This is a genomic window from Edaphobacter lichenicola, from assembly GCF_014201315.1.
Lineage (GTDB): Bacteria > Acidobacteriota > Terriglobia > Terriglobales > Acidobacteriaceae > Edaphobacter > Edaphobacter lichenicola_B.
Window position 1 is genome coordinate 1 of record NZ_JACHDY010000001.1, and the last position, 56,548, is coordinate 56,548.

The window sequence follows — 56,548 nt, forward strand, 5'->3', positions numbered from 1 at the left end:
TCGTTAAAAATCACACGCACCAGAGAAGGCCTTGATGTCCAGCTTCCCGCAAAAGCGCTCGAACCCATCGCCACCGTCCTCGTTCTCAATACCAACTAGATCGAATCAAACTCTTCGGTAAGATCGAAAAGGGGCTCTCGCGAAGAAAGCGATTCAGTGAGAGCAGAGAGGGAAGCCCACCATGCATTGGCTCTCACACGAACTCTCCTCTTGTAGCCTTGGCGAATGCAGTTCGCTCCTGCCCCATGCGTCAGGACGAGACAGTCGCCAACCGGATCGGTCGGGTAGTGCAGAAATCCTCGAACTGGCAGCCATGCTGCGGAGCCTCATAAAATTCCCGGAAGTTGTTCACAGCAGGAATCAAGTCGTGGCCCACTGCTCCCCGGCTCCAACCGTAAGCTGGTACTGCTTCCCTCTACGGGGATTGTAGACTAGCGCGGGACGGAAACAAGCGACACAGGTCCCACCGGGGTTGCGGACGCTCGGATAGACGACTCCATTCGATCCGGCGTGGAGTAGCAGATCGGCGAGTGCCTGGCCGGGGGCGTAGCACTCCGGCACTGGTTCGGGCAAAAGGCAAGTCTCTATCTCGTGCGGATCAAGGTGGCTGTACACGCCAGAGAAGTCTGCAAGAAAATCTTGATAGTCGAAGGTTAGGGTGGCAGTGATACGCGCGTCTTGTAGGAATCGGCGCTTATGGAAGGCGACCTCTGCGAACGAAGTCTCCAATTCCACTCCGGCGTACCATGCACCACGTCGGGAGTTGTTGAAGCGCGATCCTTGCGGGTGCGGGTGGCAGAAGGCCGCGTTGACAATGTGAGCCTCCGGTACTCCAAGCAGCAACTCACCGGGACCGATCGCGATGTTTTCTCCTTGCTCGGCCAGCTTGCGCTCGTTGGTTGCGGCATCAAGCTCAGTGAGATCGGAGATGACTTCTGCAGGGAGCGAGAGCGTTTCAAGAACACTGCTGTCAGCATCCGCGTATTTCGTTGGGATGAGACGGTGCGTGCCATAGTGCTCGATGGGCTTGGGAAACGCCATTCCTTACTGACCGCCCCTGGCTGCATCGAGCAGGCTGCGAACCTGCTGCATGGCGGGGATGCCGCGCAGTACGTAATCCAGAGGAGGGCGGCCTCGGAATAACGGGTTGTCATTAGGCCGCGTCATCCACTGGTCGGCCAGCTCGTCGGGCAGCAGGATATGAAGGGACTTGTAGATGCCTACAAGATAGGAGATTCGCGTCAGCTCATCGGGACCTAGTGTCTTCGGGACGGACTTCAGCTTGTAGACGCTCGACCGTGGTCTGTCGCCGAGCAGGTCTCCAGCCTGCTCCATGGAGAGGCCCCATTTTTCTATGATCGCGAAGAAGCCACCAATAGCAGAGTGGCTCAGTCGCTCGCGAGTCTCCAAGCGGCTCAGGTCGGGCGTGACCTCGAACTGGTATCCGGGGGCGGTGTGGATCGGAAAGGCGGACATTGAGATCTTCCTCCTCAAGTCATAGTCTCATATTAGACAAATTTTGTCCATAACGAGAACAATTCTTGTCTTTTCATTCGCTCGGGGGCGGGCGAGATTCGCGAAATTACGCCTTGCGGCGAGACGCCTCTTTTCGACGAAGTTGCCCGAGGTGATACGTGAAACGTATCACCCGATAAATGGAAAGTATTAGACAGAACTCTTCTGTCGAGAGAGGCTAGGCACATTAAAGCACTGTATCTGCTCGTCATTCGGATGAGTGACGGGGGTACTCCGAAATCACTGCAGTGAGGTGTGCCATTGATGAACCGCCTGACGACTGATGTAACAGCGATTCTTGAAGGAACTCAACCTAGGCAAGCCGCGTCTCCAGATAACCGCATGCGTAAACACGCTCGCAGGGCGTTAGAAGCCGAGCCACTGCTTACTGCCGACGACGTTGCAAAGCGACTGAATGTCAGCACGGATTGGGTTTGGGATCATTCCTCACGAAAGAAGCCATTGCTTCCGGTGATTCGCATGGGAGACGGAACACTTCGCTACCGCTCGAGCGGAATCGAAGCCTTCATCGATGAACGAGAACGAATCTCTTCCCTAGGCCGCCGTGCCAGCTAAAATGGAAGAGCCCACTGTCTTCCCCCACAGAAATTGAGGAGCCGATGGGTATCTCGCATCAGGCGGGTTCGATCGTCCTGCGTGGGAAGGCTTGGTATGGCTTCTACCGCAAGGACGTGATCGACGCCACAACTGAAGATGTCCGATCCGTTCGCGTGTGCGTTCGGCTCGGCCTGAAATCGCAGATGACGAAGCTCAAGGCGCGAGATACGCTGAAAGCTGAGATCGCCAAGCAGACTGGCCAACTCGCGGACGGCAGAATCCTGAAGGATGGATCTGTCACCTTTGAGTGGTTTGTTCGCAACCGCTACTTTCCGCTTCGACAGGGAGATTGGCGACCCGAGACGGCGATAGAGAAAACGGCTCAGATTGAAATCGATTTGATTGCGAAGTTCGGCTCTCGAACCATCGAATCGATCGATAAGTTTGAGTTGCAAACGCATGTGAACCATTTGGCTAGAACGTATTGCCAGGATCGGGTGAAGCAGGCGCGCTCTTATCTGAAGTCCATCTTCGATGAAGCAATCGAGCAAGAGTTTCTGGTCAAGGATCCGACCCGGACACTGAAGATTCCCAAGAATCTCCGGCCGAAGGACAAACAGATTCTGACCTGGGAGCAATTGCGAGCGGTACTGAAAGCGGCATCAAAGCGGGATCGCATCCTGCTTATGCTGGACATGACCGACGCCCTTCGCCCCAGCGAACTCTTCGCTTTTCGCTGGAAGTCCTTCGACGACGTGAATACGTTGTCGATCACCGAAACGATCTACCGAAGGAAGATTCGTCCCTTTGGCAAGACCCCAGGGAGCATGACGAAGGTTCATCTGCCGGATGGACTTGTCGCCGAGCTCAGGCAGTGGAAGTTGGAATGCCCAGACCCATCTCCGGACGCGCCGATGTTCCCGAACGCGGACGGCGGATTCCTGGACCCGTCCAACTTCCGGTACAGAGTTTTGAAGCTAATTCGGGAGGCGTTGGAACTCCGAAAGCTGAATTTTCAGGTGCTCCGGCGGACCATCGCCACCCGGGCACAGAAGCTGGGTTCAGTGAAGGATGTTCAATCGCACCTGCGGCACTCACGAGCAGATACCACAGCAAACGAGTACATGCAGGAGCTTCCGGAGAGTGTGCAGCAGATGGTAGGAACGGTCTACGCGATGCTCACGTCGACGCCAACCGAGCAGCAGAGGGCAGGTAGGTTTGAGCCGGTATAACCGGCGCAGTTGGTGCCAGCCGGTAAAGTTTGGCATCAAATGGCATCAAACCACTTCCGCCAGTGTCGCTAAGTTGTTGATTTGATGGTGGGCACAGCAGGATTCGAACCTACGACTTCCACCGTGTGAAGGTGGCACTCTACCGCTGAGTTATGCGCCCGGAATGGCTTCGGCTGACCGCGCGAGCCGTTCGCCCAAGCCTTTGTACAGAATAGCATTCCTCGCCTTCTAAAACCAGATTCCCACTCATCACGCAGTAGTTGCTGGAGATACGCAGTAGCTACGGGGAATACTTGGGGGCACGCTTTCGATAACGGTACAATCGGCCAGTAGAAATGTCCTCTCCCTCTCCGAATTTTCGTCACCGAGACCCCCATGCTCCCCCTGAACAGGAAGGCGCGGAGGAGATTCCAGCGAAATTTGATCAACAGGCGCAACCCCGCGAGGAAGATGGGGTTGAGAATGATATGGCTACGCTGGCGATCAATCCGAGACTCTTTGAAAACCTTCCGGTTGCAGAGACACACCGTGCGGCCGGCGACTTTGGACAGATGGACGACGCGGCAATCATGCTCGAGTTGAGCGCCGGAAACATGGCCGGGTTCGACTTTCTCATCCAGAAGTACCGCAAGCCCATTGTTCACTTCATGTATCGCATGGTGCACAACCAGGCCGTGGCAGAGGAGCTGGCGCAGGAGGTCTTCCTCAGAGTCTACCGTTCTCGGGAGACCTATCGTGCTGAAGCCCGGTTCAGCACCTGGCTCTACCGGATCGCGACCAATCTGGGAGTGAACTACGCACGCGATACCCGGCACGAACGGACCGCTTCTACCGTCTATCTTGACGAGGCCGACTCCGAGACGGGGACGACGCCCGATGTTGCGGACTCCACGCCCGATGTCGAAGCCAAACTCCTGAGGCAGGAGCGTCTGAATGCTATTCGCGAGCATGTACTCGCGCTTCCGGAGCGACAACGTATGGCCGTACTCATGCACAAGTACGAAGGGATGGATTACAAGCAAATTGGAGATGTTCTCAAATTGAGCGAGTCCGCCACGAAGTCGTTACTCTTCCGCGCCTACCAGACGCTGCGCGAAAAGCTGAAGGCTTTTGTTTAGGTTCGATGGAGTTTTTTACGCGCGCCTCTTGAACGCGCTGCAGAAAAGAGATTGGGAAGGTCCACAATGATCTGTAAAGACTGTCAATCCGCAATCGTTGATCTCCTTCTGGATCCGGCTGCGCCTGCGAGTCGAGAGATGCAGGCCCATATCGAGTCATGCGCCGCCTGCGCCCAGGAGTTCAAGTCGATGCAGGCGACCTTCGCGCTGCTCGACACCTGGCAGGCGCCGGAGCCGTCGCCTTACTTCGATCAAAAGCTGGCTGTGCGTCTCCGCGAAGAGCAGGCACTGGCACCGGCCGGCTGGTTTGAGAAGCTAAAGGCTCGCCTGCTCTTCAATACAGGGCGCCAGCTTCGTCCAGCGCTTGCCGGTGGCCTTGCACTGATCCTTCTGGTGGGCGGCGAAACCGTTGCCAATCTCACCGGATTTCATCACTCAGCTCCTCAGACGTCAGCGGCGGTCCAGGACCTGCAGATCCTCGATAAGAACGATCAGGCACTGCAAACGATGGATCAACTCCTGCAAGACGATGCTCCGGCCGATGATTCCACGGCCCAGCCCAGCAGCTAGTCTCCGGTTCGACTTCAAGAAAATTGATTGAAGGGAGATGGAACACGATAAGCTGCTGTAAACACAAAGTTTTATGGAACTGCGTTTCTTCTACTCGCTGAAAACATGCCATTTTCTCTTCATTTACGGCGTTTTGCTCGACTAGCTACTGCCGGGATGATTTTGTCATCCACGATGACGATTGCCTTGGCCCAGCCGGCGCCTGCGCAGAGAGCCGGGGGGGCATTCCGTGCGCCCGTCGCGCAGTCGCGGCCCGCTCAGGGGCCGGAGCCGAAGCGAAATCAGGAGCATCTGGCCCAGTGGATGAACCGTCACAGCAACCTTCCCCTCGCGGAGCAGCAGCGCGCTTTGGAAAATGAGCCCGGCTTTCGCGATCTTCCGCTGCCGACCCAGCAGCGTATGCGCGATCGCCTGACGCAACTGAATAACATGTCGCCGGAGCAGCGCCAACGGATCCTTGACCGCACCGAAGCGATGGAGCGTCTCACGCTGCCTCAACGACAGCAGGTTCGCGGTGCGATGCAGCAGCTTGGCGGGCTTCCTGAAGATCGTCGCCGTCTGGTTGCGCGTGCCTTCCGCGACCTTCGCGAGATGCCTCAACCCCAACGCCAGGCTATCCTCGACTCGGATCGCTTTCGCGGCCAGTTTTCCGATCAGGAGCGGAGCACACTCTCCAATCTCCTTGCTGTCGAACCATATCTTCCTGTTCGGCGGCCAAATGACGGGACTACGTACGGAAAATAACCCAGCTCATTTTACGGAGTCGTCGACAAAGAGGTAGCCGCCCGAAGGCGGCTATTTTTGTTGCAGGGTGGGGGCGGGGCTATGGGTGAGGGACACCGTCTGCTTTTTGGCCCAGCTTCTAGAGGCTATCTCCGGAGGTAGACGATCAAGCCAATCAGGATTGCGGCGAGGTGATCGCGAAGTCCAGACAGATCCGAGATATCTCCTGAACGGTCTCCCTCCCCATAGTGGATACAGTCTGCGCTGGTGCCGGTTTACTATCCATACAACTTTGGCAGAACCCGTATGGTTCCTTTGCGCGAGGGGAGTAGCAGCGCCCTTGACCTGACTGTGCTGCTCGTCCTAACCTATTGGTATGCCTATGCAGCACAGCTTTTGTTGTTGTCGCCGCTCCCCGCTGGCCTGACACGCGTGCTCCAAGTCTGCTGATCAGGCGGACTCCAATTAGTCTTCACATTCCATAAATCGTAAGAAAGAATCGAGATCTTCCATGAAGCTCTTCGCCAGTCTTTTTCTGGTTGCAATCTCTGCCGTTGCTCAGGGTTCGAAGCAACGTGCAATCGCCGGTCCCTGGGTGGGCGACGCTACTGTCCATGGGCAGCAGGTTCCTGTTCGTCTCGAAATTACCAGTAGCGGTAATGGTCTTCAGGCGGCTCTGCTCAACGGCCCACTCAATGGCCCAGACCGCAGCCCGGCGTCTGGCGTCAGCTATGTTGGCAATCATCTAGTGGTCACGTTCAACTACTACGCTCGAACGCTCGATGGGACAGTAACGGATGGGCATTTGACGGGAACCTTCGGCACGATTGCTACACGCTATCCGGTCAGCTTGAGTCTGCATGGCTCTGCCGGCACTGAGACGAAGGCGGATGGTCCGGCTATTCCTGGGGATTGGGAGGTGGAGGTTAAGTCGTCCAAGGGCGAGTCGGCGTGGCAGCTTCGCGTCGAACCCTCTGCTCAGTCGAAGGAAGTGAAGGCGGTGATTCAGCGCATTGACGGGGATACTGGTGCTCTTTACGGAAGGTGGACAGGGCGTGAGTACGTGATTGGGCATTTCACTGCTGCTGGGCCTGCGCTCTATAGCTTGACTCCGCAGGCCGATGGGACGTTGCTGGTTTCGAATAAGCTGCGGGCGGATGTGAATGAGCAGCAGAATCTTGTCGCACGGAGGCCTGCACAGGCGCGGGCTGCGGCGCTCCCTGGGATGACGGATCCTACGCAGCAGACTACGGTGAAGGACCCGTCGGCGCGGTTTGCTTTCAGCTTTCCGGATCTTAGCGGGAAGGTTGTTTCTAACACCGATCCGCAGTTCGATGGGAAGGTTGTGATCGTTGCGATTGGTGGGTCTTGGTGCCCTAACTGCCACGATGAAGCGCCTCTGCTGGAGAGCCTCTATAAGCAGTTTCATAGCCGGGGATTGGAGATTGTGAACCTCTCGTTTGAAGAGGCGGATCAGTTGAAAGATCCGACGAGATTGCGGGCTTTTATTGAGAAATATGGGCTTACTTACACGGTTCTGGTGGCGGGAGAGACGGAGCAGTTGAATGAGAAGATTCCGCAGGGGGTGAATTTGAACTGCTGGCCTACCTCGTTTTTTCTGGGGCGGGATGGGCGGGTCAGGGAGGTTCATGCGGGGTTTGCGGGGCCGGCGAATCCGCCGGCGCATGAGGCTCTGGTGAAGGAGACTACCGAATTGGTGGAGCGGCTTCTTGCCGAGCCGGTTCCCACTCAGTCGGCTTCGCGTTAAATTTCTATTTGTTCAGAAAAAAGTTTGGCCCCGGGGAGACCCGGGGTTTTGTTGTTTTTGCTGAGGTTTTTGCGGGGTGTTTTGGAAAAACGTGGTGGTTGGACGTGGTTTTTGCTGGTGTGAACGTGGTGGATTGCGTGGTAAACGTGGTGAGAAAGACGTCGTTTTTTGACGACGAAAAATACGCCACGTTTTTCAACTTTATTTTTGGATGGCGCCTATGGCAGTGTGCCTGATGGTGTAGAGACTGCAAACGCAGATTCCCTTCGGGAATGACAAACAAAAGGCCAAGACGGCTCTACACCAGCTGCGGCGTTGCTCCAGGTGCGGTTCAGGTTGTGATGGGTTCGTTGTAGATTCCGAATTCGGCTATGCCGAGGGGGCGGCCTGTGCCTTCGAGGGTCAGGCGAACGCGTTGTGCGGTGACCCGGCGAAACTGATGGAGCTGGAAGGTGGAGGGGGTTCGACCGCTGAGGATGTCGATCCATCTTCCGTTGTTCGTTCCGCTACCTGTTCTGTTGTTCGTTCCGTTATTCCAGAGTTGCAGGCGGTAGGAGGCGATTCTGCTGTCTGGTCCGTACTGCTGGAGGTAACGGGGCTCGACGATGGAGACTGTATTGAAAGACGTCGGCTTTTCGAAGGTGATTTCGAGCCACGGCGAGGTGTCGCTTTCTTCGCAGATCCAATAGCTGTCGAAGTTGTTATCGTTTGCGAGGTCGGGGCCGATGGTGTCGGGGCTGCTGCTGGCGAACGACGGCTTGGCGAAGGCGAGGTTTGGGGTGGTGATGGCGACCGAGGGTTGCAGGCGGGGAGAGGGGCCGGGGTGCTTCCACAGCTGACCGATCTCCGCGAGCCGGCTGATGGCATTTTCGTCGAATCGTCCGCCGGTGTTGGGCGCGACGTTGAGGATGAGGTTGCAGTGTTGCTGGTTGAAGGGGATCAGCCACTCGTCGACGATCTGCCGGGCGGAACGAAGCTCCTGCGTCGGGTAGTCGCGCTTCCAGAACCACTCGCTCTGGAGGGTGGTGGCGGATTGGGAGGGTACGAGGCTGTCGGCGGGGATCTTCTGGCCAGCGTGCTGCTCGTATTGGCGGATGTCGGTGTAGTAGAGGGCGGAGCCTGGATACTGGCTGGCGTTGTAGTCAGTGACCAGGCAGTTGGGCTGGAGGTGCTTGACGTGGTCGTAGATCTCGCGGAAGGGAAGCTGGTCGTAGGTGATGCGCGTCCAGGGGGCGTTCCAGCCGTCGAAGATCATGGCGGTGATCTCGCCGTAGTTGGTGAGGAGCTCGGTGAGCTGTGCCTTGATCATCTCGACCTTGCGGGGTGTGATCTGATAGGGCCGGATGTCGGCGCGAAGATCGAAGATGGAGAGGTAGAGGCAGACCTTGAGTCCGTGGCGGCGGAACGAGTCGACGTAGGCGCGGACGATGTCGTGTGGGAAGGGCGAGTCTTTGACGCTGAGGCTGGAGGTTGCGGTGGGCCAGAGGCAGAAGCCGTCGTGATGCTTGGTGGAGAGACAGCTGTAGGTCATGCCGGCGGAACGGGCAGCCTGCGCCCACTGGTCGGTGTCGAGATGCGCGGGGTTGAAGAGTTGCGGCGAGGCTTTGGGGTCGCCCCACTCGCGCTGCTCGAAGGTGGCCATGTTGAGGTGGAGGTACATGCCGAAGCGGAGGTCGAGGAACTCCTGCTGGAGCTGGAGTAGGGGCTTGTGTGGGTTAGCCTGTGTTTGCGCGGTCAACCGGGTTGCGCTTCCGATCGATTGTGAGGCTGCGATCAGGCCGTAGGTGAACTGTCGTCGATTGATTGCTGACAAGATTAGATTCCTTGTGTCCTGCCGGACGGGCCGCCTGCGCGGCGGGCGCCCACTTCGTGGGGTGTATACCTTTTCTGGGTGAGGTTAGCTGCTTCGGGCCTCCCGTTGGTCGGCGGGGAAGAGGTTAGTTTTTGAAGAAGTTTTTGGCCAGGAAGATTACGTTGGCTGGACGTTCGGCCAGACGTCGCATGAAGTAGGGATACCACTCGGGGCCGAAGGGAACGTAGACGCGGACGCCGAAGCCCTCGGCGGCGAGACGACGCTGAAGGTCGCGGCGGACGCCGTAGAGCATCTGGAACTCGAAGGCGGACTTGTCGATATTGTGCTCGCGGACGAAGGTTCGCATCTGCTCGACGATGGCTTCGTCGTGCGTGGCGATGCCGCAGAAGACGCCCTTGCCGTTTGCTGGATTGGAGAAGGTGACTACGCGCTTCATGAGTTTGACGTAGTTGGCGTCGACGTCGGACTTGGCGGGGAAGGCGATCTCAGGGCCTTCCTTGTAGGCTCCCTTGCAGAGGCGGATGCGGATGTCCTGGTTGAGGAGGCGTTCGGTGTCGGCTTCGGTGCGGAAGAGATAGGCCTGGAGGACGGTGCCGACTGCGCCGGGGAATTTGGCGGCGAGGTGCTCGGTCATGGCAATGGTGGCTTCGGTGTAGGGGGAGCCTTCCATGTCGATGCGGACGAAGGATTGGACGTGGAAGGCGTGCTCGACCATCTCGCCTACGATGCGCTCGGCGAGGGCGGGATCGAAGTCCATGCCGACCTGGGAGAGCTTGACGCTGACGTTGGCGTTGAGGCCGCGGGTGTGGATGGCGTCGAGGAGTTCGTGATAGATGTCGGCGGAGTTGCGGGCTTCGGCTTCGGTGGTGACGGATTCGCCGAGGGAGTCGAGGCTGACGGCGATGCCTTCCTTGTTGACGCGCTGGCAGGCGGCGAGCGCCTCCTCAACTGACATGCCGGCGACGAAGCGGCCGGACATCTTTTTTCCCATGGTGGAGCGCTCTGAGAAGGAGCGCAAAGACTTGTTTTGAGAGAGAGCAATGAAAGCAGATCGAAGCAACCGAAATCCCCTGATTCGCCAACAGGCGAGAGTTCTATTGTTTCATGGGATGAGTGCGAAGGGCGAGGGGCTCGTTTGCGTGGATCTAGTTATCCGTTCTTATGAGATATCTGCTGTCGCGCAGATGTTGGTGGAGGTTGGCCAGATGGAAGAGGTATTGATCGAAGCCTGTTGCCATCAGCTTCATCATCTCGGCCCTCTTGCCTACTGCGGCCATGAGATAGCACTCTCGGCCCAGGGAGGAGTAGAAGTTAATGTTGTGGCGGTGCTTGTTCTGGCTTTGAAAGAAGCCGGCGTAGAGGAGAATGTGCGCGCCGGCAGACTCCATCCAGAGAGGATTCTTCGCGCTGGTGAGCTGGCGCATCATGAGTTCGGCGATCTGGGTGAGGTCGGCAAATTGACGGAACTCCTGATCGCCGGGGTTGTAGTCGGGGGAGAGGACCTCGGCTCGATCGACCGACTGCAGGCAGAAGTGACCGAGGACGCTTGCGAGGTATACGCCGGTGGAGTCGCTGATCTGGGACCACTGCTCACTTCCTATCGACTCGTGGAGATGTGAGGCCCAGAAGTTGAGTGCTCGTTCCTCGGTGACTCCGTATAGATCGTCAAAGTAGTTGGTTGATGACATCTGTATCCCCCGCGTCAGGTTTGGCGATAGGGCATTGTTATCCCGTAGTTGTCATGGCGGGAGTGTTTATTTTGCTTGGGTGTATCCAACTGGGTACACGTTTCTCTTCGTTTTGGGAAGATACTGTCCTGCCGGACGGGCCTCCTGCGTGGAGAGCGGTCACTTCGTGACTTGTATACCTTGTCTTGGTGGGGTGGTGCGCGTGGTCCTCCCGTTGGTCGGGAGCTAGAAGCCGGGTGGGTTTTCGCTGGCTACGTTGAAGTGTGTTTCGAGGGCGAGGCCTGCGCGGGCTATGGTGCCCTCGTCGAAGAGACGGCCGATGAGGGTTACGCCGTGTGGGACTCGGCGGGGTGGGTTGAACTTGGGGAGGGGTTTGGTGGGGTCTGGCGCCCAGTCGCTACGGGCCTCGGAGACTTCGACGAAGCCGGCGCGGAGGGTGAGGGAAGGGTGGCCGGTGAAGTTGGTGAGGGTGAGGATCTCGTCGCGGAGGGAGGGGACGAGGAGAAGATCGACTTCGGACATGATGCGGGCCATCTCGACGGCTACCATGCGGCGGAGGCGGTCGGCCTGGACGTAGTCGACCGCGGAGAGGAAGCGGGACTGGCGGAAGGTATTGGGCCAGGCGTCGGGGACCTGGGCTTTGAGCTGGTCGAGCTGGTGGTTGAGGGTGATCTCCTCGAAGGCGGCGGCGGATTCGGCGAAGAGGATGAGGTCGAGGTTGTCGTAGGGCCAGTCGGGGAGCGTGACTTCGACTGGTGTCATTCCTAGAGTGCTGATGGCGGCTAGGGCGGCGCGGTCTACGTCGGTGGCGGGGGCTTCCTTCATCCATTGGGGGAAGTAGCCTACTTTTAGGTTTTTTGTGGGTGCCTGGGCGTCGAAGTCGAGCTTGCTGGGGACGCAGGAGACGTCTTTGCCGTCGGGGCCGGTGATGGCGTTGAGGACGAGCATGGTGTCTTCGACGGAGCGGGCCATGGGGCCGAGTTTGTCGAGGGACCAGCAGAGGGTCATGGCTCCGGTGCGGGGGACGCGGCCGTAGGTGGGACGCAGGCCGGTGACGCCGCAGCGCATGGAGGGGCTGACGATGCTGCCTCCGGTTTCGCTGCCGATGGCGAAGGCTACGAGGCCAGCGGCGGTGGCTGCGCCTGGGCCTGCGCTCGAGCCGGAGGAGCCCTCTTCGAGGAGCCAGGGATTCATGGTCTGGCCGCCGAACCAGACGTCGTTGAGGGCGAGAGCGCCGAGGGAGAGCTTAGCGATGAGGACTGCGCCGGCGGCGTTGAGGCGCTCGGTGACGGTGGCGTCGGCGGTGGGGACGCGGTGCTGGAAGGGTTCGGCGCCCCAGGTGGTGGCGATGTTGGCGGTGTCGAGGAGATCCTTTGCTCCCCAGGGGATGCCGTGGAGGGGGCCGCGATAGTGTCCGGCGGCGATCTCGGCGTCGGCGGCTTTGGCCTGGGCCAGGGCGTGGTCGCGGGTGAGGGTGATGATGCAGTTTACTTTTGGATTGAGCCGCTCGATGCGCTTGAGGTAGATCTCGGTGAGACGGGTGCTGGTTAGCTTGCGGGTCTCGATCCAGCGGGAGAGCTGGTGGACGGGGGCGAAGGCGATGGCTTCGTCGGTGGGGGGGAGTGGGGCGTCGGAGTGGGTGCGGAGGAACTCGTTTTTTGCGGGGAGTGTGGGTTGGCCGAGGAGGATGGAGTTGACGGTGGAGTAGGGCGCGATGGCGTCGGGGATGGCGACTTTGCGGGGGCCGGTGCGGCGTTCGTAGAGAGGAGCCATGGCGGCGCGCCAGTTGCCTGCGGCCTGGGCTCGGTCTTTTTCAGTGAGAGGGAACTGGACCAGCTTTTCGGCTTCGGAGAAGGTGGCGGGGGAGACCTCGGGGCCGACCGAGGGTGAGGTGCCGAAGGCGGGTGGTGCGCCGGGAGTGGTTGGGGTGGAGGGGGTTTGGGCGAGTGCAGAGGCGGAGGCGAGCAGGGTGAGGGTGCTTTGGGTCAGGAATTCGCGGCGGGATTTCGACATTGGTTCCTCTGGGGAGGATTGTAGCGGGAGAGGCGCTGGACACCGAAGAGACTTGTCCTGCCGGACGGGCCCACTGCGCGTGGCGCGGTCACTTCGTGACGGGTATACCTTGTCTTGGTGGGGTAATGTGCTTGGGTCCCTCCGTTGGTCGGGCTAGTCGGGGACCTGCCAGCCTACTGGGGATTGGGCGAGGGTGATGGTGGCGGTGGCCTGGCTGGTGGTGGCATGGGCCATGGCAGGGAAGGCAGCCTGGACGTCGTGACTCTCCGCCCAGACGGGGACTTCTTTCATCGTGTAGTTGTAGGTGACGGTGGTCTCCTGGAAGCCGTTGGCGACGGCTACGGGTGTGAAGCTGTTGATGCTGGTGACCTCGCGATGGCCGTAGCAGAAGCGCGGGGCGTAGCGGGTTCCGGCGGGGGCGACGGTGTAGCGGCTGACGTGGATGCTGGTCTCGACGGACTTCTCGAGGAGGAGATTTTTGACCAGGGTGTCGAGTTGCCTGGTCTTGTCGGGGTCGCTGGTCTCGAAGGGGAAGCGGGTGTCGGTGAGGAGGCACTCGGGGTGGTCGAGGTAGTGGTTGTTGATGCCGGTGGTGAAGTTGGCAGGGTTGGCGGCGGCTTTTCCGGTGTTGTTGCATCCGGTAAAGAGGAGTGGAGCAATGGTTAGAAGGCTAAGTAGAGCGGCGGCGCGTGCGGTGGAGGCTGGCTTGCTGGGAACGATCTTCATCGCTTCTCCTGTCGATCGAACTTCCTAACTTCTCGGTCAATCTAACTTCTCTGTCAATCTAACTGGTTGGATGCAACTGCGAAGCGTCGTGGGAGTTTGTAACTGCGAGTGGTCCAGATTTTTCGATGTCATGCGTACGCTCGTCAATGCTACTCGGCCAGGATCTCGTCGGGGACGGGGTCTAGTTCGCCGATGGTCTTCATGGTGGCGAGGGTTTGCAGGTTGGCCTGGACTGCAGCCCATTTCGTTGGATCTTTCTTGGTCTCGATGGGAGACTTCGGGTCGGCGTAGTAGGCGATGAGGTCGTGCTTGAGTTGGAAGGGGACGACGTTGTCAGGTTTTTTTGTGATCATGGCGAGAAGCTTGGCGTAGGTCTCGTCGGCCAGGCGGTAGCCACCGGGGCGAATGATGTCGCCGGTGTCGAGGTCGCGGTTGGAGATGTAGTGGTCGATGGTGTCGTAGTTGGTGAGGACCAGACGCATGGCCTTGATGGAGCGATTGACGCTCTTGATATAGAGGTCCTCGGTCTGTTGATTGGGGCCTTTGATGGCGAGGAGTTTGAGGGTGCCGACTTTGGGCAGGATGTAAATGAAGCCGGCATAGAGATGGCTGCGGACGCCGGGTTTTTTGCGGTAGGCCTCCCAGTCGTTGTCGGCTGCGGCCTGATGAAGATCGAGGGCGAGCGCGTCGAGATCGGGGCTGGGGAGGTCTTCGGGGAAGTCCTTTTTGTGGAGGAGGGTTTCGGCGCGGGCGATGTTGGGCAGGAAGCGGCGGACAGAGTAACGATAGATGCGGATGGAGGTCTGTTTGCTGCCGATGATGTCGGGCAGACGCAGTCCGTAGGTCTCGAAGAATGCCTTGCGCAGAAGAGGCATGGGGACCTCGAGGCCTACGAATTTGGTGTAGGCGGAGGGAGCGAAGCGGAGTTTGCTGAGCTGATTGATGTCGAAGGCGAACTCGGTTTGGACGTGGGCGTGGGGGTTCTCCGCGTAGTTGACGGAGGGGCCGTACCTTTGTCCGAGCTTGGGGAACTCGACGGGTACGGATTGGTTGATGGCATATTTGTGACCGAAGTTGTCACCGATGTAGTGCGAGAGACAGCCGATGGCGAAGGCCAGGTCGTCGGGGGTCTGGGCGTTGTGGAGAAGAGAGAGGACGAAGTCGCCGGAGCGGACGTAGTGGGTGAGGTTGGAGAAGAATGCGTTGCCGAAGGGGTAGTAGCCGAAGTCCTGAATGGCGCTGCCACCGTAGGCGTAGGCGTGGGCCTCCTGGAGTTGGGCCTCGGTGAGGGTGGGGAATTTTTTTAGCAGGAGTGGGCGGATGGACTGCTTCCAGGCGAGATCGATGATCGCCTGATGGGTCTGGACGGAGTAGGGGACCGCGGGGATCGCCGTGAGGAGCAGAGCCGCGAGGATTATCGTTTTGAACAGGGTGGTCCGGGGATGGGTGCGAATGGTGTTGGTCCCTTCTGGCTGCTGTCGCGCTGCACCTTTCACACTTTACATAGCTCGGGGGGCGGAGGAAAGGGTTAGGGACGATGCAGTCGATGTGGGTTCGGTGACAGCGAGAGGCGGTTTATTCGCTGAGGATCTATTCGCTGAGGATCTATTCGCTGAGGATCTGGGGTTTGTGGTCCAGGTCGTGGCCGAAGGCGAAGTGTTCGACGAGCATGCAGAAGATGTGCTCGAGGGCGAGGTGGGACTCCTGAATGTTCTGGGTGATGGCGGAGGGGATGACGATGTTGTAGTCGCAGAGGGGGCGCATGAGGCCGCCGTCGTTGCCGGAGAGGCCGATGGTGGTGATGCCGATCATCTTGGCCTGAGTGATGGCTTTGACGATGTTCTTTGAGTTGCCGGAGGTGGAGATGGCGAGGAAGACGTCGCCGGGCTGGGCGAGGGCTTCGATCTGGCGTGAGAAGAGATGGTCGAAGCCGTAGTCGTTGCCGGCGGCGGTAAGGATGGAGGTGTCGGTGGTGAGGGCGATGGCGCGGAGGGCGGGGCGATTGACGGTGAGGCGGACGACGAACTCGGCTACGAGATGCTGGGCGTCGGCTGCGGAGCCGCCGTTGCCGGCGACGAGGAGCTTGTGGCCGGATTGCATGGCAGTGGCGGTGAGTTTGGCGATGGAGATGAGGGTGTCGGAGATGGTTTCGTCGGCTAGGACGGCTTGCAGGGTGGCGATGGACTGAGCGAGTTGCTTTTGGACCAGGTGCTTCATGAAGTCTCCGGCGTGGCCTTGGCTTGCTGATGCAAGGGTACGGGATGGGTGGGTGTGCTGTCGAAGCAGGTCCTGCCGGACGGGCCCGCTACGCGCGAGGCGCCCACTTCGTGGGGCGTATACCTTGTCTGGGCTGAGAGAGAGTATGGGTCCTCGCGATGCTCGGGCCGACCAGCGGGAGGAACGTCCGGCAGGACAGATCTTTTTTCCGTCAGCGGAGGTAGCTGTCGTCTTTGTCGATCCAGTCCTGGCGCGGTGGGGCGAAGATGTCGAAGTCGATGGTGTCTTCGAGGGCGGTGGCGGAGTGGGGAAGATTGCCGGGGATGACGAGGATCTCGCCTGCCTTGACAGTGTGAGAGGTCCCGTCGTCGTAGTCGAAGCGGAGTGAGCCCTCGGTGATGAAGGTGATCTGCTCATTGGGATGGGAGTGGCGCGGGACGATGCAGCCTTTGGCGAGTACGACGCGGGCGAACATGGCCAGCGCGCCGGTGACGAACTGGCGGGTGAGGAGGGGGTTGAGCTGCTCGGGTTCGATTTCGTTCCAGCGATGGAGAGTTGCGGTCGACATGATGAGAGCCTTTCGAAGAGTGGTGAATGCGGGTGTGGCGACTGCGAGATGAATTTCTTGCTTTGTGATGCGCGCCGCCTTGTGTAGAGTAAAGCGAACCGGAGCGGTGCAGAGGTGCTTCGCTCCTTTTGACGTATGAAGATTGAGTCGTAGGCTGCCAGATTGGCGAATTGACGGCGTATCTCTTCTCTCCTGCTGCTTTCGTTTATTTTGAAATGACTAACTTTGAAACGGGTGATTGAACCATGCGTCTTCCAGTGGCGAAGGTGTTTCTAGCTTTTCTGTTTGCGCTGATAGTGGGCGGATCGGTGGTGGGGGGATCGCGGGTGATGGCGCAGACGGCGGCTCCTGCGGCGTCAACGGCGGCGCCTGCGGCTTCTTCCTTATCGCTGAGTGAGGCGGACCGGATCGCGGCGCTGGAGAAGCAGAACGCCGATAACGCTGCGCTGATCGCGGCGGCACAGACCTCGGGAGATAACGGCTGGATGTTGGTTTCGGCGGCGCTGGTGTTGATGATGAGCGGGCCGGGGCTGGCGCTGTTCTATGGCGGGTTGGTGCGGAAGAAGAATATTCTCGGCACGATGATGCAGACCTTCGCGATGATGGCGGTGATTACGGTGCTGTGGGCGCTGGTGACGTATTCGCTGGCGTTTGGCGAAGGGAATGCGTTTATCGGAGGGCTGCACAATGTGTTTCTGCATGGCGTTGGGCTGGCTCCGGATGTGAAGTATGCAGCGACGATTCCACTGCAGACGTTCATGGTGTATCAGCTGATGTTTGCGATTATTACGCCGGCACTGATTACTGGAGCCTTTGCGGAGCGGATGAAGTTTTCGGCGATGCTGGTGTTCATGGTGCTGTGGGCGGTGGTTGTTTATAGCCCGATGGCGCATATGGTCTGGGGCAAGGGCGGGTTGCTGAATGCTTCGCTGGGCGGACGGTTTCCTTGTCTCGACTTTGCGGGGGGGACCGTGGTGCATGTGACTTCCGGGGTTTCCGCGCTGGTGACGGCGCTTTATCTGGGCAAGAGGCTCGGGTATCCGAAGGTTCCGATGCCGCCGCACTCGGTAGTGCTGAGTTTCATTGGGGCTTGTTTGCTTTGGGTGGGTTGGTTCGGGTTCAATGCGGGTTCGGCGCTGAGCTCGGGGACGTTGGCTACCTCGGCGTTTGTGGCGACGCACTTTGGCGCGGCGGCTGCGGCGATCGGCTGGAGCGTGGCGGAGTGGATTCGGCAGGGGAAGCCTTCGGCGCTGGGAGCGATCTCGGGGGCGGTCGCTGGGCTGGTGGCGATTACACCCGCTTCGGGCTTTGTCACGCCGATGTCCGCGCTTTGGATCGGGCTTATCGCCGGGGTGGGTTGCTATCTGATGGTGGTGAAGGTGAAGGCGTGGTTTGGTTACGACGATTCGCTGGATGCGTTCGGCGTGCATGGCGCGGGCGGGACAATGGGGGCGATTCTGACTGGCGTGTTTGCCAACAGCGTGATCAATCCGATCTTCGGCGCGGGGAAGGCTACGGGACTGCTTGAGGGGAACGCTCACCAGTTGCTGAACCAGTTGGTTGGCGTGGTGATTGCCTGGAGTCTTTCGATTGTGGGAACGCTGGTGATTCTGTTTATCGTGGATAAACTGATCGGGCTTAGAGTGAGCGAGGATGAGGAGCGCGAGGGACTGGATCTTTCGCAGCACGGCGAAGAAGGATACGATTGGGCGCACTAAGATTCGGCAGAGCATTTCGGCGGTAGAACGATCGGCTCGAGAGGAAGATACGGATATGCAGAAGATTGAAGCGGTGATTCAGCCGTCGAAGCTGGACGCGGTGAAGGATGCGCTGGTGGAGATTGGCGTTGAGGGGATGACGATCACCGAGGCTCGGGGGCATGGGCGGCAGAAGGGGCATACGGAGTTCTACCGCGGGCGCGAGTACTCGGTGGATCTGCTGCCGAAGGTGAAGCTCGAGATTGTGGTGGCGGACGAGATGCTGGATAAGGCGATTCTTGCGATTACGGGCGCGGCTCGGACCGGGACGATCGGGGATGGGAAGATCTTCATCTCGAAGATCGATGAGGCGATTCGAATTCGTAACGATGAGCGTGGAGAGATTGCGCTCTAGGGTGAAGATGTGTCCTGCCGGACGGGCCCGCTACGCGCGGTGCGGTCACTTCGTGACTTGTGTATCCCTTCGGTTGGCGCTCCCGTTGGTCGCGATGAAAGATCTTCCCGTCGACCATCGGTAGGCCGAGGGCGAAGCCGGTATACACGTCACGAAGTGACCTGGCTGTATGCTAAAAGTTCTTTCGAGCAAAAATGGCCATGCCAGCAAACGACTCCACAAGTAGCGGAATGCGTGGGATCTACCAGCGGAAGATGCTGGAGGTTCGTGGCGCGTTCGAGGCGGGGGGCGCTTCGGGGGCAGTGACGATTGCTGCGCGGGCTGGGGCGCTGGATGAGTTGGTGCGCGGCTTGTGGGCGCAGGCGGTTGGGCGGGATTCGCGGCTGGGCAATGGGATCTCTCTGGTGGCGGTTGGCGGGTATGGACGGAGGGAGCTGTTTCCTTACTCGGATGTGGACCTGCTGTTTCTGCTGGATGGGAAGCTTGCTGAGAAGGATGTCAAAGACGCGATTCGGCGCGTGAATCAGGAGATGTGGGACTGCGGGATTCGAGTTTCGCCAGCGACGCGGAAGCTGGCGGAGTGCGAGAAGTTCGACGCGGAGAATGCAGAGTTTGCGCTGTCGTTGATGGACCATCGCTGGGTGACCGGGGATGCAACGCTCTATGACAAACTCGCGGAACAGAGCGTGCCGAAGCTGCTGCAGCGGGAGCATAAGGCGATAACGGTTCGGCTGCTGGAGCTGACGCGGGCGCGCCATGCGAAGTACGGAGATACGCTGTTTCACCTGGAGCCGAACATCAAAGACTGTCCCGGTGGACTGCGGGATGTGCATGTGTGCGGGTGGATGACGAAGCTGCGTGCTGCGGCTGCGTCGACGCAGAAGAAGGTTGGGGACGAGGGGGCCGGGCCGGCTGCCGATGGCAATGAGTTTCGTAAAGCGGTGGATTTTCTTCGGCTGGTGCGGTGTTTTCTGCACTATCGGCATGAGCGGGACGACAACACGCTGGATTGGCAGGCGCAGGATGCAGCGGCTGAGACCGCTGTGGGAATGACGGGTCGCAAGCCGAAGAAGGCGGATGCGGCGTACTGGATGAGGCTTTATTTTCGTCATGCGCGCAGTGTGGAGCGGCGAGTGACGCAGATGCTGGAGGATGCTCCCGCGACCTCTTCGAGACTGCCTGGGTTGAAACGCGAGCGGAAGGTGGAGGTGGTGCAGCATGGCTTTCGCCTGGAGCGGGGTCGGGTAGTGCTGGAGACTTCGACCGAGTTCGGTCATGATCCGGCGGAGGATCCGGATGTGGTGCTGCAGGTGTTTGGGGCGATGGCGCGGACGGGAGTGACGCTGGGCGGGGATGCGGAAGAGCGGTTGTCGCAGGGGCTGCCGCTGCTGTCGGCGCAACTCGAGGAGGGACCGGCGCTGTGGCATCATCTGCAGGGGATATTGAAGGGGGCTTATGCCGGCGATGCGCTGCGGTCGATGCATGCGCTAGGTGTACTGGAGCTGCTGATCCCTGAGTTTCACGGGATCGACGCGCTGGTGATTCGGGATGCGTATCACCGCTACACGGTCGATGAACACACGTTTGTGCTGATCGATACGCTGCATGGACTGGAGAGCGCACAGTCGGGTGGTATGGCGGAGTGGGCGACGCGGCTTGGCGGAGTGCTGCGGGAGCTGCCGCATCCGGAGCTGCTGTATCTTGCTGCGTTGCTGCATGACACGGGAAAGGGCCGGAGCACGGGCGATCATACGCGGGAGAGTGCGCGGATGGCCGAGAGTGTTTTGGAGCGGCTGGAACTGGACACTTACGAGAGTGGGCTGGTGGTGAACCTGATCGCGAATCACCTGGAGATGTCGGCTGCGCTGCGGAGGGATATTTTTGACGAAGAGACGGTGCAGGCGTTTGCGGGAAAGATGCAGACGCCGGAGGCTCTCCGGATGCTGACGTTGTTTACGTATGCGGACATCAATGCGGTGCACCCGGATGCGTTGACGCCGTGGAAGGCAGAGAATCTCTGGCAGCTTTTTATCGCGACGGCGAACTATCTGGACCGCAGCGTGGATGAGGAGCGGTTGGGGGCGCAGGAAGAGAGCGAGCTGGTGCATCGCGTGGTGGCGCTGCTGCCGGGGCAAAAGGGTGCGGTGCTCGAGTATCTGGAGGGCTTTCCGGAGCGCTATGTGTTGACGAGGACGCCGGAGCAGGTACGGACGCACTTCAAGATGGCGATGGGTTTTGCGGGCGATCCGGTGCAGCTTGATTTTCGCTATGCGCCTGCGGTGAGCGAGTTGACGCTGGTGACGCGGGATCGGCCGCAGCTGTTTGCGACGGTGGCAGGCGCGCTGGCGGCGTGGGGGATGAACATCGTTACGGCGGACGCATTTTCGAACCGGCAGTGGGTGGTGGTGGATACGTTCCGGTTTACCGATAGCTTTCGCACGCTGGAGATGAATGCCTCGGAGCATGAGGCGTTTGTGAAGAGCGTGCATGATGTGATGACCGGAGCGGTGTCGGTGGAGAAGCTGCTGAGCGGGCGGCGGCGGGGAAGACGGAAGGCTCCGCTGGTGGAGGTGGAGACGCGGGTTGAGTTTGACGATGAGGCTTCGTCGCACAGCACGTTGCTGGAGGTGGTGACGCAGGATACGACCGGGCTGCTGCGGGCACTGAGTCTGACGCTGGCGGCGCACGGCTGCAATATCGAGGTGGCGCTGGTGGATACGGAGGGAGAGACGGCGATTGATGTCTTCTACCTGACGCGCAATGGCGGGAAGCTGGATAAAAACGAGGAGCGGGTGTTGCGGCGGGCTCTGATGCAGGCGATCGAGGAGAATGCGCGGTAGATTGTGGGGAAGGATTCCATGCTTTGACGTTCCGCAGGAGCAACCCGGCGGGAGTTACGCGCATCTGAGAAGCGGTTTGGGATTTGCTCGCCGCAGGGGGTCGAAGGACTTATCGAAGGATTTATCGACGCGCGGACTATGCGGCGATGGTATGGGGTTTTATTATTAGAAACATGAGCGACAACACAAGTAATGGCCCGACAGCCATTCCGCAAAGGAATGATCGCTACCTCTTCGGCAATCTGGAGAGCTCTGGCAAGAACCATGCGAAGGTCACCGAGGTGAGCTGGGGCGACGAGCAGCCGGAGGGCATTGTGCTGGCTTCGATGGACGCCGCGATCAACTGGGTGCGCAAGAACTCCATCTGGCCGATGACCTTTGGGCTGGCGTGCTGCGCGATCGAGATGATGTCGATGGGCGGGTCGCGGTACGATATTGCGCGGTTCGGAGCGGAGGTGTTTCGCCCGTCACCTCGGCAGAGCGACCTGATGATTATTGCGGGGCGGGTTTCGCAGAAGATGGCGCCTGTGATTCGGCGGCTGTACGAACAGATGCCGGAGCCGAAGTGGGTGATCTCGATGGGGGCGTGCGCGACCTCGGGTGGAATCTTCAACAACTATGCTCTGCTTCAGGGAGTCAATCAGGTGATTCCGGTGGATGTGTACGTTCCTGGGTGTCCGCCGCGACCGGAGCAGCTGCTGTATGCGATCACGCTTTTGCAGGAAAAGATCCAGCAGGAGCGCGGATCTATGCGAAAAACCCTGAATTTGAGTTGATGCATCAAGAAAAGTGCAGTTACTGGATGGGTTCGCCCCTCCCGGTGAAAGAACGTTTTTACCTTACACGCTGGTAACGTATTGAAAATAGTGTCATCGAAGAGTATTTTTTTACCGGATGCATTAGCAACTGAAGTAAGCTGTAAGGAATCGAACCAACAAAACGATCCCTGTAGATGAAGATGAAGGCTCGTAAAAAAAAGCAAGACTTTGAGTGGAGGAACTCGAATGGTTTATCGCCCGTTTCGTAATACACGCCGGTACGTACTGGCTGCATGTGCAGTCAGTCTCGGAGTTGCCAGTCTCAGCGCGCAGACTCCCAGCACAGCCGCCCCGGTGGGGCCGAACCCTTCGCGCATCGACGTATTCCTTGGGTACTCGTACTTTGGGGCTCACGGTCAGGTGAAGCCGGCGGGGATCAATTATTCGTCGATCGACAAGGGTGCGATCGGAAGCGGCGCGTATTACTTCAACAAGTATGTTGGCGGCGAGGTAGTCTTCGCGGCTCATCCAGACGGCAACAATGATGGCCTGTATACGGCCTCCGCTGGACCAATCTTCCGTGCACCGCTGCAGAACTTCACGTTATTCGCGCATGGTCTGGCAGGCGGTGCTCGCCTGGGCGGGCCCAACTCCGAGACGGGTGGATACCACAATCCGTATCAATGGGGACCAAGCCTGACGGTTGGTGGCGGCATGGATTATGATCTGCCGTTCTTCAACAACAAATTTTCTCTTCGCCTCTTCGAGGCGGACTATAAGTACGTTCACGCAAACTACGGTCCGCCAGTTCCTCCTCCGACCGGTGGCGCGATCGGTGGACGCGCGAACCTAAGTGGAGCTGAGTTGAGCACGGGTATTGTTGCTCACTTCGGTCATATCATTCCTCCTCCGCCGGTGACCTACTCCTGCGCAGCTTCGCCTGCGACGGTCTTCCCTGGCGATCCTATTACGGTCACTGGAACGCCTTCGAACCTGAATCCGAAGAAGACGGCGACCTATACCTGGACTGCGGATGGCGGCACGATCACGGGAACCTCGACCACAGCCAACATCGACACCAAGTCTGCGAATCCCGGTACCTACACAGCGAAGGGCCATGTAACCGAGGGCGCGAAGCCGGGCGAGATGGCGGACTGCTCGGCCAGCTACACTGTTAAGGCGTTTGAGCCGCCAACCCTGAGCTGCTCGGCCAATCCTTCGACGGTTGCCCCTGGAGACTCCTCGACGATCACCGCGAGCGGCGTAAGCCCGCAGAATCGTCCTCTGACCTACAGCTACAGCTCTTCGGCCGGCTCGGTGTCGGGTAACAACTCGACGGCGACGCTGACGACGACTGGTGCGGCACCTGGCACGATCACGGTGACCTGCAACGTTGTGGACGACAAGGGTCAGACGGCCTCTGCGACGACCACGGTTACGGTCAACGCACCGCCGCCACCGCCAGCGCCTACGACCAGCCAGCTCTGCTCGATCAACTTCGATCGCGACAAGAAGCGCCCGGCCCGTGTTGATAACGAAGCCAAGGCCTGCCTGGACGATATCGCTCTCAACCTGCAGCGCACCTCGGATGCGAAGATCGCTGTAGTTGGCGATAAGGACAGTGCCGAGAAGAAAGGCGACAAGCTTGCTGCTGAGCGTGCCGTCAATGCGAAGGCCTACCTGGTAACGGAGAAGGGCATCGACGCCAGCCGCGTCTCGGTCTACACCGGTTCGGACAACGGTAAGACAGTGACGACGACGTTGATTCCTGCCGGCGCAACACTCAGCACAACCGGCCTTACCCCCGTGGACGAAAGCGCAGTAACCGCCAAGCCACGGACGGCGCCAGTCACGCATCACCACAAGAAGAAGCAGTAACGATCCGTTGTAGTCACGCACATGGGCTGACTGGGAATGTTCCAGTCAGCTTTTGTGTTGATAGACCTCTTAGTAAGTTCGATAATTGTGTTTTACAGATTTACAGAATGGAACCCTCCCTTGAGTAGATTTCTTCGTCTTCCCGTCACGTTTCTAGCCGTCCTGGTTTTTTTATCCTGCTTTCAGTTACATGCGGCGAGTTGGCTGCCGTACGGTCCAGATGGAGGAGACGCGCGGGCTTTCGCGATCGACCCTCATGACCACACTCATATGTATCTGGGCACGGCAACGGGCTGGATGTATGAGTCGCACAATAGCGGCGGCGACTGGAAGCGACTGGCATGGATCGGCAAGCGGGACGATCTTGTGCTGGATTCGATTGTGGTCAGCGGTGCTGATTCGAAGCAGATCGTCGTGGGTGCGTGGGTGCTTGGCAGCCCGGATGGCGGAATATTTCTCAGCAAAGATGGCGGCCTGACGTGGCAGAGTCCGAGCGAGATGCAAGGGCAGTCGATTCGCGCCTTGACGGCGGCTCCATCCAATCCGAAGACTCTTGTGGCCGGCACTTTGAAGGGTGTCTATCAATCTGCAGACGGCGGAGACCACTGGAAGCTGATCAGCCCCGCAGGAAGCCAGGAGTTGCATGAGGTCGAATCGATTGCGCTTGATCCGGTCGACCCCCAGATTATCTATGCCGGGACCTGGCATCTGCCCTGGAAGACCGTTGATGGAGGGCAGCATTGGACCAACATTAAACAGGGCGTCATCGACGACTCCGATGTGTTTTCAATCATCGTGGACCCTAAGGACCCTAAGACTGTCTACGCCAGCGCCTGCTCGGGAATCTACAAGAGCCAGACCGGCGGAGATCTCTTCAAGAAAGTTCAGGGAATTCCTTCTACGGCACGTAGAACCAGGGTTCTGATGCAGGATCCAACGAACAGCAACATTGTCTTTGCGGGAACCACGGAGGGCCTGTGGCGTACCGTGGACTCGGGCGCGACCTGGCAACGAACCACTGGTCCGGAAGTGATCATCAATGACGTGTTCGTCGACCCGACCAACTCCAACCGGGTGATGCTTGCGACAGACCGGGGCGGTGTGTTGGCCTCTAACGACGGGGGCAACTCGTTTGTTCAGTCGAATAACGGGTTTTCGGCGCGACAGATTACCTCCTACCTCGCGGATGCTTCCACGCCTGGCTCTGTCTATGTGGGGGTGGTGAACGATAAGGCGCTGGGCGGGGTCTTTGCCAGTACGAATGGCGGCCTGACCTGGTCGCAGACGAGTTCGGGACTGAACGGTCACGATGTGTTCAGCCTGGCGCAGGGACCCGATGGCGCGTTGCTGGCGGGCACCCGGCATGGGATCTACAGGCTTCAAGGAGCCACGTGGAGCCGCGTGGACAATGTGACGCTCAATCCTCCGCCTGCACCGCCCTCCAGGACGGGAAAGAAGACTGCGCATGCCGGTGCAGCGTCGGCTGCGCATAAATCGCCGGAGGCCGTGGCGCATAAGAGCGCAGCCTTGCAGCCGGTTCACTCCTTCGAGCCCGCGATCAACGCATTCGCCCGAGGAGGAGACACGCTCTATGCCGCTACTTCGTCTGGTCTCTTCGAGAGTGCTACGTCCGGTCAGAGTTGGAAGGAAGTTCCCGGCTTCGAACCCAGGAGCTGGAACTTTGTAGCTGCCCGAAGGTCAACTGTTCTGGCGTCGAATTTGAACTCCGCGGTGCTTTCGCTGGATGGTGGTCAACAATGGACTCCGATCAAGCTTCCGGAGACGCTCGATCAACTCTCTGCGATGGCCGTCGACGATGCAGGCGGACTTTGGGTCGGAGGGCGGCAGGGCATCTATGTGTCCGACGACAAGGGAGCTACGTGGCAGACGGTCAAAGATCTGTTTCTGCGAGATGTGAACAGCATCTTCTATGACGATGCTTCGCAGCGTGTTCTGATTGCCGCGGGGAGCAAGAATACGATCGCATTCGCCGTCCATCTGCCCGACCGGAAGATTCATTACTGGAACACCGGATGGAATCTCAGACTGATACGTCCGATGGGTGATCATCTGGTCGGAACGACCTGGTTTGATGGCGTGGTGATCCAGCCGCGCATGGTTGATTCCAAGGAGATGGCCAGCCACTGAGATGTGCTGCAGCGGCAGATCGGGACTAGAATCAAAGTATGAGCTTTCAATCGTCCACTTTGCCTGCGCGACACTCCTTTCAAACAGACGATGCTGCGCTTTTGCCGATTGCGACAAAGGTGCAGCAGGGGGAGCGTCTCAGCTTTGAAGACGGAGTTGCGTTGTACCGCAGCGGGGATATTTTGGCTGTGGGCTGGCTGGCGAACCTGGTGCGGGAGCGGATGCATGGGGATGTTGCCTACTTCAATGTGAACCGGCACATCAACCCAACCAACGTCTGTGTGGCTTCGTGCCGGCTGTGTGCGTTTGGACGAAAGAAGGGCGAGGCGGGCACCTACACGATGGCGCTCGAGGAGGCCTGGGAGACGGCGGCCTCGGGGTACTCGGAGGCGGTGACGGAGTTTCACATCGTGGGGGGACTGCATCCCGATCTTCCGTTTGAATACTTCATGGATCTGGTGCGGGGGTTGAAGGTTCGATTTCCGAAGGTGCATATCAAGGCGTTCACCATGGTGGAGGTGGCGTTTCTGGCCAAGCGCGGAAAGATGACGATTCCCGAGACGCTGGAGCGTATGAAGGCGGCAGGCGTGGACTCGATGCCGGGTGGTGGCGCCGAGATCTTTGCCGATCGCGTGCGACATATTATCTGCGATCACAAGATCGACGGCAGCGAGTGGCTGGATACGGCTCGGATGGCTCACCAGATCGGGCTGCGATCGAACGCGACGATGCTGTACGGGCACGTGGAGAACGAAGAAGACCGCGTGGACCATCTGCTGAAGCTGCGCGCGGTGCAGGATGAGACCGGTGGCTTTCAGACCTTCATTCCGCTGTCGTTCCACCCCGACAATACAGCGCTGGCGCATATCCCCAGGACAACGGGGATGCTCGATCTTCGTCAGATCGCCGTCGGCCGGTTGATGCTGGACAACTTTCCCCATATCAAGAGCTACTGGCAGATGGTCTCGCCGAAGATGGCGCAGATCTCACTGCGATTCGGTGCGGACGATATCGATGGCACGGTGATTGAGGAGAAGATCTACCACGACGCCGGTGCGACGACTCCGCAAGGGATGCGGCGCGCCGACCTGGTTCGGCTTATCACTGAGGCCGGGCGCGAGCCGTTTGAGCGCGACACCATGTACCGAGCCGTGACTCGCAGCGAAGACAGTTTTACCGTTGCAGTTTGAGTTGACGAGATAAGTAGCAGGTTCTGGTCCAGATCGCCTCTTCCCCATGGGGGAGAGGCTTTCGTTTTTTAGAGATGCCTCTGCCGCCCATAGGCGTCTCCGCCTTTTGCGGATAGTCCAGTCAACTCTCAGGACCGGCAAACCTAGTTCCAAACCAAAGCGTGAGACCCATGCGAAAGATTGCAGACCCAAAGTGGAAAAGATTTTCATTTTGGGCAATCTTTTAGCGCTGGAAGGTCGAATATCTGCGCGCTCTTTCCCGGTAAAGGCAGAAAAGTACTGAAATATCAGAAATTTGCCAATCTTTTGTGAATGGTTCGCGACTTGCAATGACTCAGGGCGAGGTAAGTATTTCGCAATGAATCGCCAGCATTCACGGACCAAAACGGGAATGGACGCTGGCTCAACCAATCGATCTCTGCGAGTTCAAATGCCCGGACCTGGGCAGCGATTCGCGGGAGCAGGGTGCAGCTAGACTCTGACAACAGTTTTTTCCTGGGAGTTTCTCGATGAAGCTTGCATTACTTGTTCCGATCGTCTGTCTTGGTGTTGCTTCCATGGCCATGAAAGCGGACACGCTCACCCTCAATAGTGGGACGGTGAATCCTTTCGGCGGCAGTGCGGAGATCTATCCCTATTCGTTCCAGCTTGGCACTTCCTCCGGCACATCGACGGTGAACCTGATGTGCCTCAACTACAACCGCGAAATCTCTCCTGGTGAGAGTTGGAGCATCACCGAGGAGAGCATTCCCACGGGAAACACTATGATGGATCAGGACTATCGCGCAGATGCGATTCTCTACTCCGAGATTCTCCACCCCCAAACGGGAGTCAGCGCAAGCGAAGTTCAGTATGCCGAATGGAGCATCTTCGATCCGGCTGACCTGATGGGAAATTCGCTCTTTGATTCGACGGCGCAAGCCCTTGCAAGCAGTGCGCTGAGCGCGGCAAACAACCAGCAGTTGATTAGTTCCGGCTACTTCAGTCAATTCACCTTGTATATTCCCGCGAACGACACGTCTTCGGGGCCACAGGAGTTTATCGGAACTGCGACGACTCCGGAGCCATCGAGCTTGATGTTGTTCGGTTCGGGATTGATCGGAATGGCAGGAGTGGTTCGCCGGAAATTAGTTCGCTCATAAGTTTGAGCCGCGGGTTTGGTCTTCCAGTTGCTTCTTCACAGTTGTCAGCTTCGCTGCTGGAAAGGCAATTGTTCGACCGCCCGTAGCCCAAAAGATCTGTTTTCGTTACATATCACTCTCTGGGGAAGGAGGCATTATGTATCTTTTGTTCACGCCAGCCATGGCAGCAGTCGTCGTCATCGGAGTCATTCAACTTCGCGATCATTTTGTAGCCGCCACCAAATAATGGTCGCAGGTCCTAATCCCTTACGGAGGTCAGGCTCAGCCTGACCTCTTTTTCCTGGTCACTTCATGGCTAGCTTACGAGTTTATTTTGAGAGGTGCTATCACTTTGGTGGTGACGATGCCGGAGAGAAGGAGAAGAAGAGCTGCTCCCGCGGCTGGGACAACCAATCCGGCGCGAAGGCCATGGAAGTAAGTGGAACATACGCCGGTCACCCAGGGCAGCACTGCTCCTCCAACTGAGGCGCTGGCGAAGAGAACGCCGAGCCGTCTGTGATTTCCGGTGCGGGCAAGCATGTAGGAGACCAGAAGCGGAAAGACCGGGGCCAGGGTGAATCCGCCGAGAATCGTAAGCGCGATGATGCTGTATGTCGAGGGATGCGTGATGGAGCAGAGCAGACCTTCGATAACAAGAAGCATCGCCAGAGAGAGTCGATAAAGAGTCGCCTCGCTAAGGATGGCCATGAGGGTTGTCACGAGCAGGCGGCCAATCAGCTCTGCGATCCAGAAGTAGATAGCGATGGAAGACGCCTGCAGGGAGGAGCTGGAACGAATGGCGTAACTGGGTAGCCAGCCACCCAGCGAGTTTTCGACCCCGACATAAAGAAACATTGCAGCAGCGAAGGAGATCAGCGGGAGCGGAGGCAAGGGGAACCGCCGCTCTGCGGTTGCACTCTTTGGTCCGGAGGGCTCCAATGCTTCGGAATCCTCTGCGGTGAGGCTTGTGCGCGGGAGTGCTATGGAAAACAACGAAGCTGCGACAAGAAGCGCTGCGATAACAAACAAGAAACGACGTATGCCGCCGGCGGAGGTCAGGTTAATCAGCAGCGGGCACGCAATCGCACCGAGTCCCCATGCGACATTTAGAAAGGCGAGTAACCGCGTACGAACGGCAGGAAGTGTGGTTCCTGCGATGATGTTGCCTGCGGTAAGGCCAGTGCCAAGGCCGACCCCAAGACAGAAGAGGGCGATGTGCGCCGCGCCGAAGCCGAGCCAGGTAAGTGCGATGCATCCGGCTGCGGAGAGGATCGATCCATAGATCAGGCTTGCGCGAAGACCGCGAGCGGCGATCCATGCCCCGCAGAGTTGGCCGATAAAGTCAGCGGTGAAGAGGGTGCCTGCCTGGGCGTCCTGAATCTGCCAATGCTGAATGAGTTGAGGCAGGAGAGGTCCCAACATGACCGTGACCGTGCCAGCTACGAGGAAGTAGAAGTAAGCCGGGCCGAGCGTGCGAAGGATGATCGCGCGGTTCGGGCCCAGCAGGGAGGCTTTCAACTGGACTGATTGCAAAGCTCTCCTATCGGCCATTGCCTCGCCGGGGCCGGGATGTATTTGGGATGGCTGCGGTCGATTCTCTCACGACCAGCTCTGGCTCAAACCATACCTCCTCCGGGTAGGGTTCGTCCGGATACTGAATTCGTTTGATAAGCAGTTGCGCGGCGGCCCAACCCATCTTGTGGAGAGGCTGGCGAACGGTGGTGAGGCGCGGATTGAAGTATTCCGCGACGATAATATCGTCGAAGCCGATGACCGAGATGTCACGCGGACAGGAGAGGCCGGCGTCCTGAATAGCGCGAATGGCCCCGATGGCCGCGGTATCGTTGAAGCAAAACAAGGCGGTGAAGTCATGGGTGCGAGCGAGGAGCTCTCGCATGGGTGGGTAGCCAAGCTCGGGCGACCAGAGATTCTTCTCGAGATAGATGCAAAGCTCAGGGAGTATGGTAATCCCGAGATCGTTCGCTGTACTGACGATGGACTGCCAGCGGGCTTCGGAGTCCAGGGAGTAGCGCTGGCCCTTCATGAAGGCAATCTTGCGATGGCCGAGGTCGTAGAGGTGGCGGAGAGCCTTTTTGGCAGCAAAGTCGTGATCGAGCATGATATTGGAGACGCCCGGCGACTTGCTGTGGGAAGAGACTCCGACAACAGGGAGCGAAACGTTCACGGAGAGCTCCGTATTGACCAGGAGGAAGCCATCGACGCGGCGGCTCATGAGAAGCTCCTGATACTCCTCCCGTAGATCGGCGCGGCCAAGGTGGCTGACCGTGAAGTAGAGAAAGCCTTCCTGCAGGAGATATTGCTCGACGCCGAGCATAACCCCGGTGAAGTAGCCTTCGCTAAGCTCTGGAACGATTACCCCGATGGTATTGGTAATGCGTGTGCGGAGCATGCGGGCATGCAGGTTGGGACGGTACTCAAATTTTTTAGCGGCGTCCAGAACGCGCTCCCTGGTTGCGGGAGAGATCGATTTCGCGACGGGCGAGTTATTGAGAACGATTGAGATCGTTGCCGGGGAGAGGTCGAGATACTCCGCCAGAGTCTTCAGGGTAACGGGTTTGCCGGCGTCCGGCTTGCAGTCCTTGTTTTGTGCTTTCATCATGTTCCGGCAGATCTTCCTTTTGAGTACGGCAACAGTTGTACACCCTTCGTCGGAAGACGGGGAACAGAGAACCTCACCGTGCGAGAGAGTAGTAACGAACCAATTCAATTACAAAAAAAAGACAACCCTGGGATTTCGCAATGACAAGGATTCAAGGATATCCTAATCAATTCCTCGATAGCTCCCTGTCGGCTGCTTTCGCGGGAGTGCTAGAAGAGAGCGGCCGACGGGATCTACACATGGCAGCAAACAAGGAATTGCCGGGTGGAGATCTGCTGCCATTAGTCTGGATGTCTGATGATCGAAGAGATTGAACTACAGGAGTATCGTCCAGGTTATCTCGATGCGATGTATGCGCTGGATCAAGAGTGTTTCTCGCCGGAGTTTCGGTTTGATCGAGAGTCGATGCGGGCTTTCGCCGAGGAACCGGATGCCATCGTTCGCATCGCACTCACGACGAATGGGGAGATCGTTGGTTGTGTGATCGTTCACCTGGAGCCTATGGCATCGACACAACGAGCTTACGTTGTGACGTTGGATGTTGCAGAACAGTACAGAAGGCGCGGCTTGGCTCAGAGGCTTTTGTCACAGGCTGAAGAACGCGCAGCCGATGCCGGGGCGCAGTGGATGGAGCTACATGTGTTCACAGGCAACCAAGGTGCGATCCGGTTCTATGAGAGTTCGGGATACGAGCGAGTGGGTGTAAGGCGCAGGTTCTATGGCAGAGCCGGGCTGGACGCTTTTGTCTATCGCAAGGATCTGTAACTTGTAGCTTGATCAGTTACTTTCTCCCGAAGACGTCTCCCATGCGGCGGATCTGTGCGCCGACGCCGCGTAGCTTCTCTTCGAAGTGCTCGTAGCCGCGGTCGAGATGATAGACGCGGTCGAGAATGGTTTCGCCATCGGCGACCAACGCCGCAAGTACAAGGGATGCGGAGGCGCGGAGGTCCGAGCACATGACCGCAGCTGATTGCAGCGGTGTCTTGCCACGCACAGTTGCGGTGCGGCCGGAGATGGTGATGTTCGCGCCCATGCGAATAAGCTCCTGTACATGCATGAAGCGGTTTTCGAAGATGTTTTCGATCACGGTGCTGGTGCCTTCGGCCTGGGTGGCGAGCGCCATGTACTGAGCCTGCATGTCGGTAGGGAAGCCGGGGTACTCTTCGGTGGTGATGTCGGCAGCTTTGAGTTCTCCACCGGAGCGCACGCGGACGTGGTCGATGCCGACGTCGATCTTGACGCCGCACTGTTCCAGCTTGGTGATGAGCGCGCCGAGGTGTTTGGGTTCGCAGCAGTCGACGTTGAGGTCGCCGCCGGTGATGGCTCCCGCGATCAGGAAGGTGCCGGCCTCGATGCGGTCTGGATTGATGCGATGGCGTGCGCCGTGGAGTTTGGAGACGCCCTGAATGCGGATGGTGCCGGTGCCTGCGCCTTCGATCTTCGCTCCCATGGCAATGAGCAGGGCGGCGAGATCGGTGACTTCGGGCTCGCGTGCGCAGTTCTCGAAGACGGACTCTCCTTCGGCGAGAGTCGCGGCCATCAGAAGGTCTTCGGTGCCGGTGACCGTGATCTTGTCAAAGACGATGTGCGCGCCCTTCAGTCGGTCGGCGCGGGCTTCGAGGTAGCCGTGATCCTGGGTGATGGTAGCGCCCATAGCTTCGAGGCCATTGATGTGGAGGTCGATGGGGCGGCCGCCGATGGCGCAGCCTCCGGGCATGGCAACGCGTGCTATGCCGGTTCGCGCGATGAGTGGCCCCAACACCAGAGAGCTGGCGCGCATGGTCTTCACGATCTCGTACTTTGCGACGGGGTCGGACAGGATGGCGCACTTGATGTGGGTGCGATGCTGGGCGCGGCCATAGCCTAGTTCAACCTCAGCACCCATGCTGGTCAAGAGCTTGCGCTCGGTCTCGATGTCGTTGACCTGAGGGATGTTTTCGAGGATTACCTCGTCTTCGGTCAGAATGGCGGCGGCCATGCAGGGGAGAGCGGAGTTCTTTGCTCCGGAGACTTTGATGGTGCCGAGAAGGGGATTGCCGCCGCGTACTACGAACTTGTCCATCTTGACAGTCTACGAAGATTCCGCGTGGAAATGAGTAACGGCGCTGGTTCAGCGGCCCTTCTCAACTGTGAGGAGTGTCTTCTCTATCAAAAATCGCTGCTCAATCCTGCTGGCGTCTGTCCTATAAGCGGTTCATTTAAAGCATGTTAGTGTCGGTTTTCTAGATCGCTAAAAGGGCTAAAGCATCGCAAGTTAGCGATGCCAAAACTCACAGGCGCGCGAAACCCGCCAAACCTGCAGTACTTTTAGGCGCATGGTCATCTATGTGAAAAGTCTTTCAGCTTCATTCTGCCTCGTAATCGGTCTTTCGATTACCAATCGAAGCAAATTCGGATAAGCGGATTACCGGCGCCAAAAAAGTTGAGTTACTCGTATCTTTCCTTCAACCTAACGGCTAACTTTTCGCGTACACCTTGCATATCACGGGACGTAAGTTGATCCTGCAAGGAGAAACGATGCGACTCAAAGCTCTCATATTCTGCGCCTCTTTGTGCCTTTTCAGCCCGACGGTATGGGCTGCTGGGCCGGCGACTCCCGCCGCTGATTTCACGATTTCCAACCCCTCCCATATTCCTGGGGCTACGCTTGAACCTGGCTCCTACACAATCCACGTTGTGAGTCGCTTGTCGGACCGGGTGATTCTGAAGGTCGATTCGGTGAAGGGCGATGTGCACTCCACCTTTCTCGGTATTCCAAACGGCAACATCCAGAAACCATCGGCTAGCGGGCCTGTGAGATGGGCTAATCCCGCTGATGGCTCTCAGTACCTCAAGGGGTGGTACTTCTCCGGAGGCTCTTCGGTCATAGAGTTCGTTTATCCGAAGGCTGAGGCGGTTGCGATAGCCACCTCAAACCCCGCGAAGGTGCCTGCCGTCGATCCAGGGTCGGAGGGAAAGGTCACCGATAACACACTGTCTCAGGAGGACATGCAACTGCTGACGCTCTGGCTGCTTTCGCTCGAGCAGGTAGGGCCCAGCGGGGCTGGCGATACTGCCAGTGCGAAGCCAAGCATCAAGGCGGAGCGGTACACGCAAGTGGCCAACGTTCAGAAGCCGGTAATCAAAGCGCTGCCCCATACCGCCAGCCGGATTCCCTTGGTATGGCTGCTGGGCTTCTGTTCCTTGCTCGCTGCGGCGCTTCTGCGACTGATCGCGCACAGCCGTATATCCTCTCTGAATCAAGAGTCGTTGCTGCGGGAGTAGATATGCGAGTGCTCGGATACGCTGAGCGTCTTCTGTGGACGTGCGGTCTCCTTTGCGTTGGATACTGCCTGGTGCTGGGTGTTCAAGCAAAGGAGACCCAGAGGCTCGCGGAACGAATCGGAGAGCCTCTTCCAGCCAGAATCGTCCCGGACGTCGCGCCTGCGGCAGGGGATGTGATTGGCAGGATTGAGATTCCCGCACTCGCGTTGTCAGCACCGATCACAGCCGATTATGATAAAGACAGTTTGCATCGGGGAGTGGGCCATATTCCCGGGACCGCGGTGCCGGGTGGCCTTGGTACGGTGGGGCTGGCAGGTCATCGCGATTCGTTCTTCCGGCCGTTGCGCAGGGTCGCCGCGAAGATGGAGGTGCGGCTGATCGATAAGAGCGGCACCTATCACTACGTTGTGGACTCGACTGAAATTGTGAGTCCCGACAAGGTAGGAGTGTTGAACATCGCTTCCAGGCCAGAGCTTACGCTCATTACCTGTTTTCCGTTCGACTATGTGGGCGCAGCGCCGGAGCGTTTTATTGTTCATGCCCATCTTTTGTCGGCTTCCCCAGACGGGGTTTCTGCCATCCATTAGAAGTAGGGATGAGGCGCTATGAGATTTGAGATCCACGAAACGGTACAGACTCCGGATCCGGAGATGGTTTTGCGTGCGTTGGAGATGTGTTCGCGAGAGATCTCCAGCGAGGTGCTGCGGTCCGGCGACCGAATTACGCTACGAGGCGTAGGGCCGTCGCCACGATCGAAGAACAACCACGACACTACGGTGTTTTTTGTGAATGCGGAGAACAACGAGACCGTAATCCAGGGAGAAGTTAATTTCCAGGCGTCGGCGCTCCTGGGAGAGACGTCGCAACAGGAGGTTATGCGTTCCAAACTAGACGATCTGTTTGAACAGATGAAGGCGCAGATTCACCTCGATTCCATGCGCGTAGCGGCTTATGCCGCAGCAAGAAGATCGGCGGCATCGACAACGGGCGCGGCTTCATCAACAACGGTTATAGACAGGCCCGAAGATCCGAGCGCGATCGAACTGCGGGAGTTGGAGCCGCCAGAAGAGAAGTTGTGGCCGTCAGAAGAGAAGACAGCTTCGGCTGTGGCTCCAGAGACTTTGATCGAGGCCATGACGTCTGCTCCGGATCCAGGATGGGGTGCTGCCGCTCTCATCGATATCGACGAGCCACGGGAGATTGCTCTGCCCGATCAAAGAGGCGAGTTTCACCATCTGCATATTGCGGAGTCATCCGTCTCCGCTCCGCCGGTCGAACACCTTCCCGCAGATGTGGCAGGTGTGAAAGATGGGCCAGGCGCGAAAGATGAGCCAGAAAGAACGATCAGAGCGACCGATTCGGCACAGACCGCAGCACAGACCGCCGAGTCGGCACGTCCGACGGAAGCGAAGCAGACTCCTGCGAGGGAACCCGCGAGTAATCCAAAGCCCGATGCTGGATCAGGACTCGAAGAAGAGCTGACGTGGGAAGCTCGAATACCACCCTACAGGCTTCGAGTGGAAGAAGACCGAACCTCCAGTTGGAAACGGTTTGCGTGGTGGACCACCGTGCTGGTCATGCTGCTGGTGTTGGCTGGAGGAGCGTACCGTTTGTATTGGTTGCATCGCAATCTCTCTGCCTATCCGGCCTCAACTGCTGCGAAGTATGTTCCGCCGCCAGCGATTCGTGCGCCAGCAGTTCCGGCACCTCTACCAACTAATCCAAAAGGCCCTTTGGCCAAGACGTCGCCTCCTATGCCGTCTCCGTCAGTCCCAACTGCCGAGCCTGCCGCCAGCAGTGTGGAAGTTAAGCGATGGTTGCAAGGGTGGGCGGCTTCGATGCAAACCAGAGATGCAAATGCTCAAGCTTCTTTCTATGCGGATAAACTGGATCGCTATCTTGATCAGCGAAACGTCGGACGAGCTGCGGTTCTGCGAGACCGCGAGGCTACCAACCGCATGCGAAAAGGCCTGTGGACCGTAAAGATGGAGGATATTGTCATCGAACGGCAGACAGAGTCGGAGGCTGAGGTTCGCCTTATGAAACACTTCATCAGCGAGCCCGAGCAGTCGGAGATTTTAGAGTCGTACGTGCCGACTCGTCTGACACTCAAACGAATCGACGGACAGTGGAAGATCACGTCGGAGCAGGATCAACCTACGATCTCGGTCAGTCCGTGGAAGGCACAAGGCGGAGTATGGCGGGATCAGGATATGCCGGGAGTGAAGCAGGCACAGTCCAGCACCGCATGCGTGGGTGGATGCGCTTCCTGACAATCAGAGTTCGAGGCGAGAGTCGTCAATCGCAAGGCGAACGTTGCCATCCGACTTGGTGAGGCGCCGGACAGCCTCCATCTTGTCGACGTTAGCCTTCAGCATAACGACGGCGATCGGAATCGACTTGCCTGCGGACTTGATGGTGCGAATCGCAGTATCGCGATCGATATCGCACACCTTCATCAGCACGCGAATGCCGCGTTCTACCAGCTTCGCATTCTTCATGTGCACATTGACCATGAGGTTGTCGTAGACGTAGCCGAGCCGCGTCATAGCCCCAGTGGTGATCATGTTCAGCACCATCTTCTGCGCTGACGCAGACTTCATGCGGGTTGAACCCGAGATAACCTCAGGGCCAACTTCAGTGATGACCGTGGTATCTGCGACATCGGAGAGCGGGGTATTGAGGTTGCAGGTAATCGCGGCGGTCTTTGCTCCGCGGGCCCGCGCATACTCCACGGCGCCGACGACGTAAGGCGTGCGACCGCTCGCGGAGACTCCGATGACAATGTCTTTCCGGGTAGGACGGCGTCGGGCGATGTCGCGCTGGCCGATCTCCGGTGAATCCTCATTCACGTCGGAGGCAGAGGCGAGAGCTTTGGGGCCGCCAGCCATTATGTACTGGACTTGCGAAGGAGCGGTGGAGTACGTTGGTGGGCATTCCGAGGCGTCGAGAGAGGCGATGCGGCCGCTGGAGCCGGCTCCGACGTAGATCAGGCGGCCACCATCGCGCAGGGAGCGAGCGACAGTATCGATGACGATGGCGATCTCAGGCAGCGCCTTTTTGACTGCGGCTGCGATCTTGGCGTCTTCGTGATTGATGATGCGGGCGATCTCGAGAGCGGACTTGGTGTCGAGTCCCTCTGAGGCGGCGTTAGCGGTCTCCGTGGTGAGATCGTTGTAGTCTGCTGCGCCACGGTTGACGGGTTTTGGTGTCGGGGCCTGCTCAAGCATGGTAAGGGTTGCCATAAGTGTCCTACTGTTCTGCTGGGGCAATTCTAGTCCTAACCCTCTCGAATGCGTCAAGAAAGGTTTGCCCTATGCGAGTTATCATAAAGGGTCGGGGTTTACGACAGATGATGATTGGGATGGCGAACTAAGTCGACCTGTGATAAGCAGAGAGTTCTGATTCGAACGAGGAGTTCTCATAAAGGTATGAGGCTGAGCTGAACCTAAAGCCTCTGCTGACTGGAGCCCTCCACGGACTGGAGTCTCCGCTCAACAGTAAGATGCATCTCAGCTCAATTGGTTACCCAGGCTAGACGACGCTCGCGGGACCATTTGCCGGCAAACAGCCTGATGATTGCAACTCTTAGAATTGGTGCGTCTAAATGTTAGAGGATTCGGAAGATCGCGTGGAGACCGGGAAGGTTCAGTCGGAACCAGAGAATCGACAGCAGATGGAGCCGACAGGACAGCGGAAGGGAGTCATGCACTCCTGGTTGCGCGACCTGGTGATCTCCGTAGCGGTATCGGCGTTCATCATCATCTTTCTCTATCAGCCGGTTCGAGTGGAAGGGACCAGCATGCTGCCTATGCTGGAGGATCAGGACAGGCTGTTCATCAACAAGATGGCGTACCGGGTTGGGGAGATTCAACGCGGCGACGTGGTGGTATTTCTCTATCCGCATGATCACGAAAAGAGCTATATCAAGCGGGTGATCGCGCTGCCGGGAGATACCCTGCGGATCGATCATGGGCAGGTGATCGTTAACGGAAGGCGCATCTCGGAGAGCTACGTGCCGAGGCGGTTTGCCGATGACAGATCGCAACCGGAGATGACTGTGCCGGGAAATGAATACTTTGTGATGGGGGATCATCGATCGATCTCAAGCGACAGCCGCGACTTCGGACCGGTCGACCGGGATCTGATCTATGGCAAGGCGGCTTTTGTCTACTGGCCGATGGATCAGGCCGGGGTCGTCCGCTAGGCACAGAGCAAATAGGCCAACGGGAACAGCGCATTTTTTTATTGCCGAATCTTCAGGCCGCAGTGGCGTTGCGGATGATCTCGACGAACGATTTGGCCTGCAGGCTCGCCCCGCCCACCAGCGCACCGTCGATCTCGGGCTGGGACATCAGGCTGGCGACGTTGTCTGGCTTGACCGAACCGCCGTACAGAATGCGCATGCCGCTGGCGCAGGAAACGCCCAGGTGGGCCGCAACCTCGCGGCGAATGATGGCATGAGCTTCATTGGCCTGCTCCGGGGTCGCAACGCTGCCGGTCCCGATAGCCCAGACGGGCTCGTAGGCGATCACGACGTTCCCGCAAGAGGCTCCCTTGATGCCGTTGAGCGCGCAGGCGATCTGCCAGCGGAGAACGGCTTCGGTCAGGCCGGACTGGCGCTTGTCGAGCGTCTCGCCGACGCAGACAACGGGGATCAGGTCGTGATCGAGGGCGGCCTTGAGCTTCAGATTGACCATGTCATCGGTCTCGTGGGCGTAGATGCGGCGCTCCGAGTGGCCCAGCAACACGCGTGTGCAGTCGATGCTTTCGAGCATGGTTGGAGATGTCTGACCGGTGTACGGTCCTTCGTTCAGCCAGTGCATCGTCTGGGCGCCGGCGGTGACGTTCGTCCCCTTGGTCGCCTCGATGACGTAGCCAAGCGAAGACATGGTGGGGAAGATCGCGATCTCGCTGGCGGTGTGGTCCTTCACCAGGGGAAGAAACTCGCTGAGGAAGGCTAAGGACTCTTTTGGCGTCTTGTACATCTTCCAGTTGGCGGCGATCAGTGGCTTGCGCATGTGCGAATCAGTATTCCATTTTCAAGTCGTTGAGGGAAGGGAAGAAAGAAAAACGGTTCCATCGATCGATAGACAGAGAAAGGATGACCCTTGGTCGTGCACAGGTCTTAACTTTCCCCAGCTCTGCGGGTCAATTCGATATCTGTATCTGTGTTAAACCAAAGAGTGGCTTCCTTGCCGTCTTCTCCTGCTACCGTCATCAAGTCAAATGAGTGCGCTCCGCTCTTGACCAACGACTGAGACTTCGGTCTCAGTCCTAGAAGGCGGATGACAAAGTATTCTTCGGAGGTACTTACCGTAAACCAAGCCGTGTCGGCAGTCTTGCCATCCCCGGAACGCAGTATGGATTGCAGGATTTGATCGACGATGAGTTTTTCCCTCGCAGTCTCCTCTTGTTTTCCAAGATGCTTCAGCGAAACCATAGCAAGAAAGTGTCCATCCCCATTTGCGAGGTTGTGCTGAATGATCTCCAGTCCTTTGTGGAGCGCGCCCTCATAATCCCCCGCATTGAATGCGGCCACGCCTGCTGTGTTCGCTTGATGCCAATCGAATTCGCCGTCGACATCCGCAACGACTGCATCCAACCGTATGTCTCGCCAATCGATGTTGATGTCGCCACCCTGCACTCGAGCCTTCAGTGCGTCATATTTCGCTTGAGCAACCTTGGCGCTGTCGAGGCCAAATGCGGCAGAGACGAAGACACAACCAAGCAAATAGAAAGTAAAACGAGACAATTTGTGGTGGCGACGTCTCATCATTGTGAACTCCGGTCTTACTTAAATCTCTGGTTCTCCGTCAGCGCGGCGACGCCTGGTAACGTCTTGCCTTCGAGGAATTCGAGGCTGGCCCCACCACCGGTAGAGATGTGAGTGATGCGGTTGGCGAAGCCGGACTGTTGGATGGCAGCGACAGAGTCTCCGCCACCGACGATGGTAGTGGCGTCATGATTGCGCGCAACGGCTGCGGCGATCTCGTTGGTGCCGCGAGCGAAGGCGGGCATCTCGAAGACTCCCATCGGGCCGTTCCAGATGATGGTGCGCGCCTCGGCGATCTCCTCTTCGAAGAGTGCAATGGATTTCGAGCCGATGTCGAGCGCCATCAGATCTTGCGGGAAGGGACCAGCGCCAGAAAACACCTGAGTTTTAGCGTTCGGTGCGAACTTATCGGCGAGAACGTGGTCGATCGGCAAAAGGAAGCGAACGCCCTTAGCCTTCGCCTTTTCAAGCGCGGCTTTGGCAACGTCGATCTTGTCGGGTTCGACGAGAGACATGCCAGTGCTCTGTCCCTGCGCGTTGAGGAAGGTGTAGGCCATTCCGCCGCCGATGATAATGGCGTCGGCTTTTTCCAGCAGGTTGTCGATCACCTGGATCTTGTCCGACACCTTCGCTCCGCCGATGATTGCGACGAACGGTTTGTCCGGTTCCGTAAGGGCTTTTCCTAGGTAGGTCAGCTCCTTTTCCATCAGCAGACCGGCCGCCGATTGTTTCACGAAGTGAGTGACGCCTTCCGTGGAGGCGTGGGCGCGGTGGGCGCTGCCAAATGCGTCATTGACGTAGATGTCGCAGAGCGAGGCGAGCTTTTGCGCGAAGACGGGATCGTTGGCCTCTTCCTCCGCATGGAAGCGGAGGTTCTCAAGCAGTAATGGCTGGCCGGATTCGAGATTGAGAGCCATCTCGCTGGCGACGATGCCGATACAGTCAGGCGAGAAGGCTACGTTTTCGTCATCGCCCAGAATGTGGTCGAGCCGGGTGCGGAGATGATCGACAAGCGGGCGCAGGCTCATGGAGGCGACCGGCTTGCCCTTGGGGCGGCCAAGATGCGAACAGAGGATGACCTTGGCCTTGTGGCGCAGAGCGTACTCGATGGTTGGAAGGGTCTCGCGAATACGAGTGTCGTCGGTGATGATGCCGTCTTTGAGCGGCACGTTAAAGTCGACGCGGATGAGGACGCGCTTGTCGGTGAGGTCGAGGTCGCGGATCGATAGCTTGGCCATGTCAGTTAGAGGATACCCGAGATGATGGCGCGAAGCGTCGATTGGCCAAAGATATGGGTAATCCGACCAGAAAGACCATCGCGGCGATGCTGTTGAGGAGAACCGCCGGAGCCGGATTCGGATTATTCCTGGGATAAAGGTTCGTATGCGGAAGCACAAGGTAGTACATGACCGCGTAGATGAACGCTCCATACAGCAGTCCGGCTGCGATTGCGTGGTCGGCAAGAAACGGCACGGCACGCGCTGCGAGGACGAAGAGCGTCGCCCAGACCAGTGCAATGAAGAGATGCGCAGCCAAGCCGAGAAGCACGCTGGGGATGCCGTCAGAGTACGCGGCGCGGCCAAGGATGCCGCTCGCGATGGACTGCGGGATCTGCCTGGGAGGTATTCCGCGCAGGCCATAGAAGATGATCGGATCGACCATGTCCAACAGCGCGGCTACCATTGCGCCGACCAGGATGGCCTTCGGGACGGAGCGGTTTGGGTCGCTTGGCATGGGGAATTCTAAAACATCCCGAACGGCTATTCGGGGATCAAGGCGTCGGCTTCGATCTCGATGCGCCACTTCGGGTTGAGCAGGGCGGCGACGACCACCATAGTGGCGGCGGGACGAATATGTCCGAAGAACTGGCCGTGAGCGCGCCCGACAATCTCCCAGTCTTCCGCGTGGGTGAGGTACATGCGGGTGCGGTAGACGTGCTCCATAGAACTGCCTGCGTCTTTGAGAGCTATGTTGATGAGGTACAGACATCGGCGGGTCTGCTCCGATACGCCCGAGTCGTCTGAGTCTACAGGACCCGTTCCGGAGACGTGAACGTGGTTGTCGATGCGGACAGCCCGTGAGAAGCCGATGATCGGCTCGAAGGGTGAGGTGCCGGGAATATTTTTTCGTGTCATTTTTTTATTGTGTGGTGGATGCTCGGTTTTGTTGGGGGTTTCGGCGAAAAGGCGTGTTTTTAGTGTGGTGTTTTGTGGTCGGGATGTGGTGATTTGTGTGGCTGATGTGGTGTTTTGGCAGTCGCTTTTTCGGGTGCTAACAATACGCCATCTTTTTCAACTTTTTTTGTCAGGAGTGTTCTTTCGAAGCTACGCTGCGTCTTTGGCCCCAGTATTCCGCGAACAAGTATATTGTGTGCGATCGTACATCGGTTCCTCATCGTAGAGAAAGATCAAGCAACGCTTCAGGCTCGTTCGATCTTCGATCGGGCACGAAGCTCCTCGCGCAGCCTGGCGTTCTCTGCATCGAGCTTCGCGAGCCTCTCAGTGAGAGGCGCAATCACCTCCTGAATCTCCTCCGCAGTATAGCGAGGAGTGATGTGTTGCGGGCAGTTCCAGTCGAAGGCTTCGACGTGGATGAGGATGACCCTTTCGACGACCGACGACTTGTCCTCAGGCCGGAAGGATTCGATCAACGCCGGGGCTTGCGAATCATGTTCATGAACCTCGACGCGGCCAAGAACTTTGAGGCGCGTCTGGTTGGGATAGTCCATGAAGAAAAGAGCGACCCGCGCGTCGTGATCGAAGTTTCCCAGGCTGATGTACTGCTTATTCCCGCGCAGGTCCGCGAAGCCGAGAAGGCCGGGCTCGATGACACGGACGAAGCCTTTCGGGCCGCCGCGGTGCTGTACGTAAGGCCAGCCTGTCTCGCCGACCGAAGCCATGTAGAAGCTGTCCCGCAGCGCAATGAAGGCCTGCTCGTCAGGGCCAAGAGCGCTTCCAGACGGCGATTGTTCCGCCATGCGCTCATACTGGCGCCGGCTGCCACGCTCCTGCTGGTGTTGTTTGACGAGTGGGGTGAATACCAGTTCCTGAAAGCGACGACCCATAGCGCGCTCGATCCGGACAGGTGGACTCGCTGCCTGAGCTATTGATTCACAGCTGGCTTGATAGGATGCAGAAGGAACCCTGGCAGGGACGGAGGACGAACCTGCCAGGGCTCAGGAGAAGATTACAAACCCTTTTTGACGAGGAAGAGGATGAGATCCTTCACGCGGTTGGAGTAGCCCCACTCGTTGTCGTACCAGCTGATCACCTTTCCAGTGTTCTGGCCGACGACCTTGGTCAACTTGCTGTCGACGATGCTGCTGAGCGGGTTGCCCTTGAAGTCGGAGGAGACGAGCTCTTCATCCGTGAATCCCAGAATCCCCTTCAGTTCGCCATCGGCAGCCTTCTTGAGGGCTTCGTTGATCGACTTGTCGGTGATGGGTTTCTCGGAGACGAACGTGAGGTCGACCACAGAGACGTTCGGAGTCGGGACGCGCATCGAGAAGCCGTCGAGCTTTCCGTCCATTGCAGGAACGACGAGCCTCAGGGCTTTGGCGGCTCCGGTGCTCGACGGAATCATCGAGAGAGCAGCGGCCCGGGCGCGACGCAGATCCTTGTGCGGCGTATCGAGAATCACCTGATCGTTGGTGTAGCTGTGGATGGTGGTCATGATTCCCGACGCGATGCCGAAGGTATCGTGCAACACCTTGACCACGGGCGCGAGACAGTTGGTCGTGCAGCTCGCGTTCGAGATGATGTTGTGCTTCGCCGCCTCGTACTTGCCGTCGTTCACGCCGAGCACGAGGGTGATGTCCTCGTTGGTCGCCGGGGCAGAGATGATGACCTTCTTCACGGTGCTGCCAAGGTGCGCCTTGGCCTTTTCGGCGTCGGTAAAGAAGCCGGTGGACTCAACCACAATCTGTGCGCCAACCGAGGCCCAGTCCAGCTTGGCCGGATCGCGCTCAGCGAAGACCTTGATCTTCTTTCCATCGACCGCGATGAAATCGGAGCCATGGGTGATCTCGTTCTTCAGGTTGCCGAGGATGGAGTCGTACTTGAGGAGGTGGGCCAGCGTGGCGGGAGTGGTGAGGTCGTTTACGGCTACGAATTCAATGTCGGGGTTGCCCAAAGCGGAGCGGAAGACGTTGCGTCCAATGCGGCCGAAGCCGTTGATGCCTACCTTTACAGCTGCCATGATTTTCGGTTGCTCCTGTCGTATTTACTGCGTTATAGGTCCGTGTGACCATTGTAGAACGCGACGAACGGCTCTGCACGCCATCAAGCAGGATGCTATCACCGGCGCGAAGGCGGTGCGAACTACGGCGCCAGCTTGGTAGTGGGTCACTCTGATGTCCACAGGCGCGAACGGAGGGACTTGAACCCCCACGAGCTAGAGTTGCAACCGGCGTCGGCTTTTGACCGTCGCTGCGTCTGCCAATTTCGCCACGTTCGCGCCCGTAAGGATTATAGCCAGCCGATTTTCAAACTGACCCACTACCCGCAGCTTTCCTCACGGCCCACCCGAGAGAGATCGCGCGACGAATGCCCGCTAACCACACCTTTTAGAACTTGAAAAACTTCTCGCGAAGGGCGTCTTCGTAGTTCTTCTTGGCCTCTTTCGCCTTCTCGCGGGCATCTTCCTCACGGAAATCCGCAGCCTCCCAGGCATCGATCTCTGCTTCGGAGTGATTGACTGAGGCGAGTGCCTCTTCCTCACGGATGGCGGTGACCCATTGATCGACAGCTTCCTTATATGCGGCCTGCATCTGGTTCAGATCAGCGACTTCGACGGCCATGGTCCACCTCTTTTACCAGCGACACTACTGCAGATGTGTGAAAAGACGATGTAAGCCGCTGAGAAAAAGAGAGATGAGGAGGTGCGAATTCGGATCGGCGAAGTGGCCGCAGGAGTATCGCATGAGGTGCGACGGATTTGCGGGAGTCTTCCGCGCTGTGTTACAAGCGTCGTATGCGCGAATTGCGCGAATGGATAAGCGAAAAGATGAGACGACGTCCTAGACGTGGACCGAACGATTCCGAGTCCACGGGGAAAAGTGGGCAGGAGTTGCCCTCGAACCAGCCAGCTCCCCTGAGACCAACCTACCCGGAGGCCGCGCCGGCACGCGCCGCAGAGCCCGCGCCGGTCAAGACCGAACAGCTTATTGAACCAACCATCGTCGCCGCGACTGAGCCAGTGGCGGAGCATTCCGCGCCCACTGAGCCCCATGAGCCGAAGATGGTGATGGAGACTCAGCCCGAGTCGCTCGGAACTCCACCCGCAGAGCTGACGGCGACCAAGTCGCCAAAGGGCTACGTCGTGCTTGCGATCGGTCTTCCCGGTTCAGGTAAAACGACCTGGTACAAACGTCGTGGCGTAACCCCGCTGTCGAGCGACCTCCTGCGTACCCTCCTCTTCGACGACATCACGGAACAGCGCTATCAGGGCCTCGTCTTTTCGACGCTGCGAAGCCTGCTGCGCGCCCGTCTGATCGCCAAGATGCCATGGAACTACGTGGACGCGACGAACCTCTCGCCTCACGAGCGCAGGCAGTGGATCAAGATGGCCAAGAGCTTCGGCTACGAGGTGCAGGCGGTGTTCTTCGACGTTCCGTTGGCAGTCTGCATGGAGCGCAACTCGAAGCGCGATCGCCAGGTGACCGACGAGGTGATGCAGAAGATGGCCGAGCGCCTGAAGCCGCCCACCTTCAAGGAAGGCTTCGAGAAGATCACGGTGGTGCGCGTAAAGGGCCAACCCGGCGCGGCAGGAGAGCCGGCAGCTGCAGATATTGTCCCTGAGACCGCGGAATAAACTCGGAGTTCGCCACAGGTTAGAGTAAGAGACATGCCCACGGTTGGCGTTGAGTTCGCGAAGGTGAGCTATACGCTGGCAGGTGGGCGTGTTTTATTGCGTGACATCTCTCTGCAGCTTGAGGCAGGAACCACAACAGCTCTGCTGGGACGGAGCGGGTCCGGCAAGACCACACTGCTGCGCATGGTGAACAATCTGGTGACGCCCAGCACAGGTGAGGTGCTCGTCGCAGGCCAACAAACACGAGATGCCGACACCATAGCGCTCAGACGCAGCATTGGCTACGTCATTCAGGAGACCGGCTTGTTTCCCCACATGACCGTGGAGCGAAACGCCGGAATGACGCTTGAGCTTGCGGGACGCTCAAAGGACGAGATAGCGACTCGCGTTCGCGACGTGATGTCGCTGGTCGGACTCGAGTACGAAGAGTTTCGCAGACGGTACCCCTGGCAACTCTCAGGCGGCCAGCGCCAGCGCGTCGGGCTCGCACGCGCACTCGCAACCGACCCAACCGTGCTGTTGATGGATGAGCCCCTTGGCGCCCTCGATCCTCTGACCCGCGCCGAGATGCAGACCATGTTGCGCGACCTGCTGAAGAAGGTAGGGAAGACTGTCCTACTCGTGACTCATGACCTGGACGAGGCCCTCTACCTGGCCCGGCGCGTCGTGTTTCTCTCCGAAGGGGCGGTGGTGGCAGATCTCGCGGCGGAAGAAGTTTTGCAATCCGAAAACCCTCATGTAAAAGATTATGTTCAAGCCGTACATCGAACGGTGCAAGCATGATCACCTTCCTTCATCAAAATGGATACGACGTCGGCCGTCTTACCTTCGAGCACCTTTGGCTTACCCTGTCCGCGATGTTGTTCGCTGTCGCAATAGGCCTGCCGCTGGGTATCCTGCTCACACGAAGGCAGAAGCTCGCCAAGCCCGTTATCGGATTTGCGAATGTGCTCCAAACAGTGCCTAGCCTCGCGCTGTTTGGCCTGCTCCTGCCGGTAGCCTGGCTGGGAGAAAACGCAGCACGGCTGGCGATTTTGGCACTAACCGGCTACGCCCTGTTACCTATCCTGCGGAACACCTACGCCGGGATCGGAAGCGTGGATCCCGCACTGATCGACGTGGCTAACGCAATGGGGATGACCTCATGGCAACGGCTCATGAAGGTAGAGCTCCCGCTGGCTGCGAGCGTGATTCTGGCCGGCCTGCGAACCGCAACCGTGACCTGTGTCGGCGTCGCTACCATCGCCGCGGCGATCGGCGCGGGCGGTCTGGGGGAGCTGATATTTCGCGGTGTCGCCAGCGTCGACAACGGACTCGTACTCGCCGGAGCCATCCCCGCCGCCCTGCTCGCGCTCCTTGCCGACGCAGGCCTGGGACTTCTCGAGCGACGCCTCGCCGTGAGGCGCGTCTGAGATGATCATTCTCGAATCCGAGAGAATGCTCTTCCGCCCGCATGAGGCCTCGGACCTCGAAGCTTTCTGCGCGATGGAGCAAGATCCGGATGTCCGCCGATACGTGGGCGGCGCTCCACGAACCAGAGAAGTCGCCGAAGAAAGATTCTGGAATCGAGCCATGCAGATCGTCGATGACAGGCTGGCCATGTGGGCTTGTGTGTTGAAGGCGAGCGGCGACTATATAGGGCGCTGCGGCCTCTATGCAACCGTGCAGGGAGAGGCACGGATTCCAGGGGAAGCAGTGCTCGGCTACTATCTGCGCCGAGAGTTTTGGGGACAGGGTCTCGCAACCGAAGCTGTACGCGCCTTCGTGACCTTCGGCTTTGAGGAACTGAAGCTGAACCGCATCGTTTCAACCGTCCAGGAGGGCAACGAATCCTCCCTGCACATCTTGAAGAAACTCGGATTCGTCGTCACCGACTGCGAGCAGGGCGCGAGATCGTTTTACAAATTCGAACTAAAGGCGCCTTCCACGCAGAAAATCTCTGCAGGAGGAGCGAGTTGCTGAAACCGAGCCAACTCCGTGCGACGAGCCTTTTCGCCGCGTTTTTCTGCCTGCTTGCCATCGCATGTGCCCCGCCGCGATCCTCCCGCATCACCATCGGAGCCAAGAACTTCACCGAGCAGGTTGTCCTGGGAGAGATGCTCGCCCAGGAGATCGAGTCCATCACCGGCGAGCAGGTGGACCGACGCTTCTACCTGGCGGGAAGTTATCTCTGCCAGCAGGCGCTGGTAAGCGGACGCATCGATGGATACGTCGAGTACACGGGCACGGCGCTGACCGCAATCCTCAAGCAACCACTTCCGCCGGTAGGCCAGCGGGATGAAGCGTCAGTCTTTCGTCAGGTGAGCAGTCTGTACGCTTCGAAGTACAGGGTCAAAGTAGGCTCCGGTTTGGGGTTCGAGGACACGTTCGCGATGGTCGTGCGCGGCGACGATGCGAAGCGCCTCAATTTGAAGACCATCTCGGACGCGGTGCAGACAACGCCCGATCCCAGTGGTTGGAGGCTGGGCGTCGGCTACGAGTTTCAATCCCGGCCGGATGGTCTACGCGGCCTCGAGGCGACCTACGGGTTAAAATTCGCAGGCGACCCCAGAACGATGGACCTCGGACTTCTGTATCGCGCCCTGTCGAGCAGTCAGGTAGACATGGTCGCGGGCAACTCCACCGATGGTCCCATACGAGCGTTGGGCTTCGTGGTGTTGGACGACGACAAGCACTACTTCCCCCCGTACGAGGCGGTCCCGCTGATACGAGAAGATTCGCTGCAGCGGCATCCAGGAATTCAGGTCGCAATGGACAGGCTCGCAGGCAAGGTGAGCGCAGACGAGGTGCGCGGGATGAACTACGCCGTAGACTCCGAGCACAGGGACGTGGCAGAGGTGGTGAGAGAGTTTCGCAAGTCGAAGGGTCTCTGAGTTTGAGCGAACAATTCGGAGTGTGCGCGCCGACGTTATGACTTTCGCGTTGAGAGACTGGAGGGGTTCTGATGGTCGAACCATGGCTGCGAGGAACGTTGCCCGAAGTAGATTCGGTGCGGCGACAGGTTCTGCATGCGCTGGAACTGGCGGCGGAAGATGTCGAGCGATGGTGCGCAGGATTAAGCGATAGCGAGATGAACGCAAGGCCGTTTGGGATAGCTCCCGTTGCTTTTCATCTACGCCACATCGCGCGAAGTCTGGACCGTCTGCTGACCTACGCGGAGGGGAGAGCCCTATCCGGAACGCAAATGGACGCACTGTCGGGTGAGATCAAGGACGGCGCATCTGCTGAGGCTGTGCTCGACGAGGTGCGAGCTGGTCTGGGGGAAGCGCGACAGCGCGTGCTGATGATCTCGCAGGGAAGCTATGAAGAACTGAGGGGAGTAGGCCGATCCATGTTGCCGAGCACAGTAGGTGGACTTCTCGTCCACTGTGCAGAGCACACACAGCGTCACGTCGGGCAGGCCATCACAGCAGCGAAGGTCGTGATGGGAGCGCGCGCGTAACGATCTTTACCCGCCTCAGAAGCTCTTCTCTAGAAAAAGCGACGTCATCCGATAGGTGGAGCGAAAGATCCTCCATTTGCATGGTTGACTCTCCCCACCTGGCCGCGTTGAATCGCTGCGAGGAAGAACATGCCACAGACGCAGCAGATACAAACTGTACGAAACAAAACCAGATCTCTTCTTGTCTTGGCGTCGGTATCCGCCATTCTCTCGGCGGCCTGTGTCGCCATCCCGATGTTTGTCATCCGTCCGTTCCGCCCACAGGGTGCACGTGAGTTGGAGATTGCACTGGCCGTTCGTCACGCTGGCCCCTGGCTTGCGGGCGTGTGCGTTGCGGTCGTGCTGCTCGCGATATTTCTCCTCTGGAAGAACGCACGAATTGGCACTCGGATCGGACTGATCTGCCTGTTTCTGCTTACGTTCGCGGGAGCGGTTTTTACCCAGGTCAACATCTTCGAAAAGATGTTTCACCCCTACGATTCGCCCTCGTTCGAAGGCGCAGACGAGGCAAAAGTTGATCCCGACGACAAGGTGCTGGCGGTCACGGTGGGACAGCAAGCGCGGGCTTATCCGATCCGCACCATGGGCTATCACCATATCGTCAACGACACGGTAGGCGGCGTTCCGATCGCCGTGACCTATTGCACGTTGTGTCATACAGGGCTGGTGTGGAGTCGAGTCGTCGAAGGCAGGTTGCTGCAGTTCCGTCTGGCGGGCATCAACAACGGCAACGCTCTCCTGCGAGACGAGCAGACCAGCAGCATCTGGCAGCAGAGCACCGGCGAGGCCATCTTCGGGCCGCTGAAGGGCCAGCAGTTGAAGCTCGTGCGGAGCGACGAGTTGACCTTCGCTTTATGGAAGAGCGAGCAGCCGAACGGGCAGGTCTTGAAGCCGGACCCACTCTATGCGGCGGAGTACGATCCGAAAGACTGGGAGAAGCACGTCGAAAAGACGCCAACCGTGGTAAACACAACCCGCTCCGGCATCGCCCCACACCAACTGATGCTGGGAGTCACCGTGGCGGGACAGAGCAAGGCCTACCCGATTGAGTCCATCCTCGCAGCAAAACTGATTCAGGATCGGGTCGGAGACCAGCCCCTTATCGTAGTGCTCGGGCGCGACGGCGCATCGATCAGGGTCTTCGAAGGAACGCTCGAGAACAGGCACCTGACCTTTGCCCAAGGCACTGGTGACAAGACACTCACCGACATCGACACGGGCAGCGTCTGGAACTTTCAGGGATGCGCGGTAGAAGGAACACTGACAGGACGTTGCCTTGCGGAGATAGATGCACACAAAGACTACTGGTTCGACTGGATGAATCATCATCCCGAATCAGCGGTCTTCAAGAATTGAGCTAGCTGACCAGGTGGCCCATCTTCTCGCGTTTGGTCTGGAGGTAGCGCTCGTTGGTGGGCTCGCTGGGGACTTCGGCCGAGATGCGCTCAACCACCTTGATGCCGGCAAGCTCCAGCGCTTCGACCTTCTCAGGATTGTTCGTGATAAGCCGGACTTCAGAGATCCCCATTTGTTTGAGGATCTGCGCAGGAAGCTCGAAGTGGCGGCAGTCGGCCTCGTAGCCAAGTTCGAGGTTCGCTTCGATGGTGTCCAGGCCCTTATCCTGCAGCTCATACGCACGCAGCTTTGCCATCAGCCCGATGCCGCGCCCCTCCTGCTGTTCGTAGAGCATTATGCCCCGGCCTTCATCGGTGATCAGCGTCATGGCAAGCTCGAACTGCTGCCTGCAGTCGCAACGCAGCGAGTGGAAGACGTCGCCCGTCAGACACTGCGAGTGTATGCGCACAATTGGAGGCGCAGCGTGGACATCGCCCATCACCAGAGCCACCGCTCCCTCCACCCGCACAGCCGGCGGAGGAATGTTGTCGTTGCACGCGGCTGGGTTTTCGATGACACCCTCGAAGCCGAGGATACGGAAGTGCCCCCAGCGGGTAGGAAAGTCGGCGTCGGCTACTTTAGTCACACTTGCGAACGGCATCTCTTGATTATACGTTTCCTGCTTCATGCTCATTAGACTGCTCAGACAGGCCGTTGGATGCGAAGTTGCATCAGGGGCGTAAAGTAATGGTGTGACCCAGCCCGATCCCAAGCTGATTCTGATTACGCTGCTGATTAAACTAGGCGTGGCCGCGGCGTTTTCGAGCTCCCTGGCGCGATCGACCCGCTTCAAGAATCTCCTCCTTTTGTCGCGCCGAACTCCACGCCAGACGATGTGGCTCGTCATCATCATCTGTGTGCCGCTAACCCTCGGCGTATGGGTCCGCACCGCTGTGCCGAACTTTCTGGCAGCCGATCTCTCGCTCGAGATCACAATTCTTCTTGGAATTCTCGTGGGACCACTCGCAGCGATGGCTGGCGGAGCGACGCTGGCAATCCCGGCAGTCCTGCACCATGAGTATTGGGCGCTCCCGGTCAATCTCGCCATCGCCGCGATCGCCGGAGCCTTCGGCCGCTTTGCCGACCCCGAAGATGTATGGTCGTTCTCCCCCATGATCGACCTGAGCATCTATCGCTGGGTCACGAGAAACCTGCGGCGGCCACAGCTTGATCGTCAGATTCTGTTGCTCCTCCTGGTCGCGGGGATGCAACTCGGAACCAGCGCGCTATCGCACTACTTTCCGCGCCGCTACTTCGAACTGAACTCCAGAGAGTGGTGGGTCCAGTTGCTCATCTGCGCCACCGCGCCCATCGTCGTCGGAATTCCGCTCAAGATCTGGAACGCCATCCGCGTCGAAAGAAAGCTGGAGGAGCAGGGAAGGCTGCTGCTTGAAGCCCGCCTGGATGCCTTACAACGGCAGATCAATCCACACTTTCTATTCAACACCCTGAACTCGATCACCTCCCTGGTTCGCTCGCAGCCCGAGCTGGCGCGAGAGATGATCGTCAAACTCGCCAACATCCTCCGCGTGCTCCTGAAAGATCGCGAGGCCTTCCTCCCGCTCAGCGAGGAGCTGCGCTTCACCGACGACTATCTGGACATCGAGGTAGTCCGCTTCGGTGAGAAGCTGAAGGTTGTCAAAGAGATTGCGGACAACACGCTGGACATCGTAGTGCCTGGAATGCTCCTCCAGCCGCTCATTGAAAACAGCATCAAACATGGCCTCGAGCCGCGGATCAGCGGAGGCACCGTCACGATCCGCAGCCGGATTACGGAAGAAAGAAGGCTTATGGTAGAGGTAGAGGATGACGGCGTCGGCATGGCCCCCGACCGCATCGACGTCTCTCTGGTCAGCGGCCTGGTTCGTCCTGGAAACGGTATCGGCGTACGAAACGTCCGTGAGCGCATGCAGGTCTTATACGGCGATCTGGCGACGGTTGAGATTAACAGCCGTCCAGGCCGCGGCACAAAGGTTACGCTGCTGATGCCGATTCTCGACGCCGGTGCCGAAACCTGGGGACCGATCGGCGGCGCGGCAGGTCAGGCCATCAGTCACATGGTTGAAGACGCCGTGCGCGCGATGACGCGGTCATAATAGTCCTCGTAAAGCGGAATCACTCGAGAGGCACAGAAGTGATCCTGCGCTGTCTTACGTCCCGCTCGTGCCATCGCCTCGAGGCGCGGCTGATCGCTGAGGAGCGAGATAGCAGCGGTGGACATGGAGTCAATGTCGCCCACACCAAAGAGAAGGCCATTGTGTCCATCCTGAATAAGTTCGGGGACGCCGCCGACGCGTGTCCCGATAGTTGGCACGCTGCACGCCATCGCCTCAAGCGCCGCCAGCCCGAACGACTCCATCTCGCTGGGCATCAGCATCAGGTCAGCCAGCGGCAGCAGCTCGTTGACGTTATCCTGCTTCCCGATGAAGTGCACGCGGTCCTGCACGTTGTGTTCGCGGGCAAGATACTCTGCGACGCTCCGGTCTGGACCGTCACCGATCAGCATCAGCCGCGCCGGCATGGCCTTGGCGACGCGGGCGAAGACCTTCACAACATCCTGAATGCGCTTGACGGGTCGGAAGTTGGAAAGGTGAACCAGAAGCCGCTCGTTCGGCTCCGCAAAGCGCGGACGCATCGCAGCCACCAGCTCCGGATTGCGAAGATAAACGTCGCAGTTCACAAAGTTGCGGACCACCTCGATCTCGGAGGTGATCGCGAATGCCTCGCGTGTGCGGTCGCGCAGATAGCTCGAGATGCTGGTGACCCCATCGGACTGTTCGATGCCGAACCTGGTAATAGGAAGATACGAGCGGTCCAGCCCGACCAGCGTGATGTCGGTACCGTGAAGCGTCGTGATGAACGGCAGATGAATCCCCCGCGTGGCAAGCATCTGCCGGGCCAGCAACGCGCTCACAGAGTGAGGAATCGCATAGTGAACATGCAGCAGATCCAGCGAATAGAACTCGGCAACCTCGGCCATCCGAGTCGCGAGCGCGAGATCGTAGGGCGGATGTTCAAACAGCGGATAGTTTGAAACCGCAACCTCATGGAAGTGGATATTCGACTCACGGCCGCTGAGACGAAAGGGCTGCGAGTAGGTGATGAAGTGAATCTCGTGGCCGCGAGCAGCAAGCTCAATGCCAAGCTCGGTAGCCACGACACCGCTGCCGCCGTAGGTGGGATAACAGGTGATGCCGATCTTCATAGTCTTCCCATACCTTTAGGCTGCATCCATTGCTCCTGCTATTGGACGAAGCAAAGACCTTATAGGACTCTTTGGCGTCCGGCGGTTCATAAGCTTTTCGCAAACGAGCGCCGTCAGGCTACAAGGTCCCCGTAGTTGATGAGCTGCGGCGCATTTGGTTGCAAAGACCTTGAGGGAACCTCGGCGAGCAAAGCATTCCGCTCCACGTCGCGGTGGGTGCGAAGCCGAGTGGAGACGCGATCGAGATCCCCATCGTTATAGCCGGGATGACAGCAGAGTTCAAACGTCCCATCGGCAGGCAGAGCAAGCAAAAGTTCATGCAAAGTAGGGGCATCCAGCTGTCCGGTCGCGGAGATCCCTATGGTCCCGTCGGTAGTGAGCACACGAGCGTTACAAATCTGCGGCTGACGCTCGAACCTGTTGTGAAGACTACCAAGCAGCTTCACCTGCAGGCGGCGAAGGCGATTGCCGTGGCCAAGCGCAAGACTCCAGGGCTCCTCGAACGGATTGCGAATCGCGCCAATGCCGCAGCGTTCAGCGACACGCAGAAGAGGCCTCGTGACAGCGGGGAAGAGATGCGTGTGCTTATGCGTATCGAGATGAGTAACCTGAATGCCCGCGTCGCGCAACTTCTCCACCTGAGCAAGCGCCTCCCGTTCCACCTCGTCTTCGCTGATCTTGCCGCGCAACAGCGCCTGCACGAAATCGACGAGCGAAGGACGAAATGTCGTGCCATCAGAGCCCAGCAGTGTAGAAATACTTTGCGGCGGCGAGACAGGGACACCATCCGTGAGTGTGATGTGACAGCCAACACCAAGGGTAGGATTTGCGCCGGCAAGCGTCACAGCATCGTCGAACGCCGCCCCGGTCGCCATCAGCGTCGCAGAGGTCAGCGACCCAGCCTGGTGAAGCTCCACGACGGCGCGGTTAACCCCACGAGTGAGACCGAAGTCGTCCGCATTGATGATGAGTCGGGCAGGCATAAGTACTTATCATAGTGAACGTCCACAGGGAACATCCAAGGGGAACGTCCGAGCGGTCGCGCCTGAGCCACCATCAACAGGCTCAGGCGCTGCCCCTACTGAACGTGCAGCGTAGCCTTCAGCGGAGTATCGCTCGAGGACGGCCCCGCCGTCACCTTGTACTCGCCTGGAAGCAGCTGCCATCCATTCTGATCCGTGTTGAAGATCGTAAGTGAGAGCGGATGCAGCGGCAGCGTTACTTCCTTCGACTCGCCGGGAGCCAGCTTCACCCGTTGCCATGCTGCAAGCCGCTTGTAGTCCTCCTTCGCAGCTGCGGGCAGAGCGACGTAGACCTCGGCGATCTCAGTGCCCTCGTGCGCTCCCGTGTTGCGGACCGTGAAGTGAACCGTGCGCTTGGCATCATCCACAGTCAGGCCAGAGTAAGCATAGGTGGTGTAAGACAAGCCGAAGCCAAATGGGAAGAGTGGTTGCCTGTTGGTCGCCTCAAACCACTTGTAGCCGACCTTGGCGCCCTCTGAGTTATAGTTCACGTCGAACGGTTGAACCTGATGCTCCTGGTTTGGGCCAGGCGGCACGCCCTCAAGACCCGGCACCACCGGATGAGGCAACTGGGCCTCATCTTTTGCGAACGTAACCGGCAGCTTGCCCGAAGGATTTACCTCTCCGAAGAGGAGGTTCGCCAGAGCCTGCGCACCGCCAATGCCCGGATACCACATCTCGACCACGCCCTTCACATGTTGAACCCACGGCATACTCACCGGTCCGCCGTTCTCAATCACGACGATGGTGTTCGGATTCGCCGCTGCCACCGTCTCGACAAGCGCGTCCTGATTGTCAGGCAGCGACAGAGTCACCGCATCCATCCCCTCCTGCATCGGCTGGTTCACAAACACAATAGCCACAGAAGAAGACTTCGCAAGCTTCACTGCCGCCGCAGTGTCCAGACCATCCGCGTACCGCACCGGCGCCTGGGGCGAGTGCGCTTGAATGTTCTTGAGCGGAGAAGAAGGGAAGTAGACATGCTCGGTCCAGCCCGAGCCGCCCGCCTTCGGATCCGCAGCATTGCCACCCGGCGCATCTACCTGCGCCGAACCGCCTCCCGAAAGAACGCCCACATCTGCATGCGAACCGATAATCGCAATCGAGTTTGAAGCCGCGACCTTCAGCGGAAGAATATGATCCGCGTTCTTCAGCAGCACGATGCTCTCTTCCGCAATGTGCTGCGCGTCATCTCGCCCACGGAACGGATCGACAACAGTACGAACCGGCGGATCATCCACCACTCCCGCGGCAAACATGCTCCGCAGAATGCGATGAACCATGTCGTCCAGCCGAGCCACGGGAACCTGTCCCCCTTCAACCGCCTTCTTCAGTGGTGCATTGAAGTAGTTCTCGTCACCAGGCATCTCCTGGTCCATCCCGTTCAGTGCGGCCTTGACTGTGCTATGGGTCGCACCCCAATCCGACACCACCCATCCTTTGAACTTGAAGTCCTT

The 56,548-nt window shown here is 58.6% G+C and carries 53 protein-coding genes and 2 tRNA genes (1 of these 55 cut by a window edge); 27 read left to right on the forward strand and 28 right to left on the reverse strand.

Annotated features, from left to right (window positions below; all coding sequences use genetic code 11):
* Positions 1–360 precede the first annotated feature (360 nt).
* On the reverse strand, positions 361–1,041 hold the full coding sequence (locus tag HDF09_RS00005; protein ID WP_183760059.1) for an RES family NAD+ phosphorylase: 681 nt from the start codon (positions 1,039–1,041) through the stop codon (positions 361–363).
* A gap of 3 nt (positions 1,042–1,044) precedes the next feature.
* A complete protein-coding gene (locus HDF09_RS00010) occupies positions 1,045–1,476 on the reverse strand; it encodes an MbcA/ParS/Xre antitoxin family protein (RefSeq protein WP_183760061.1) in 432 nt (143 codons plus the stop codon).
* A gap of 381 nt (positions 1,477–1,857) precedes the next feature.
* Here HDF09_RS00010 and HDF09_RS00015 point away from each other — a divergent pair, with 381 nt between their 5' ends.
* Together HDF09_RS00015 and HDF09_RS00020 are read left to right on the forward strand one after the other, a co-directional pair.
* Positions 1,858–2,091, forward strand: coding sequence for a helix-turn-helix transcriptional regulator (locus HDF09_RS00015; RefSeq protein ID WP_183760063.1), 234 nt, complete (start codon positions 1,858–1,860; stop codon positions 2,089–2,091).
* A gap of 44 nt (positions 2,092–2,135) precedes the next feature.
* Positions 2,136–3,305, forward strand: coding sequence for a tyrosine-type recombinase/integrase (locus tag HDF09_RS00020; RefSeq protein ID WP_183760065.1), 1,170 nt, complete (start codon positions 2,136–2,138; stop codon positions 3,303–3,305).
* A gap of 85 nt (positions 3,306–3,390) precedes the next feature.
* Here the strand turns inward: HDF09_RS00020 and HDF09_RS00025 are convergent.
* Positions 3,391–3,465 (reverse strand) — tRNA-Val (locus tag HDF09_RS00025).
* A gap of 307 nt (positions 3,466–3,772) precedes the next feature.
* Here HDF09_RS00025 and HDF09_RS00030 point away from each other — a divergent pair.
* The 4 genes from HDF09_RS00030 to HDF09_RS00045 all read left to right on the forward strand — a co-directional run bounded on the left by HDF09_RS00030 (position 3,773) and on the right by HDF09_RS00045 (position 7,484).
* Positions 3,773–4,423, forward strand: coding sequence for an RNA polymerase sigma factor (locus HDF09_RS00030; RefSeq protein ID WP_260177690.1), 651 nt, complete (start codon positions 3,773–3,775; stop codon positions 4,421–4,423).
* Between the two features lie 138 nt (positions 4,424–4,561).
* Positions 4,562–4,993 carry an anti-sigma factor gene (locus HDF09_RS00035; protein ID WP_260180827.1) on the forward strand — a complete coding sequence of 144 codons (432 nt, stop codon included), beginning with the start codon at positions 4,562–4,564 and terminating at the stop codon, positions 4,991–4,993.
* 174 nt (positions 4,994–5,167) lie between these two features.
* A complete protein-coding gene (locus tag HDF09_RS00040) occupies positions 5,168–5,737 on the forward strand; it encodes a DUF3106 domain-containing protein (RefSeq protein WP_183760071.1) in 570 nt (189 codons plus the stop codon).
* A 490-nt stretch (positions 5,738–6,227) separates the two neighbouring features.
* A complete protein-coding gene (locus tag HDF09_RS00045; RefSeq protein ID WP_183760073.1) occupies positions 6,228–7,484 on the forward strand; it encodes a peroxiredoxin family protein in 1,257 nt (418 codons plus the stop codon).
* A gap of 331 nt (positions 7,485–7,815) precedes the next feature.
* Here the strand turns inward: HDF09_RS00045 and HDF09_RS00050 are convergent, their stop codons facing one another.
* The 8 genes from HDF09_RS00050 to HDF09_RS00085 all read right to left on the reverse strand — a co-directional run bounded on the left by HDF09_RS00050 (position 7,816) and on the right by HDF09_RS00085 (position 16,509).
* Positions 7,816–9,297: an alpha-L-fucosidase gene (locus HDF09_RS00050; RefSeq protein WP_183760075.1), complete on the reverse strand. Its 1,482-nt coding sequence runs from the start codon at positions 9,295–9,297 to the stop codon at positions 7,816–7,818.
* 124 nt (positions 9,298–9,421) lie between these two features.
* On the reverse strand, positions 9,422–10,357 hold the full coding sequence (locus tag HDF09_RS00055; protein WP_183760078.1) for a proline dehydrogenase family protein: 936 nt from the start codon (positions 10,355–10,357) through the stop codon (positions 9,422–9,424).
* A gap of 85 nt (positions 10,358–10,442) precedes the next feature.
* Entirely contained in the window at positions 10,443–10,985 is a 543-nt protein-coding gene (locus HDF09_RS00060) for a hypothetical protein (RefSeq protein ID WP_183760080.1), read from the reverse strand.
* 225 nt (positions 10,986–11,210) lie between these two features.
* Complete coding sequence (locus HDF09_RS00065; protein WP_183760082.1) at positions 11,211–12,998, reverse strand: amidase; 1,788 nt, start codon at positions 12,996–12,998, stop codon at positions 11,211–11,213.
* Positions 12,999–13,151: 153 nt separating this feature from the next.
* Entirely contained in the window at positions 13,152–13,724 is a 573-nt protein-coding gene (locus HDF09_RS00070; RefSeq protein WP_183760084.1) for a hypothetical protein, read from the reverse strand.
* A 149-nt stretch (positions 13,725–13,873) separates the two neighbouring features.
* Positions 13,874–15,220, reverse strand: coding sequence for a zinc dependent phospholipase C family protein (locus HDF09_RS00075; protein WP_183760086.1), 1,347 nt, complete (start codon positions 15,218–15,220; stop codon positions 13,874–13,876).
* A gap of 109 nt (positions 15,221–15,329) precedes the next feature.
* Positions 15,330–15,941 (reverse strand): D-sedoheptulose 7-phosphate isomerase, encoded by a 612-nt coding sequence (locus tag HDF09_RS00080; RefSeq protein ID WP_183760088.1) that lies wholly within the window; start codon positions 15,939–15,941, stop codon positions 15,330–15,332.
* Between the two features lie 211 nt (positions 15,942–16,152).
* On the reverse strand, positions 16,153–16,509 hold the full coding sequence (locus HDF09_RS00085) for a cupin domain-containing protein (protein WP_183760090.1): 357 nt from the start codon (positions 16,507–16,509) through the stop codon (positions 16,153–16,155).
* 245 nt (positions 16,510–16,754) lie between these two features.
* On the opposite strand from HDF09_RS00085, the gene HDF09_RS00090 reads away from it, so the two are divergent.
* The 8 genes from HDF09_RS00090 (at position 16,755) to HDF09_RS00125 (ending at position 28,577) form a co-directional block, all read left to right on the forward strand.
* Positions 16,755–18,227, forward strand: a complete 1,473-nt coding sequence (locus HDF09_RS00090; protein ID WP_183760092.1) for an ammonium transporter — start codon at positions 16,755–16,757, stop codon at positions 18,225–18,227.
* A 55-nt stretch (positions 18,228–18,282) separates the two neighbouring features.
* Positions 18,283–18,621: a P-II family nitrogen regulator gene (locus HDF09_RS00095; RefSeq protein ID WP_183760094.1), complete on the forward strand. Its 339-nt coding sequence runs from the start codon at positions 18,283–18,285 to the stop codon at positions 18,619–18,621.
* Positions 18,622–18,815: 194 nt separating this feature from the next.
* Complete coding sequence (glnD, locus tag HDF09_RS00100) at positions 18,816–21,461, forward strand: [protein-PII] uridylyltransferase (RefSeq protein WP_183760096.1); 2,646 nt, start codon at positions 18,816–18,818, stop codon at positions 21,459–21,461.
* 173 nt (positions 21,462–21,634) lie between these two features.
* Positions 21,635–22,237: an NADH-quinone oxidoreductase subunit B gene (locus HDF09_RS00105; RefSeq protein WP_183760098.1), complete on the forward strand. Its 603-nt coding sequence runs from the start codon at positions 21,635–21,637 to the stop codon at positions 22,235–22,237.
* 228 nt (positions 22,238–22,465) lie between these two features.
* Positions 22,466–24,097, forward strand: coding sequence for an OmpA family protein (locus HDF09_RS00110; protein WP_183760100.1), 1,632 nt, complete (start codon positions 22,466–22,468; stop codon positions 24,095–24,097).
* A 120-nt stretch (positions 24,098–24,217) separates the two neighbouring features.
* The gene (locus tag HDF09_RS00115) at positions 24,218–26,245 is read left to right on the forward strand and encodes a WD40/YVTN/BNR-like repeat-containing protein (protein WP_183760102.1); all 2,028 of its coding nucleotides are present in this window, start codon (positions 24,218–24,220) and stop codon (positions 26,243–26,245) included.
* 38 nt (positions 26,246–26,283) lie between these two features.
* Positions 26,284–27,435 carry an aminofutalosine synthase MqnE gene (gene mqnE, locus HDF09_RS00120; protein ID WP_183760104.1) on the forward strand — a complete coding sequence of 384 codons (1,152 nt, stop codon included), beginning with the start codon at positions 26,284–26,286 and terminating at the stop codon, positions 27,433–27,435.
* Positions 27,436–27,944: 509 nt separating this feature from the next.
* Entirely contained in the window at positions 27,945–28,577 is a 633-nt protein-coding gene (locus tag HDF09_RS00125; RefSeq protein ID WP_260180829.1) for a PEP-CTERM sorting domain-containing protein, read from the forward strand.
* A gap of 300 nt (positions 28,578–28,877) precedes the next feature.
* Here HDF09_RS00125 and HDF09_RS00130 read toward each other — a convergent pair whose 3' ends face one another.
* Together HDF09_RS00130 and HDF09_RS00135 are read right to left on the reverse strand one after the other, a co-directional pair.
* Positions 28,878–30,089, reverse strand: a complete 1,212-nt coding sequence (locus HDF09_RS00130; RefSeq protein WP_183760106.1) for an MFS transporter — start codon at positions 30,087–30,089, stop codon at positions 28,878–28,880.
* Positions 30,090–30,096: 7 nt separating this feature from the next.
* Positions 30,097–31,176, reverse strand: coding sequence for a LacI family DNA-binding transcriptional regulator (locus HDF09_RS00135; protein WP_311718223.1), 1,080 nt, complete (start codon positions 31,174–31,176; stop codon positions 30,097–30,099).
* Between the two features lie 297 nt (positions 31,177–31,473).
* Between HDF09_RS00135 and HDF09_RS00140 the strand changes: the two genes are divergently transcribed.
* Positions 31,474–31,941, forward strand: a complete 468-nt coding sequence (locus HDF09_RS00140; RefSeq protein ID WP_183760108.1) for a GNAT family N-acetyltransferase — start codon at positions 31,474–31,476, stop codon at positions 31,939–31,941.
* 16 nt (positions 31,942–31,957) lie between these two features.
* On the opposite strand, the gene murA is transcribed toward HDF09_RS00140, so the two are convergent.
* Positions 31,958–33,238 carry a UDP-N-acetylglucosamine 1-carboxyvinyltransferase gene (gene murA / locus HDF09_RS00145; protein WP_183760110.1) on the reverse strand — a complete coding sequence of 427 codons (1,281 nt, stop codon included), beginning with the start codon at positions 33,236–33,238 and terminating at the stop codon, positions 31,958–31,960.
* A 455-nt stretch (positions 33,239–33,693) separates the two neighbouring features.
* Here murA and HDF09_RS00150 point away from each other — a divergent pair, with 455 nt between their 5' ends.
* From HDF09_RS00150 to HDF09_RS00160, 3 genes are read left to right on the forward strand one after another with little or no spacing between them, the layout of a single operon-like run.
* A complete protein-coding gene (locus tag HDF09_RS00150) occupies positions 33,694–34,440 on the forward strand; it encodes a hypothetical protein (protein WP_183760112.1) in 747 nt (248 codons plus the stop codon).
* A gap of 2 nt (positions 34,441–34,442) precedes the next feature.
* Positions 34,443–35,027 (forward strand): class D sortase, encoded by a 585-nt coding sequence (locus HDF09_RS00155; RefSeq protein WP_183760114.1) that lies wholly within the window; start codon positions 34,443–34,445, stop codon positions 35,025–35,027.
* Between the two features lie 18 nt (positions 35,028–35,045).
* Entirely contained in the window at positions 35,046–36,713 is a 1,668-nt protein-coding gene (locus tag HDF09_RS00160) for a hypothetical protein (RefSeq protein ID WP_183760116.1), read from the forward strand.
* A 3-nt stretch (positions 36,714–36,716) separates the two neighbouring features.
* Here the strand turns inward: HDF09_RS00160 and murQ are convergent, their stop codons facing one another.
* Positions 36,717–37,685 carry an N-acetylmuramic acid 6-phosphate etherase gene (murQ, locus tag HDF09_RS00165; protein ID WP_183760118.1) on the reverse strand — a complete coding sequence of 323 codons (969 nt, stop codon included), beginning with the start codon at positions 37,683–37,685 and terminating at the stop codon, positions 36,717–36,719.
* A 431-nt stretch (positions 37,686–38,116) separates the two neighbouring features.
* On the opposite strand from murQ, the gene lepB reads away from it, so the two are divergent.
* On the forward strand, positions 38,117–38,647 hold the full coding sequence (lepB, locus tag HDF09_RS00170; protein WP_183762990.1) for a signal peptidase I: 531 nt from the start codon (positions 38,117–38,119) through the stop codon (positions 38,645–38,647).
* Between the two features lie 52 nt (positions 38,648–38,699).
* On the opposite strand, the gene tpiA is transcribed toward lepB, so the two are convergent.
* From tpiA to HDF09_RS00215, 9 genes are all read right to left on the reverse strand, one after another.
* On the reverse strand, positions 38,700–39,461 hold the full coding sequence (tpiA, locus tag HDF09_RS00175) for a triose-phosphate isomerase (protein ID WP_183760120.1): 762 nt from the start codon (positions 39,459–39,461) through the stop codon (positions 38,700–38,702).
* Positions 39,462–39,568: 107 nt separating this feature from the next.
* Positions 39,569–40,219 carry a DUF4919 domain-containing protein gene (locus HDF09_RS00180; protein WP_183760122.1) on the reverse strand — a complete coding sequence of 217 codons (651 nt, stop codon included), beginning with the start codon at positions 40,217–40,219 and terminating at the stop codon, positions 39,569–39,571.
* A 14-nt stretch (positions 40,220–40,233) separates the two neighbouring features.
* Complete coding sequence (locus tag HDF09_RS00185; protein ID WP_183760124.1) at positions 40,234–41,454, reverse strand: phosphoglycerate kinase; 1,221 nt, start codon at positions 41,452–41,454, stop codon at positions 40,234–40,236.
* Position 41,455: 1 nt separating this feature from the next.
* On the reverse strand, positions 41,456–41,950 hold the full coding sequence (locus HDF09_RS00190) for a hypothetical protein (protein WP_183760126.1): 495 nt from the start codon (positions 41,948–41,950) through the stop codon (positions 41,456–41,458).
* A gap of 26 nt (positions 41,951–41,976) precedes the next feature.
* Positions 41,977–42,351: a RidA family protein gene (locus tag HDF09_RS00195; RefSeq protein ID WP_183760128.1), complete on the reverse strand. Its 375-nt coding sequence runs from the start codon at positions 42,349–42,351 to the stop codon at positions 41,977–41,979.
* A gap of 284 nt (positions 42,352–42,635) precedes the next feature.
* Positions 42,636–43,280 carry a pyridoxamine 5'-phosphate oxidase family protein gene (locus HDF09_RS00200; protein ID WP_183760130.1) on the reverse strand — a complete coding sequence of 215 codons (645 nt, stop codon included), beginning with the start codon at positions 43,278–43,280 and terminating at the stop codon, positions 42,636–42,638.
* 122 nt (positions 43,281–43,402) lie between these two features.
* Positions 43,403–44,413 carry a type I glyceraldehyde-3-phosphate dehydrogenase gene (gene gap / locus HDF09_RS00205; protein ID WP_183760132.1) on the reverse strand — a complete coding sequence of 337 codons (1,011 nt, stop codon included), beginning with the start codon at positions 44,411–44,413 and terminating at the stop codon, positions 43,403–43,405.
* 165 nt (positions 44,414–44,578) lie between these two features.
* Positions 44,579–44,671 (reverse strand) — tRNA-Phe (locus HDF09_RS00210).
* Between the two features lie 109 nt (positions 44,672–44,780).
* Positions 44,781–45,014: a hypothetical protein gene (locus tag HDF09_RS00215; protein ID WP_183760135.1), complete on the reverse strand. Its 234-nt coding sequence runs from the start codon at positions 45,012–45,014 to the stop codon at positions 44,781–44,783.
* Positions 45,015–45,220: 206 nt separating this feature from the next.
* Between HDF09_RS00215 and HDF09_RS00220 the strand changes: the two genes are divergently transcribed.
* The 7 genes from HDF09_RS00220 to HDF09_RS00250 all read left to right on the forward strand — a co-directional run bounded on the left by HDF09_RS00220 (position 45,221) and on the right by HDF09_RS00250 (position 50,825).
* Positions 45,221–46,027, forward strand: coding sequence for an ATP-binding protein (locus tag HDF09_RS00220; RefSeq protein WP_183760137.1), 807 nt, complete (start codon positions 45,221–45,223; stop codon positions 46,025–46,027).
* A gap of 33 nt (positions 46,028–46,060) precedes the next feature.
* Entirely contained in the window at positions 46,061–46,810 is a 750-nt protein-coding gene (locus HDF09_RS00225; protein ID WP_183760139.1) for an ATP-binding cassette domain-containing protein, read from the forward strand.
* On the forward strand, positions 46,807–47,439 hold the full coding sequence (locus tag HDF09_RS00230) for an ABC transporter permease (protein ID WP_183760141.1): 633 nt from the start codon (positions 46,807–46,809) through the stop codon (positions 47,437–47,439). The genes HDF09_RS00225 and HDF09_RS00230 overlap by 4 nt, the downstream gene beginning before the upstream one ends.
* A gap of 1 nt (position 47,440) precedes the next feature.
* Complete coding sequence (locus tag HDF09_RS00235) at positions 47,441–47,989, forward strand: GNAT family N-acetyltransferase (protein ID WP_183760143.1); 549 nt, start codon at positions 47,441–47,443, stop codon at positions 47,987–47,989.
* Entirely contained in the window at positions 47,986–48,900 is a 915-nt protein-coding gene (locus HDF09_RS00240) for a glycine betaine ABC transporter substrate-binding protein (RefSeq protein ID WP_183762993.1), read from the forward strand. Before HDF09_RS00235 ends, HDF09_RS00240 begins: the two co-directional genes overlap by 4 nt.
* A gap of 71 nt (positions 48,901–48,971) precedes the next feature.
* Positions 48,972–49,469 carry a DinB family protein gene (locus HDF09_RS00245; protein WP_183760145.1) on the forward strand — a complete coding sequence of 166 codons (498 nt, stop codon included), beginning with the start codon at positions 48,972–48,974 and terminating at the stop codon, positions 49,467–49,469.
* A gap of 186 nt (positions 49,470–49,655) precedes the next feature.
* Positions 49,656–50,825 (forward strand): DUF3179 domain-containing (seleno)protein, encoded by a 1,170-nt coding sequence (locus HDF09_RS00250; RefSeq protein WP_221269970.1) that lies wholly within the window; start codon positions 49,656–49,658, stop codon positions 50,823–50,825.
* Between the two features lies 1 nt (position 50,826).
* On the opposite strand, the gene ribA is transcribed toward HDF09_RS00250, so the two are convergent.
* On the reverse strand, positions 50,827–51,465 hold the full coding sequence (gene ribA / locus HDF09_RS00255; protein WP_183760150.1) for a GTP cyclohydrolase II: 639 nt from the start codon (positions 51,463–51,465) through the stop codon (positions 50,827–50,829).
* Positions 51,466–51,556: 91 nt separating this feature from the next.
* Here ribA and HDF09_RS00260 point away from each other — a divergent pair, with 91 nt between their 5' ends.
* A complete protein-coding gene (locus HDF09_RS00260; protein WP_183760152.1) occupies positions 51,557–52,960 on the forward strand; it encodes a sensor histidine kinase in 1,404 nt (467 codons plus the stop codon).
* On the opposite strand, the gene bshA is transcribed toward HDF09_RS00260, so the two are convergent.
* From bshA to HDF09_RS00275, 3 genes are all read right to left on the reverse strand, one after another.
* Positions 52,918–54,069 carry an N-acetyl-alpha-D-glucosaminyl L-malate synthase BshA gene (gene bshA / locus HDF09_RS00265; RefSeq protein ID WP_183760154.1) on the reverse strand — a complete coding sequence of 384 codons (1,152 nt, stop codon included), beginning with the start codon at positions 54,067–54,069 and terminating at the stop codon, positions 52,918–52,920. The genes HDF09_RS00260 and bshA overlap by 43 nt on opposite strands.
* Before the next feature lie 113 nt (positions 54,070–54,182).
* Complete coding sequence (locus HDF09_RS00270) at positions 54,183–55,052, reverse strand: ChbG/HpnK family deacetylase (RefSeq protein WP_183760157.1); 870 nt, start codon at positions 55,050–55,052, stop codon at positions 54,183–54,185.
* A gap of 95 nt (positions 55,053–55,147) precedes the next feature.
* On the reverse strand, positions 55,148–56,548 hold the 3' portion of the coding sequence (locus tag HDF09_RS00275) for a beta-glucosidase family protein (protein WP_183760159.1). 819 nt of this gene lie beyond the right edge of the window; 1,401 of the gene's 2,220 nt are visible here — the last part of the coding sequence; its start codon lies beyond the right edge, outside the window; it ends in the stop codon at positions 55,148–55,150.

Excerpts from the sequence above, each read along its gene's own strand:
- HDF09_RS00080 (WP_183760088.1), bottom strand. The coding sequence starts at position 15,941 with ATGAAGCACCTGGTCCAAAAGCAACTCGCTCAGTCCATCGCCACCCTG.
- HDF09_RS00020 (WP_183760065.1), top strand. The coding sequence starts at position 2,136 with ATGGGTATCTCGCATCAGGCGGGTTCGATCGTCCTGCGTGGGAAGGCT.
- HDF09_RS00270 (WP_183760157.1), bottom strand. The coding sequence starts at position 55,052 with ATGCCTGCCCGACTCATCATCAATGCGGACGACTTCGGTCTCACTCGT.
- HDF09_RS00160 (WP_183760116.1), top strand. The coding sequence starts at position 35,046 with ATGAGATTTGAGATCCACGAAACGGTACAGACTCCGGATCCGGAGATG.
- HDF09_RS00030 (WP_260177690.1), top strand. The coding sequence starts at position 3,773 with ATGGCTACGCTGGCGATCAATCCGAGACTCTTTGAAAACCTTCCGGTT.
- HDF09_RS00200 (WP_183760130.1), bottom strand. The coding sequence starts at position 43,280 with ATGGGTCGTCGCTTTCAGGAACTGGTATTCACCCCACTCGTCAAACAA.
- HDF09_RS00065 (WP_183760082.1), bottom strand. The coding sequence starts at position 12,998 with ATGTCGAAATCCCGCCGCGAATTCCTGACCCAAAGCACCCTCACCCTG.
- HDF09_RS00045 (WP_183760073.1), top strand. The coding sequence starts at position 6,228 with ATGAAGCTCTTCGCCAGTCTTTTTCTGGTTGCAATCTCTGCCGTTGCT.
- HDF09_RS00140 (WP_183760108.1), top strand. The coding sequence starts at position 31,474 with ATGATCGAAGAGATTGAACTACAGGAGTATCGTCCAGGTTATCTCGAT.
- HDF09_RS00190 (WP_183760126.1), bottom strand. The coding sequence starts at position 41,950 with ATGCCAAGCGACCCAAACCGCTCCGTCCCGAAGGCCATCCTGGTCGGC.
- HDF09_RS00105 (WP_183760098.1), top strand. The coding sequence starts at position 21,635 with ATGAGCGACAACACAAGTAATGGCCCGACAGCCATTCCGCAAAGGAAT.
- murA (WP_183760110.1), bottom strand. The coding sequence starts at position 33,238 with ATGGACAAGTTCGTAGTACGCGGCGGCAATCCCCTTCTCGGCACCATC.
- bshA (WP_183760154.1), bottom strand. The coding sequence starts at position 54,069 with ATGAAGATCGGCATCACCTGTTATCCCACCTACGGCGGCAGCGGTGTC.
- tpiA (WP_183760120.1), bottom strand. The coding sequence starts at position 39,461 with ATGCGCAAGCCACTGATCGCCGCCAACTGGAAGATGTACAAGACGCCA.
- HDF09_RS00180 (WP_183760122.1), bottom strand. The coding sequence starts at position 40,219 with ATGATGAGACGTCGCCACCACAAATTGTCTCGTTTTACTTTCTATTTG.
- HDF09_RS00225 (WP_183760139.1), top strand. The coding sequence starts at position 46,061 with ATGCCCACGGTTGGCGTTGAGTTCGCGAAGGTGAGCTATACGCTGGCA.
- HDF09_RS00185 (WP_183760124.1), bottom strand. The coding sequence starts at position 41,454 with ATGGCCAAGCTATCGATCCGCGACCTCGACCTCACCGACAAGCGCGTC.
- HDF09_RS00005 (WP_183760059.1), bottom strand. The coding sequence starts at position 1,041 with ATGGCGTTTCCCAAGCCCATCGAGCACTATGGCACGCACCGTCTCATC.
- ribA (WP_183760150.1), bottom strand. The coding sequence starts at position 51,465 with ATGCCGTTCGCAAGTGTGACTAAAGTAGCCGACGCCGACTTTCCTACC.
- HDF09_RS00110 (WP_183760100.1), top strand. The coding sequence starts at position 22,466 with ATGGTTTATCGCCCGTTTCGTAATACACGCCGGTACGTACTGGCTGCA.
- HDF09_RS00245 (WP_183760145.1), top strand. The coding sequence starts at position 48,972 with ATGGTCGAACCATGGCTGCGAGGAACGTTGCCCGAAGTAGATTCGGTG.
- HDF09_RS00035 (WP_260180827.1), top strand. The coding sequence starts at position 4,562 with ATGCAGGCCCATATCGAGTCATGCGCCGCCTGCGCCCAGGAGTTCAAG.
- HDF09_RS00060 (WP_183760080.1), bottom strand. The coding sequence starts at position 10,985 with ATGTCATCAACCAACTACTTTGACGATCTATACGGAGTCACCGAGGAA.
- gap (WP_183760132.1), bottom strand. The coding sequence starts at position 44,413 with ATGGCAGCTGTAAAGGTAGGCATCAACGGCTTCGGCCGCATTGGACGC.
- HDF09_RS00235 (WP_183760143.1), top strand. The coding sequence starts at position 47,441 with ATGATCATTCTCGAATCCGAGAGAATGCTCTTCCGCCCGCATGAGGCC.
- HDF09_RS00220 (WP_183760137.1), top strand. The coding sequence starts at position 45,221 with ATGAGACGACGTCCTAGACGTGGACCGAACGATTCCGAGTCCACGGGG.
- HDF09_RS00150 (WP_183760112.1), top strand. The coding sequence starts at position 33,694 with ATGCGACTCAAAGCTCTCATATTCTGCGCCTCTTTGTGCCTTTTCAGC.
- glnD (WP_183760096.1), top strand. The coding sequence starts at position 18,816 with ATGGCCATGCCAGCAAACGACTCCACAAGTAGCGGAATGCGTGGGATC.
- HDF09_RS00230 (WP_183760141.1), top strand. The coding sequence starts at position 46,807 with ATGATCACCTTCCTTCATCAAAATGGATACGACGTCGGCCGTCTTACC.
- HDF09_RS00135 (WP_311718223.1), bottom strand. The coding sequence starts at position 31,176 with ATGATGAAAGCACAAAACAAGGACTGCAAGCCGGACGCCGGCAAACCC.
- HDF09_RS00090 (WP_183760092.1), top strand. The coding sequence starts at position 16,755 with ATGCGTCTTCCAGTGGCGAAGGTGTTTCTAGCTTTTCTGTTTGCGCTG.
- HDF09_RS00095 (WP_183760094.1), top strand. The coding sequence starts at position 18,283 with ATGCAGAAGATTGAAGCGGTGATTCAGCCGTCGAAGCTGGACGCGGTG.
- lepB (WP_183762990.1), top strand. The coding sequence starts at position 38,117 with ATGGAGCCGACAGGACAGCGGAAGGGAGTCATGCACTCCTGGTTGCGC.
- HDF09_RS00155 (WP_183760114.1), top strand. The coding sequence starts at position 34,443 with ATGCGAGTGCTCGGATACGCTGAGCGTCTTCTGTGGACGTGCGGTCTC.
- murQ (WP_183760118.1), bottom strand. The coding sequence starts at position 37,685 with ATGGCAACCCTTACCATGCTTGAGCAGGCCCCGACACCAAAACCCGTC.
- HDF09_RS00015 (WP_183760063.1), top strand. The coding sequence starts at position 1,858 with ATGCGTAAACACGCTCGCAGGGCGTTAGAAGCCGAGCCACTGCTTACT.
- HDF09_RS00085 (WP_183760090.1), bottom strand. The coding sequence starts at position 16,509 with ATGTCGACCGCAACTCTCCATCGCTGGAACGAAATCGAACCCGAGCAG.
- HDF09_RS00195 (WP_183760128.1), bottom strand. The coding sequence starts at position 42,351 with ATGACACGAAAAAATATTCCCGGCACCTCACCCTTCGAGCCGATCATC.
- HDF09_RS00215 (WP_183760135.1), bottom strand. The coding sequence starts at position 45,014 with ATGGCCGTCGAAGTCGCTGATCTGAACCAGATGCAGGCCGCATATAAG.
- HDF09_RS00125 (WP_260180829.1), top strand. The coding sequence starts at position 27,945 with ATGAAGCTTGCATTACTTGTTCCGATCGTCTGTCTTGGTGTTGCTTCC.
- HDF09_RS00070 (WP_183760084.1), bottom strand. The coding sequence starts at position 13,724 with ATGAAGATCGTTCCCAGCAAGCCAGCCTCCACCGCACGCGCCGCCGCT.
- HDF09_RS00040 (WP_183760071.1), top strand. The coding sequence starts at position 5,168 with ATGACGATTGCCTTGGCCCAGCCGGCGCCTGCGCAGAGAGCCGGGGGG.
- mqnE (WP_183760104.1), top strand. The coding sequence starts at position 26,284 with ATGAGCTTTCAATCGTCCACTTTGCCTGCGCGACACTCCTTTCAAACA.
- HDF09_RS00010 (WP_183760061.1), bottom strand. The coding sequence starts at position 1,476 with ATGTCCGCCTTTCCGATCCACACCGCCCCCGGATACCAGTTCGAGGTC.